Genomic DNA, 40915 nt, shown 5'->3' with positions numbered 1-40915 from the left:
GTCGTGAACATCGAGTTGACCAGCCGCTGATTGAACGGCGGCAGCGCATCGGAGAACGCAGCGTCCAAGTGCAGCGCCTGGGTATTCATCGTCAACGTCGTGAACAGCACATTGTCGGCTTCGGTGATCGTCCGGCCGGGACGGTGCAGATAGCGCACACCGGTTTCGAACTCCTCGAACCACAATCCGCGCTGCACTTGGACGCTGCGTTCTCCGATGCGCTGCCGCCGTTCAATCAGCGGCTGGTCAACTCGATGTTCACGCTGTCGACACTGGTCGGCCTATCGGTCGCACAACTGACGCAGGGGACGATTGTCGGCAACCTCGGATTCTCCGAAATCGCGTTTCCTAAACCGCTGTTCCACGGCGACACGCTATATGCCGAAACCGTGATCACCGAGAAGCGGGAATCCAAGAGCCGGCCAGGGGAGGGCATCGTGACGTTCGCGCACACCGGACGCAATCAGCACGGAGATGTCGTCGCCACCGCGACCCGCAAGACCATGGTGCGGATGCGGCCGGCCGAGGATGGCGGCTGATGGGCCTGCAGAACCCCGGGCCCGCGTGGCTGTTCTGTCCGGCGGACCGTCCGGAGCGGTTCGAAAAGGCTGCGGCCGCAGCCGATGTCGTGATCCTCGACCTCGAGGACGGGGTGGCTGCCGCCGATAGGCCGGCCGCGCGTCAAGCGCTCGTCGACGTCCCGCTCGATCCCGCGCGCACTGTGGTGCGGGTCAACCCATTCGGCACCGCCGACCAGCAACCCGACCTCGAAGCGTTGGCACGTACCCGCTACGACACCGTGATGTTGCCCAAATGCGAAGCGCCCGAACAGGTCGGCGCGTTGTCGCCGCGCGACGTCATCGTGCTGGTCGAGTCACCGCTCGGCGCGCTCAGGGTCACCGAGAACGTTCGCGTCGACAATGCTGTGGCGGTGATGTGGGGCGCCGAAGATCTGTTCGCTGTGCTCGGCGGCACCAACAACCGCTATCCGGACGGTAGCTACCGCGAAGTGGCGCGCCACGTCCGTTCGCATTCGCTGCTGGCGGCCAAGGCATACGGCCGGCTTGCGCTCGACTCGGTCTATCTCAACATCAAAGACCTCGAGGGGCTACGCGCCGAGGTCGACGACGCCGTCGCGGTTGGCTTCGACGCCAAGGTTGCTATCCATCCCAGCCAGGTCCCGGTGATCCGCGACGGCTATGCGCCCTCGGCCGACCAGGCGCAGTGGGCGCGTCGCGTCCTGGCCGCCGCCGCCGATAACCGCGGCGTGTTCGCATTCGACGGTCTCATGGTGGACGCGCCGGTCCTGCGGCGAGCGGAGCGGATCGTGAAGCTGGCGGACGACTCCGGCTCGTAGCAGTCCCGGTCACTCGGAGTCGGCTTGCAGCACCACCATCGCCCGCGCCTCGACGCGAACAGTGCCGCCAGCGGTAATCGGCTCCTGCTCTTCGCCATTCGGGGCCAAGGTGGCAGTATCGACGACCGGTATCCAGGCCTGGCCGTATTCCGGTGGCGGCAGCGTGAACTCTATCGGTTCGTGGTGCGCGTTGAAACACAGGAAAAATGAGTCATCGGTCACCCGCTGCCCACGACTGTCAAGATCGGGCAGGCCCAAGCCGTTGAGGTAGACAGCGATGGACTTACCGAACCCGGACTCCCAGTCCTCGTCGCTCATTTCCGATCCGTCAGGTTGCAGCCACGAAATGTCGGGTAGCCCTTCGGCGCCGCGACGCCGTACCGGCAACCCGTTGAAGAACCGGCGGCGGCGAAACACCGGGTGAGCGGTGCGCAGCGCGGAGACCTGACGCGTGAAGTCAACCAGCTCGGTGTCCGCCTTATCCCAATGAACCCAGGTGAGCTCATTGTCCTGGCAGAAGCCGTTGTTGTTGCCATTCTGAGTACGGCCCAGCTCGTCACCGTGGGAAATCATCGGAACGCCTTGCGACAACAGCGTTGTCGCCAGAAAGTTGCGCTGCTGACGAGCACGTAGCGCGTTGACTTCGGGATCGTCGGTGGGGCCTTCGACACCACAGTTCCAGGACTTGTTGTTGCTCTCGCCGTCGTTGTTGTCTTCTTTGTTGGCCTCGTTGTGTTTCTCGTTGTAGGAGACCAGGTCTCGAAGCGTGAAGCCGTCGTGGGCGGTGACGAAGTTAATCGAAGCCACCGGGCGCCGGGCAGTGTGTTCGTAGAGATCCGCCGAGCCAGTCAGCCGAGACGCGAATTCGTCAAGTGTCGCCGGCTCGCCCCGCCAGTAATCGCGAACGGTGTCGCGGAACTTACCGTTCCACTCGGTCCACTGCGGTGGGAAATTACCCACCTGGTAGCCGCCCGGTCCCACGTCCCACGGCTCGGCGATCAACTTGACCTGACTGACCGTCGGATCTTGTTGGACCAGTTCGAAAAACGCTGACAGTCGGTCGACGTCGTAGAACTCGCGGGCAAGTGTCGAGGCGAGGTCGAACCGGAAACCGTCGACGTGCATCTCGGTGACCCAGTACCGCAACGAGTCCATGATCAGTTGCAGTGTGTGCGGATGTCCCACGTTGAGGCTGTTGCCGGTTCCGGTGTAGTCCATGTAGTACTGCCGGTCGTCATCGACCAGCTGGTAATAGCCGGCATTGTCGATCCCGCGCATCGACAACGTCGGACCCAGATGGTTGCCCTCGGCGGTGTGGTTGTAGACGACGTCGAGTATCACCTCGATACCGGCTTCGTGCAGGGCGCGGACCATGGCCTTGAACTCTTGCACCTGACCGCCGGGGGTGGTGCTGGAGGTGTACTTGAAATCAGGTGCGAAAAACCCAATCGTGTTGTAGCCCCAGTAGTTTGACAAGCCCTTGTCCACCAGCGTCGAGTCGTTCGCAAAGTGGTGTACCGGCATCAGCTCGATAGCGGTAATCCCCAGGCTCTGCAGATGCTCGATGATCGCCGGGTGCGCGATACCGGCGTAGGTGCCGCGCATCCGCTCGGGAATGTCGGGATGCAGCTGTGTGAGGCCCTTGACGTGCGTTTCGTAGATGACTGTGTCGGCGTACTCGTGGCCCGGCGGTCGGTCGGCACCCCAGTCGAAGAACGGGTTGATCACCACGGCCTTGGGCATGTGCGGCGCGGAGTCGTCGTCGTTGCGGCTGTCGGGATCGCCGAAGTTGTAACTGAACAGCGACTGGTCCCACTCGAAGTTGCCGTCGATCGCCTTGGCGTACGGGTCGATCAGCAACTTGTTCGGATTGCATCGGTGCCCGGCGGCCGGGTCATACGGCCCGTACACCCGATAGCCGTAGTGCTGACCCGGTTCGACTTCGGGCAAAAAGCCGTGCCAGACGAACCCGTCCACTTCGAGCAACGCCACCCGGGACTCCACGCCGTCGCCGTCGAACAGGCACAGTTCCACCTTCTCGGCGACCTCGCTGAACACCGCGAAATTGGTGCCCGACCCGTCGTACGTCGCGCCCAGCGGATACGCCTTGCCGGGCCACTGCTCCCAGGCAGTAGCCGCCCCCTGCTGGCCGACTGAGTCGATAGTTTCCGCCATGGTGTCCCTCCCGGCCGTTGCAAAAGGCGTCGCGGCCACTCGGACAATATTGGCCGGGGCCTGTCGTGGTGCGCGGATTAAGCGGTTACCCGCGCCGCGCCGCCGCCAACCGTGCGGCGAACTCCGGCGACCGAATGGAGTTGGCCTGCGGGCCGAGCTCGGTGCGTTTGGCGGCCTCATGCTGCTCGTCGTCAACCGAACCCGGGCTGGCGGTGGCGCGCATCGTGGCCTTGGTCTGCAGCACGACTTCGCGCGGGGCAGATGCGGGTCCGGCGGCCAACTCCAGCGCGGCAGCCACTGGATCATCGGCAATGCTCAGCGCCAACCCATGGCGCACAGCGGATTCCGCGTCGAAACGCATTCCGAACAGCAACGCAGCGCGGGCGACCTGTGGACCGACCGCCCGTTGCAGCATCCAGGTCGCACCGCCGCCGGGGTGCAGTCCCAGCTTCTGGAAACGGGCGTCGAACACCGCGGCGGGCCCGGCGATGCGCACGTCGGCGGCCAGCGCCAGGTTCAGTCCGGCACCGACAGCCGCGCCGTTGACCGCCGCGATCGTGGGCAGCGTGCATTTGCCGACGGCCATGAACCCGTCGTAGATCTGCAACAGTCCTTCCTCGGCCGCCTCGCCCAGGGCGGTCAGGTCAGCTCCGGCGCAAAATGCCTTGCCGGCGCCGGTGACGACGACGGCGTGCACGTCCGGGTCGGCCTCGGCCCGCTCGACGGCGGTCCGGAGCTGCGCGGACATCGCGGCGGTGACGGCGTTGCGCCGGTCGGGATCGTTGACGGTAATCAGCGCGACGCGATTGTCGACGGTGTAACGCACGAGATCGGGCACAGGGCACCTCCGTGGGTTGGATCTGGGCGCCTCAAATGCCCCAGTTGTCACATCAGTGGCGGGTCGGCGCCCCCGGCAGGACTCGAACCTGCGACCACAAGATTAGAAGTCATGCGCTCTGTCCAGCTGAGCTACGGGGGCCGGAAAAGTTTTATGCCCAGGTCAGTGTATCCAACCGCCCAAAAAGCTCGGCCCGGACACGCAACGCCGCGCGAAATCCCCTGGGCGGGAACGACGATTCGCTAGTGTGTGAGCCGCGACACACGTACGCTACCGATGGCCTCAAGCAGCCGGGGCGGCGACGCGTACGGCCGATTGCGAGGAGCGGCGGTGTTATGAGCATGGCCACGACGGTGACGACTCGGTGCTCGCGGGCCGGTGCCGAAGCGCTGCGACAGGGACGGGAGCTGGCGGCCGTCCCGATCGACGCCTATCGCACCGGAGCGCTGCTGCTGCGCGGGTCCCCATCGCTGTTGGGCTGGTTCGCGGGCTGGTTGTCGGCGGAGTTCCCGCCGCACGTGGTGACCGGACACGCGCTGTCGGGGGTGACTCCACTCTCGGTGGGCCGGGTCGCGACGACGTGGGCGGCCCAGCGGGCCGACCACATCTTGGGCGCGGCGCTCGAGGAGTCTTTCGGGCCGAATTTCCGCAACTTGGTGTCCCACCCCGTCACCGACCGGCCCGAATGTGCCCGCCGTGGCGTGCTGCACGTGGCGGGGCATCGCCGCCGTTACGCGGCCAAGACATCGAATATCGCCTACGGTCCGGGAGGCCGCCACAATTTGCTGGACATCTGGCGTCATCCCGACTTGGCGGAAGGATGCCGCGCTCCGGTCCTGATCCAAGTCCCGGGTGGCGGGTGGACCATCAACGGCAAACGGGGCCAGGCCTATCCGCTGATGGGCCGGCTGGTCGAACTCGGCTGGATCTGCGTGTCGATCGATTACAGCAAGAGCCCGGGCAAGGCCTGGCCGGCCCACATCATCGACGTCAAGCGGGCGATCGCGTGGGTCCGCGACAACATCGCCGACTACGGCGGCGACCCGAACTTCATCGCGCTCACCGGTGGCTCCGCAGGCGCTCACCTGGCTTCGTTGGCGGCGCTCACCGCTAACGACGGGCGGCTGCAACCCGGGTTCGAAGACACCGACACCACGGTTCAGGCAGCCGCACCGTACTACGGCGTCTACGATTTCACCGACACCGCGAAAATGCATGAGCTGATGCTGCCGTTTTTGGAGCGCTTCGTTATGCAAAAGCGCTATGCCGCCGACCCGGGACTGTTCGAATCCGCGTCGCCGATTTCGCACGCGCACAATGGCGCTCCGCCGTTTTTCGTCTTGCACGGCGAAAACGACTCGTTGATTCCCCGGTCGCAGGCTCAGACTTTTGCGGCGGCGTTACGCGATGCGGGGGCCCGCACCGTGTGCCACGCCGAGTTACCCAACGCTCACCACGCCTTCGATACGGTGGGAACGGTCCGGTCACAGCTGGTGGCCGACGCCGTGGCCGACTTTTTCGGTGTTGTCTACGGGCGCTATCTGCGCTCCCGCAGACGTGTTTTGCGCAAACGGGTTACACCGGCGGCCCCAATCTCCCGCCGCGCGACTGGCTGAATTACCAATTCGTCCGCCCGCCAGGCTATTTCGTTTGCAATTCCGTCGGTATTCATTCCGGTGAGCCGATCCGCACATTCGGCTACCGCTGCCGCGCCAACCGGACTAGCGTTGTGTGAGCGTGTGAAACGGAGGGTGGAGTGGCAAAGCCAGGGCTGACGCGTCGAACTGGGGGTGGGCAGGGTGGCTGAGTCGGTCGACGCTGCCGGATTGCCCACCGCGCTGGGCGCGGTCGACTATCTGCTGCATCGCGGAGAAGCCAACCCACGGACCCGCTCGGGCATCATGGCGCTGGAAATCCTCGACACCACCCCGGACTGGGAGCGTTTTCGGACCCGATTCGAATATGCCTCCCGGCGCGTATTGCGGCTGCGGCAGAAAGTCGTCGTGCCGACGTTGCCGACGGCCGCACCGCGCTGGGTGGTCGATCCCGATTTCAACCTGGACTTCCATGTGCGACGGATGCGCGTCGCGGCGCCGGGAAGCCTGCGGGAAGTGGTCGACCTCGCCGAGGTGATGCTGCAGTCGCCGATGGACATCGCGCGCCCGCTGTGGACCGCGACGCTGATCGAGGGCCTGGCCGATGGACGGGCGGCCACCCTGCTGCATCTGTCGCACGCGGTCACCGACGGTGTCGGCAGCGTGGAGATGTTCGCGCACATCTACGACCTCGAGCGGGATCCGCCGGCCACGCCTGCGCCGCCGCAACCCATTCCGCAGGATCTGTCTGCCAACGACCTGATGCGCGAAGGCATCAACCAGCTGCCCGGAGCAGTGGTCGACGGCGTGCGGGGCGCGCTGTGGGGAGCGGCGTCGATGGTCGGCCGGACGGTACTGCGCCCAGCGTCGGCACTGGCCGGGGCGCTGAGCTACGCCCGCTCGGGGGTCCGGGTGATGAGCCGGGCCGCCGAACCGTCGCCGCTGCTGCGCCGGCGCAGCCTGGCCACCCGCACCGAGGCGCTCGACATCCCGCTGTCGGATCTGCACCGAGCCGCCAAGGGGGGTGGGGGCTCGATCAACGACGCCTACCTCGCCGGCCTGTGCGGGGCGCTGGGCCGCTACCACGAAGCCCTCGGCGTGCCGATCGCCACGTTACCGATGGCGGTACCGGTGAACTTGCGCGCCGAAGCTGATCCCGCCGGCGGCAACCGGTTCACCGGGGTCAACCTCGCTGCACCGGTGGGAACGGCCGATCCGGTGGCCCGGATGCGCAAGATCCGCGCGCAGATGACGCAGCGCCGCGAGGAGCCGGCCATGGACATCATCGGGTCCATCGCACCGGTGCTCAGTGTCTTGCCTTCGCCGTTGCTGGAGTCGATGACCGGCTCGGTGGTCAGCGCCGACGTGCAGGCCAGCAACCTGCCCGTCTATCCGGGTGACACCTACATCGCTGGCGCAAAAGTGCTGCGCCAGTACGGCATTGGCCCCCTGCCGGGGGTGGCGATCATGGTGGTGCTGATCTCGCGAGGCGGGATGTGCACGATCACCGCGCGTTACGACCGGGCCGCCGTCCGGCATGAGGAACTGTTCGCCCGCTGTCTGTTGGAGGGTTTCGACGAGATCCTCGCGCTGGCCGGCGAGCCTGCGCCGCACGCGGTGCCCGCCTCCTTCGCCGCCGCGTCTTCTGAATCGAGCCGATCGGCATCGGGCTCATGACCCGCGCCGGCGACGATGCAGAGCGAAGCGATGAGAAGGAGCGCGCCGAATGACCGCGGAGGACCGCTCGTCGCGAAAGACGCCCCGTGATCTTCGGCTGCCGGGATCGGTGGCCGAAATCATGGCCAGCCCGCCCGGCCCCAAGATCGGCGCGTTCTTCGACCTGGACGGAACCCTGGTCGCCGGATTCACCGGCGTGATCTTGACCCAGGAGCGTTTCCGGCGACGCGAGATGGGCGTGGGTGAGCTGATCGGCATGATCCAAGCCGGCCTGAATCACCAGCTCGGCCGCATCGAGTTCGAGGAACTCATCCTCAAGGCCTCCTCGGCGCTGCGCGGACGCCCGATGAGCGATATGGAAGAAATCGGCGAGCGGTTGTTCGCCCAGAAAATCGAGAGCCGGATCTATCCGGAGATGCGGGAATTGGTGCGCGCGCACCAAGCTCGCGGTCACACCGTGGTTCTCAGTTCATCGGCGTTGACCTTGCAGGTCGAGCCGGTGGCCCGGTTCCTCGGCATCCCCAACACGTTGACGAACAAGTTCGAGACCGACGAGAACGGGGTGCTCACCGGCAGTGTGGTGAAACCGATTTTGTGGGGGCCGGGCAAGGCCACGGCTGTGCAAGGGTTTGCCGCCGAGCACGACATCGACTTGAAAGACAGCTACTTCTACGCCGACGGCGACGAGGACGTCGCGTTGATGTATCTGGTCGGCAACCCGCGGCCGACCAATCCCGAAGGCAAGATGGCCGCTGTTGCCCGTCGGCGCGGCTGGCCGATCCTGCGGTTCACCAGCCGCGGCGGCGGTGGGATCACGGGGCCGCTGCGCGCGCTGGTCGGCATCGGCTCGATGGTCCCGGTTGCCGCCGGTGCGGTCGGGATCGGTCTGCTGACCCGCAGCCGGCGCCGCGGCGTGAACTTCTTCACCTCGACCTGGTCGCAGCTGTTGTTGGCGGCCAGCGGCGTAAACCTCAACGTTGTCGGCGGCGAGAACTTGAGTGCCCAGCGGCCTGCGGTGTTCATCTTCAATCACCGCAACCAGGCCGACCCGATCATCACCGCGGCGCTGGTGCGCGACAACTGGGTCGGTGTCGGAAAGAAGGAATTGGCCAGCGACCCGGTCATGGGCACGCTCGGCAAACTGCTGGACACGGTCTTCATCGACCGCGATGATCCCAACGCTGCGGTGGAGATGCTGCACGAGGCCGAAGAGCGCGCCAAAAGCGGGCTTTCGATCGTGATTGCGCCCGAGGGCACCCGGCTCGACACCACGACCGTGGGGCCGTTCAAAAAGGGCGCCTTCCGCATGGCGATGGCGGTAGGGATTCCCATCGTCCCGATCGTGATCCGCAACGCCGAGGTCGTCGCCGCCCGAAACTCCAGCACGATGAATCCGGGCACGGTCGATGTCGCTGTCTTCCCGCCCATTTCGGTGAGTAACTGGACGCTGGATACTTTGCCGGACCGGATCGCCGAGGTTCGCCAGCTGTATTTGGACACGCTGGCCGACTGGCCCGTCGACAAGCTCCCCGAAGCCGCGTTGTACAGCCAGATAACCAAGGCCGCGCCCCGCAAGCGTGCGACAAAGCCCCGCAAAACGCCCGCCAAGAAGGCGGCGAAAGCTGAGCCTCAACCACGCGCACCGCGGCCGAAAGGACGATCGTGACATCGGTGGCCGCCGATCCCAGCGCATTCACCACGACCGACGACACACTGGTGTTGGCGTCGGTGTCTTCACCGATCGAAGCGGATCTTGTTGAGCGCTGGCTGGATGGACAGCGCGCCCGCCACCCTGAAACCAAAATCGTGGTGCTACGGCTGCCCCCGCGCAACGCGCAGCCCGCCGACTACGCGCAGCTCGTCGAACAGCTCGAGATCGACGAGGACCGGTCGATCGTGCCGGTGCGGGTGTTCTGGATGCCGCGGGCCGACGCGTCGGCCTTGAGTCGCGTGTCGGCGCTGCTGCCGGGACGCGACCCGTATCACCCCAACGAGCGTCAGCAGCGGCAGATCGTGCGCTCGGAACCTTCACGTGCCCGCGTGGTGGCCGGCGAATCGGCGAAGGTCTCCGAGCTGCGTCAGCAGTGGCGGGACATCACCGTGGGCGAAAATCCACGGGATTTCGCGCACTTCGTCACCCGCCGCGCGCTGCTGGCGATGGAACGCGCCGAATACCGAATTCTGGGACCGCAATACAAATCTCCGAGACTGGTACGGCCGGAGATATTGGCCTCCGCGCGTTTTCGCGCCGGGCTGGAGAAGATCCCTGGGGCCACGGTCGAGAAAGCCGGCGAAATGCTGGACGAGCTCGCCACCGGGTGGAGCCGGGTGTCCGTCGATATGGTCTCCGTCCTGGGCCGGATGCTCAGCCGGGGTTTCGATCCAGAAATCGACTACGACGAGTACCAGGTAGCGGCGATGCGTACCGCGCTGGAAACCCATCCGGCGGTGCTGCTGTTCTCGCACCGCTCCTACATCGACGGTGCGGTGATGCCGGTGGCGATGCAGGAAAACCGGCTTCCCCCAGTACATGTCTTCGCCGGCATCAATCTGGCCTTCGGTGTGATGGGCCCGTTGCTGCGTCGCTCCGGCGTCATCTTCATCCGGCGCAACATCGGCAATGACCCGTTGTACAAATACGTGCTCAAAGAGTATGTCGGCTACGTCGTCGAGAAGCGATTCAACCTGAGCTGGTCGATCGAGGGCACCCGCTCGCGTACCGGCAAGATGCTGCCGCCCAAACTCGGACTGATGAGTTATGTAGCCGACGCGTATCTGGACGGCCGCAGCGACGACATTCTGCTGCAAGGGGTTTCGATCAGCTTCGACCAACTGCACGAGACCGCCGAATACGCCGCCTATGCGCGCGGTGGCGAAAAACGGCCCGAGGGTTTCAGCTGGCTGTACAACTTCATCAAAGCCCAGGGTGAACGCAACTACGGCAAAATCTATGTCCGCTTCCCCGAGGCCGTTTCGATGCGGCAGCATCTTGGGCCACCGGGCGGCCCGATAGCGCAAGACGAAGCCGCCAGACGCCTTGCCCTGCAGAAGATGTCGTTCGAAGTGGCGTGGCGGATCCTGCGGGCAACCCCGGTGAACGCCACCGGACTGGTGTCTGCGCTGCTGCTGACCACCCACGGCGTGGCGTTGACGCTCGGCCAGCTGCACCACACCCTGCAGGATTCGTTGGACTACCTCGAGCGCAAACAAACCCCGGTGTCGACCAGTGCGCTGCGGCTACGCACACCGGAGGGTGTTCGCGCGGCGGTGGACGCGCTGTCCAACGGGCATCCGGTTACCCGTGTGGACGGCGGCCGAGAACCGGTGTGGCGCATCGCGCCCGAAGACGAGCACGCCGCGGCGTTCTACCGCAACTCGGTGATCCACGCCTTCCTGGAGACCTCGATCGTCGAACTGGCGCTGGCCCATGCCGGGCACGCCGACGGCGATCGGGTGGAGGCGTTCTGGAAACAGGCCATGCGGCTGAGAGACCTGCTGAAGTTCGACTTTTACTTCGCCGATTCAGCGTCGTTCCGGGACAACATCGCCGAAGAGATGGCGTGGCATCAGGATTGGGAAGCTCACGTCGCGGCGGGTGGTGACCGGATCGACGCGATGCTCTTCGAGAAGCGGCCGCTGATGTCGGACGCCATGCTTCGGGTCTTCTTCGAGGCGTACGAAATTGTCTCCGACGTGCTGCGCGACGCCCCGGCAGATATCGGTGAGAAAGAACTGACCCAATTGGCGCTCGGTGTCGGTCGCCAATACGTCGCGCAGGGCCGAGTCAGCAGCAGCGAACCGGTGTCCACGTTGTTGTTCGCCACCGCCCGACAGGTGGTCGCCGATCAGCAGCTGTTGGAGCCGGCGGCGGACCTGGCTGAGCGGCGCAACGCGTTCCGGCGCGAGTTGCGGGCAATTTTGCACGACTTCGACCACGTGGCGCAGATCGCACGCCACCAGTTCGTCGCTCGTGAAGCCGAGGCCCGGCGGCGCGCGGCGAGCTGATTCTGGATGGCCGGACGCCTGGCGAAATTACCCGGCCACCCGCTTCTACCCTGTATCCATGACGGATGCGGCGGTTGGTGGCCGGCGACGCGCTACCGTGTGGCCGCTGCTGGTCGGCGTCGCTGCCCTGGCCGGCTGCACGGCCGCCGGTCTCGCGGCGTTGTCGCTGGCCGATGCGCTGATCGCGACCGGACTGCCTGATCCGGGCCCGGGGACCACGCTGGGGCTGCCGTTTGTCCGTGCCGCCGGGGAGATTGCCGCAGTCCTGGCGGTCGGGTCGTTTTTGTTCGCGGCATTCATGGTGCCGCCGCAGGACAGTGGCGTGCTCGACGCAGACGGCTATCGCGCGCTGCGGTTGGGCACCGTGGCGTCCGGTGGGTGGGCGGTGTGTGCGGCGCTGCTGGTCCCGCTGACCATTTCCGACGTGTCCGGTCAGCCGCTGTCCGCTCACCTCAACCCGTGGACACTCTGGTCGCTAGCGGGCCTGGTCAACACGGCGGACGCTTGGCGGTGGACCGCGGTGATCGCCGCCGCGGTGATGCTGGCCAGTCTGGCGGTGCTGCGCTGGTCATGGACGCCGCTGCTGCTGGGCGGGTCCTTGGTGACGCTGGTCCCGCTGGGCCTGACCGGACACTCCTCGGCGGGAGGGTCGCACGACCTGGCCACCAACAGCCTGCTGATTCACCTCGTCGCCGGCGGCCTGTGGGCCGGGGGCCTGTTGGTGCTGGTGGCCCATGCCATGCGCGACGGCGGGCACGCCGCTCTGGTGGCGCGGCGGTTTTCCGCCTTGGCCTTGTGGTGTTTTGCTGCAATGGCGCTCAGCGGCGTCGTCAATGCTCTCGTGCGGGTTGTTCCGTCGGATCTGATGACCACCGACTACGGGCGGCTGGTGCTCGCCAAGTTCGTCGCGCTGTGCCTGCTCGGTGTCGTCGGCTGGCGGCAGCGACGCACCGGAGTCGCTGCGCTGCAAAAAGATCCGAACGCGCGAAGCGCGCTGATCCGGCTGGCGCTGATCGAGGCCGCGGTGTTCGGCATGACCTTCGGGATCGCCGTCGGCCTGGGTCGCACACCGCCGCCACCGCCGCCAATCGTCAGACCGTCGATACCTGAGGTGGCGATCGGATACGACTTCGCCGGACCGCCCACTCCCGTACGGGTGTTGTTCGACTGGCGCTTCGACCTGATCTTCGGCACCGCGGCCATCGTGCTTGCGGCGCTGTATGTGGCCGGCGGGCGTCGGCTGCACCGCCGCGGCGACAGCTGGCCGCACGGCCGCACGCTGGCCTGGCTGCTGGGCTGCGGGTTGCTGCTGTTTGTGACGTCCTCGGGGGTGGGCCGATACATGCCGGCGATGTTCAGCATGCACATGGCAGCCCACATGCTGTTGTCGATGCTGATTCCGATTCTGCTGGCACTGGGCGCTCCGGTCAGCCTCGCCCTGCGGGCACTGCCGGCCGCGGGGCGCGGTGAGCCGCCCGGTATGCGGGAGTGGCTGTTGGCTGCGTTGCACAGCAGGTTGTCGCGGTTCCTCACCAACCCCGTTGTCGCCACCGTGTTGTTCGTTGCCGGGTTCTACGGGCTGTACTTCGGCGGCATCTTCGACGCCGCGGCCGGCAGCCATGTGGGCCACGTCTTGATGAATGTGCACTTCCTGCTCAGCGGCTACCTCTTCTATTGGGTGGTGATCGGCATCGACCCCACCCCGCGGCCGATCCCGCCGCTGGCCAAGGTGGCGGTCGTTTTTGCGTCGTTGCCGCTGCACGCTTTCTTCGGGGTGGTGTTGATGGGCACCCGCGACATTCTCGGCGAAAGCTTCTACCGTTCGCTGCAGCTGAGTTGGCACAACGATCTGCTCGGCGACCAGCGACTCGGGGGTGGAATCGCTTGGGCGGCAGGCGAAATGCCGCTGGTGATCGTGATGATCGCGTTGCTGGTGCAGTGGAGCCGCAGCGATCAGCGCACCGCCAAGCGGCTGGACCGCGCCGCCGAACGAGACGACGACGCCGAGCTGGCCGCCTACAACGCGATGCTGGCCGAACTGTCCCGCCGCGACACCTCCGGTCAGCGCTAGTCGGCTACTCCCGTAGCCCGGCCTCGACGATGGCGTGCGCCTCCTGCTCGGTTTTGACCGACGGTCCGGAGCCCGGTAGGCGCTTGCCGGCCACCTCCGGGGTAAACCACACCGCGACCACGCCAACCACACCCGCGGCCATCAGGATGTAGGCCGGCACCATCACTCTGCCGGTGCCGGATACCAGGGCCTCGGCGATCAGCGGCGTGGTACCGCCGAAAGCCGATACCGAGATGTTGAACCCGATAGCCACCGCGAAGTTACGCACATTGGTGGGGAAGAGGGCCGGCAGCGTGGACGGCGTGACACTGCTGAAGCACAGCAGCATCATCCCGATGAGCATCACCCCGACCAGCCGTTCCGCATAGCCGGTGCCGTGGCGGATCAGGAGGAATGCCGGGATCGACGCGACAATGAGTAGCCCACACCCGGTCCACAGGATCGGTTTGCGGCCGATGCGGTCGGACAGCTTGGCGACCGACACCACCGCCACCAGCATCATGGCCAGCACCACCACGATCATCAACAGGCCGGTGCTGCCGCTGATGCGCCCGACCTGCTTGAAATACGTGGGCAAATACCCGGTGAGCATGTAATTGGTGACGTTCTCCGCCAGTACCAACCCCATGACGATCAACAGCGACTTCCGATGCTGCACGACCGTCTGCTCGAATTGTTGCCAGCCCCCCTTACCGGCCTCGCTCTCGCTCTCGGTCATCTGCTCGTAGGCCGGCGACTCCTCGATGCGCAACCGCATGAACAGGGCGACGAGGGCCAACGGAACCCCCAACAGGTAGGGGATACGCCAGCCCCAACTCAGCATGTCGGCGATCGGCAGTTGCGTCTGCAAACCCGTCACCACTGCCGCGCCGACCACATACCCGCTCAGCGTGCCCAGCGGCAGGAACCCGGCCAGGGTGCCGCGGCTGCGGTCTGGCGCGTGTTCGCTCACATAGGTCATCGCGCCGACGTACTCGCCGCCGGTGGAGAACCCCTGCAGGACTCGCGTGACGATGAGCAGGACCGGCGCCCAAATGCCGATGTTCTCGTAGCCGGGAAGCAAACCGGTCACCGTGGTGCCTACTGCCATCAGCGTGACCGTCATGACCAACACCTTTTTGCGGCCAATCCGGTCACCCAACGAACCGAAGACAACCCCGCCGAACGGCCGCACGGCGAACGCGGCCGCCAGCGTGCCGAAGGTGGCGATCAGACCGACTGCGCTGGAGCTGTCGGTGGGGTAGAACACCCGCGCGATCGTGGTGGCCAAGAAGCCGTAGATGCCGAAGTCGTACCACTCCATGAAATTGCCGATCGCGGTGCCGACAATCGATCGGCGCATGGCAGCCGGATCAGAAACCCGGATCTCGTCGCGGGCCCACTTCCGCTGGTGAGTGTGTTCATCGCTGTCTCGTCGGCTTGTGGTAGCCACCGCAAGACGGTATATCACACGCCTGGCACGCCCAATTCCTCGACATTCCAGGTGAATACCGCAGCGACCAAAGCGGCGTGCACCGGCGCTGGAGGTGCCCCCTACGATGTCTGGCATGCCCAGGCTTCTAGCCGTGCCGGCCGTTGCAAGCGCCCTTGTCGCCCTTGTCGCCGGCTGCGCTCCCGCGTCCCCGCCGCCGTCGACGTCACCGTCGCCGCTGTCATCGTCGGCGTCGTCGTCTCCGTCGTCGTCATCGCCGTCGAAGCAGGCCGACGATCCGCTGCCCGACCCGGCGGCATTACTCAAGGAGTCCAGTACGACCACCAAGGACCTCAAGAGCGTGCACCTGGTGCAGTCGGTGGCCGGCAAAATTGCGGAGATGCCGGTCAAGAGGTTGGAGGGCGACCTGTCTCGGGAGCCCGCCCCCGCGGCCAAGGGCAACGCCAAGATCACGATCATGGCCGCGGAAGTCGAGATCGCATTTGTCGAATTCGACCGCCGCCTCTATGTGGCGCTGCCCGGTGAGGGCTTCAAAGATTACGGGCCGACGTCCAACGTCTACGACGTCGCCGCGATGCTGGACCCAAACACCGGGCTGGCCAACATGATGTCGGACTTCATCGATCCCAAGGCCGAAGGCCGCGAAACCGTCGGCGGCCAACAAACCATCCGGGTTTCCGGCAAGGTCACCGCCGACGCGGTGAACAAGATCGTCCCACTGGACACCACCAAGCGGATGTCGACCACGGTTTGGATTCAGGAAAGCGGAGACCACCAGCTCGTGCAGGCCATGCTGGGACCGAGCAAAGACGACTACATCGAGATGTTCTTCTCGAACTGGAACGTACCGGTCACCGTCGACAAGCCGGCGCTGGCGTGATCGCCGGCTGACGGTTTGGCAATGTCGTTGCGGCGTCGCTGCTAGCGGTGTCTCATCCCCAGACGCCACTTTCTCCACAGCCGGCGCCATGTGCGGCCCGTGATCCGGCCGGAGTGTCGCGCTGCCGGCGCTCAATGTGAGCAGCGCCGGCGGGATCACACCGAGCGACCGCCGCAATCAGGAAAGGGATGAGCAATGTTCGAAACGCCGCTGACCGTGGTCGGGAATATCGTCAATGACTTACAACGCCGCCAGGTCGGCGACCAAGAGGTGATCAAGTTCCGCGTCGCGAGCAACTCGCGCCGACGTGGTCCCGACGGCACCTGGGAGCCCGGCAATTCACTGTTCGTCACCGTCAACTGCTGGGGCCGGCTGGTCACCGGCGTGGGTGCGTCGCTGCGCAAGGGTTCGGCAGTGATCGTCGCCGGTCACGTGCACACCAGTGAATACGAGGACAAAGAGGGCATCCGCCGGTCGTCGCTGGAAATGCGGGCCACCGCCGTCGGCCCCGATCTGTCCCGGTGCATCGCGCGGGTGGAGAAGACGGTGGCCGCAGAAACCGACGCGTCATTGCAGCCCGAGGCCAATTCCGATGACGAGACCCGCGGTGCAGATGCCCAACCCGACGCGGGGATCGGGCTGCCGCTATCGGCGTAGTCGGCGTTGCTGCAGCGATTACCTAGGATGGGCCACGAGCACTCGAAGACCAGAGAGGTAACACTGCTGCATGGCTGAGTTCATCTACACGATGAAAAAGGTCCGCAAGGCGCACGGCGACAAAGTCATCCTCGACGACGTCACTCTGAGCTTTTTGCCCGGAGCCAAGATCGGCGTCGTGGGCCCCAACGGGGCGGGCAAGTCGAGCGTCTTGCGGATCATGGCCGGCCTGGACAAACCCAACAACGGGGATGCTTTCCTGGCCACCGGCGCCACCGTCGGCATCCTGCAACAGGAGCCGCCGCTGAACGAGGAGAAGACCGTTCGCGGCAACGTCGAAGAGGGGCTCGGAGAACTGAAAGTCAAGCTCGACCGGTTCAACGAGGTCGCCGAGCTGATGGCCACCGACTACACCGACGAGCTGATGGAGGAGATGGGCCGGCTGCAAGAAGAGCTCGACCACGCCGGCGCCTGGGACATCGACTCCCAGCTCGAGCAGGCCATGGACGCGCTGCGCTGCCCGCCGCCCGACGAGCCGGTCACCCACCTGTCCGGCGGTGAGCGGCGTCGGGTGGCGTTGTGCAAGCTGCTGCTGTCCAAACCCGACCTGCTGCTGCTCGACGAGCCGACCAACCACCTCGACGCCGAAAGCGTGCAGTGGCTCGAACAGCACTTGGCCAGCTACGCCGGGGCGATCTTGGCGGTCACCCACGACCGCTATTTCCTCGACAACGTCGCCGAGTGGATCCTTGAGCTCGACCGGGGCCGCGCCTACCCGTACGAGGGCAACTACTCCACCTATTTGGAGAAGAAGGCCGAGCGGCTGGCGGTGCAGGGCCGCAAGGACGCCAAGCTGCAAAAGCGCCTGCAAGACGAGCTGGCCTGGGTGCGTTCGGGCGCCAAGGCACGGCAAGCCAAGAGCAAGGCGCGGCTGCAGCGCTACGAGGAAATGGCCGCCGAGGCGGAAAAAACCCGCAAGCTCGACTTCGAGGAGATCCAGATTCCGCCCGGCCCGCGGCTGGGAAACGTGGTCGTCGAGGTCGAACACCTGGACAAGGGCTTCGAAGGCCGCCCGCTGATCAAGGATCTGTCGTTCACGCTGCCACGCAACGGCATCGTCGGTGTCATCGGACCCAACGGGGTGGGCAAGACCACGCTGTTCAAGACCATCGTCGGCCTCGAGCAACCGGACAGCGGCACCGTCAAGGTCGGCGAGACCGTCAAAATCAGCTACGTCGATCAAACCCGCGCGGGGATCGACCCCAAGAAGACCGTGTGGGAGGTCGTCTCTGATGGCCTCGACCACATCCAGGTCGGGCAAAGCGAGATCCCGTCTCGTGCCTACGTTTCGGCCTTCGGCTTCAAGGGCCCCGACCAGCAGAAGCCGGCCGGGGTGCTGTCCGGCGGCGAACGCAACCGACTCAACTTGGCGCTGACGCTCAAAGAAGGCGGCAACCTGATCCTGCTCGACGAGCCCACCAACGACCTCGACGTCGAGACGTTGAGCTCATTGGAGAACGCGTTGGAGAAATTCCCCGGCTGCGCAGTGGTGATCTCACACGACCGCTGGTTTTTGGACCGCACCTGTACGCACATCCTGGCGTGGGAGGGCGACGCCGACAACGAGGCCAAGTGGTTCTGGTTCGAAGGCAACTTCGGTGCATATGAGGAAAACAAGGTCGAACGGCTCGGCGTCGAGGCGGCACGCCCGCACAGAGTGACCCACCGAAGGCTCACTCGGGACTAATGTCGGCGGCAGCAGGCTGGTAGGCGTGCTGAGTCAGGAGCCGTCGGCATGACGATTGACCCAGGGGGGAAACCCGAACATCCGGGCCCCGGCAATCGGGGCTATCCCCACCCCGGGTCGCCGGCACGTGCGGCACCGCCGGCAAGGCAGAACTTCCATCTGCCGGCCGGCTGGACCGAATTCGGCGGAGCGGACGACGTTCCGTACTGGATTCCGAAGGCGTACACCGCTACCTACCGCGGTCCGCACGGCGACGCGCCCGACACCGACCGGCAGTTCGCCGATACCGCCGTCATCAGCCGGGCCGCTGCCGGCGCGGTGACGCCGGCGATGCTGACTGCCCATTTCCACTTGGCGCAGCACCGCCGCCCCGGCGAAACCCGGGTGGCGGTCTATCCGGCCGACGATCGCGCGGGGTTCGGCCCCGCGATGCAGGTGGTCACCGAGTACGGCGCCATGCTGATGGACTCCGTCGCGGTCCTGTTGCACCGGCTCGGGGTGGCATATGTCGGCCTCATGAACCCGGTGTTCGCGGTGCGCCGCGACGCCTCCGGTGATCTGGTGGGCGTCGCAGCGAGCACCGCCGAGGCCGCGCAGGGCGATGCCCACCAGATCAATGAGATGTGGATCCACATCCAGCTCGCGCCGTCGGCTCACCGCAAAGCCCTCGCTGAGGCTGAACGCCTGCTCCCCAACGTGATGGCCGACGTCCGCCAGGTCGCGGCCGATTCCACGGCGATGACCGCGACCCTCAACGGACTGGCCGGCAACGTCGAAACCGACCGGGACGGACGCTTTTCGGGCCCGGACCGCCGTGAGGTTGCCGCCCTGTTGCGCTGGTTGGCCGACGGACACTTCATCCTGCTGGGCTACCAACGTGGCCCGGTGCTCGACGGCCAGGTGTCGGTTGACGAATCAGCGCGACTGGGTGTGCTGCGGCTGCGCAAGGCGTCGCGGTCCCGGTTGAGCGACGACGACAAGCTGCTGGTGCTCGCCCAGGCGACCGTCCCCAGTTATGTGCGTTTCGGTGCTTACCCGTACATCGTCGTCATCCGGGAGAATGCCGGGAATCGCGTGGTCGAGCATCGCTTCGTCGGACTCTTCACCGTCGCCGCCATGAACGCCAACGTGCTGGAGATCCCGTTGATTGCCGGGCGGGTGCAGGAGGCGCTCGCGTTGTCCGAACGCGACCCCAGCCATCCGGGCCAGTTGCTGCTCGACATCATCCAGACCGTGCCGCGTTCGGAGTTGTTCGCCCTGGACGCCCAACGGCTGCTGAGCATGGCGATGGCCGTCGTCGATCTCGGGTCGCGGCGGCGGGCACTGCTGTTCCTGCGTGCCGATCGACTCGGGCAACTCGTGTCCTGTCTGGTGTATCTGCCTCGCGACCGCTACACCACCGCGGTCCGATTGGAAATGCAGGACATTTTGGTCCGCGAATTCGGTGGCAGCAGCCTCGAATACACCGCCCGAGTCAGCGAGGCGCCATGGGCGCTCGTGCATTTCGTCGTTCGGCTGCCGGAAGCATCCGCCTCATCGGACGTCGACACCTCCGAGGCCAACCGCGTACGCATCCAGCGCCTGCTGACCGAGGCCACCCGCACCTGGGGTGACCGATTGCTCGGGGCCGTGCAAAGCGGCTCCATCGCGCAGCGCGAGGCGGAGCACTACGCGGCAGCCTTCCCGGAGGCATACAAACAGGCCATCGCCCCCGCCGACGCCATCAAAGACATCGCCGTCATCGAATCGTTGAGCGACGATTCGGTCAAGCTGGTGTTCTCCGACCACGACGACGGCGACGGGATCGCGCTGCTGACATGGTATTTGGGCGGCAGGACGGCGTCCCTGAGCCGACTGCTGCCGATGCTGCAATCGATGGGCGTGGTGGTGCTCGAGGAGCGGCCGTTCACCGTCGCCCGTTCCGACGGATTGAAGGTGTGGATCTACCAATTCAAGATCTCGCCGCATCCCACCATCTCCCTGGCGTCGGAAGGCCCTGAGCGCGAAGCCGCCGCACAGCGATTCGCCGATGCGGTGACTGCGATATGGCAGGGACGCGTCGAGATCGACCGATTCAACGAGCTGGTGCTGCGCGCCGATCTGACCTGGCAGCAAGTCGTGGTGCTGCGCAGCTACGCAAAGTATCTGCGACAGGCGGGTTTTCCCTACAGCCAGCCGCATATCGAATCGGTGCTCACCGAGAACCCGCACACCGCAGGCGCGCTGGTGGCGCTCTTTGAGGCGTTGTTCGATCCGGATCCGTCCAGTTCGCCGAAGAGCCGAGATGCCCAATCGGCGGCTGCGGCTGTCACCGCGGACATTGACGCGCTGCAAAGCCTCGACACCGACCGCGTTCTCCGCGCGTTCGCCTCGCTGATTCAGGCGACGTTACGAACCAACTACTTTGTGACACGGCAAGATTCGGCTCGAAGCCGAAACGTGCTCGCGCTCAAGCTCGACGCCCAGCTGATCGACGAGCTGCCGCTGCCGCGTCCGAAGTTCGAGATCTTCGTGTACTCGCCCCGGGTGGAAGGCGTGCACCTTCGCTTCGGCTACGTGGCACGCGGCGGGCTGCGCTGGTCAGACCGTCGAGACGACTTCCGTACCGAAATCCTGGGCCTGGTCAAGGCGCAGGCAGTCAAGAACGCCGTCATCGTGCCGGTCGGCGCCAAGGGCGGCTTCGTCGTCAAACGGCCGCCGTTGCCCACCGGTGACCCCACCGCGCACCGAGACGCCAGCCGCGAGGAGGGGGTGGCCTGCTACAAACTGTTCATCTCGGGGCTGCTGGAGATCACCGACAACGTCGACCACACCACCGGTGAGGTCAGCGCCCCGCCCGAGGTGGTGCGTCGCGACGGTGACGACGCCTACCTCGTGGTGGCCGCCGACAAAGGCACCGCCGCATTCTCCGACATCGCCAACGACCTCGCCAAGTCGTATGGGTTCTGGCTGGGCGACGCATTCGCCTCCGGCGGCTCGGTCGGTTATGACCACAAGGCCATGGGCATCACCGCCCGCGGTGCCTGGGAGGCGGTCAAGCGCCACTTCCGCGAGATGGGTGTCGACACGCAACACGAAGACTTCACCGTCGTGGGGATCGGCGATATGAGTGGCGACGTGTTCGGTAACGGCATGCTGCTGTCCAAACACATCCGGTTGGTCGCCGCCTTCGACCACCGCCACATTTTCCTCGACCCCGACCCGGACGCGGCGACCTCATGGGAGGAACGCCGGCGACTGTTCGAGCAGCCCCGCTCCAGCTGGGATGACTACGACACATCGCTGATCAGCGAGGGCGGCGGCGTCCACAGCCGTGAACACAAAACCATCCCGATCAGCGAGCAGGTCCGCGCCGCGCTGGGAATCGAGGACGACGTCACCGAGATGGCGCCGCCGAGTCTGGTCCGCGCGATTCTCAAAGCACCGGTGGACCTGCTCTACAACGGCGGAATCGGCACCTACATCAAAGCCGAAACCGAGTCGGACTCCGACGTCGGCGACCGGGCCAACGATCTGGTGCGGGTCAACGCGAACCAAGTGCGCGCCAAGGTCATTGCCGAGGGCGGAAACCTCGGCGTCACCTCCCTCGGCCGGGTCGAGTTCGACCTGTGCGGCGGTCGGATCAACACCGACGCAATGGATAACTCAGCCGGTGTGGACTGCTCCGACCACGAGGTCAACATCAAGATCCTGGTCGACACGGCGGTCACTGCCGGCAAGGTCAAGCCTGAGGAACGTACCGAGCTGCTCGAGTCGATGACCGACGAAGTCGCCGAGTTGGTGCTCGCCGACAATATCGACCAGAACGACTTGATGGGCACCAGCCGGGCCAACGCCGCCAGCCTGCTGCCGGTTCATGCCGACCAGATCAGATACCTTGTGGCAGAACGCGGTTTGAACCGCGAACTCGAGGCCCTGCCGACGGAGAAGGAAATCCACCGGCGCGCCGAGGCCGGGTTGGGGCTCACCTCACCGGAACTGGCGACGCTGATGGCACATGTCAAACTCGTACTCAAAGACGAGTTGCTGGGCACCGACCTGCCGGATCAGGAAGTGTTCGCTTCACGGTTGCCGCAGTACTTTCCGTCGGTGCTGCGGGAGCGGCTGGGCGCCGAGATCCGCTCGCATCAGCTACGCCGCGAGATTGTCACCACGATGCTGATCAACGATTTGATCGACATCAGCGGCATCACCTACGCCTACCGCATCACCGAAGACGTCGGCGTGAGCCCAGTCGACGCCGTCCGCACCTATGTCGCAACCGACGCGATTTTCGGGGTGGGGGAGTTGTGGCGCCAGATCCGGACGGCCGGCTTGCCCGTCTCGCTGTCGGACCGCATGACGCTGGATACTCGCCGGCTGATCGACCGGGCCGGACGTTGGCTGCTCAACTACCGGCCCCAGCCGCTGGCAGTCGGCGCCGAGATCAACCGGTTCGCCAAGAAAGTACGCGCCTTGTCGCCGCGGATCTCGGAATGGTTGCGCGGCGACGACAAAGCGATCGTCGAGAAGGAAGCTGCCGAATTCATCTCGCAGGGCGCCTCTGACGAGCTGGCCTACCGCGTCGCCACCGGTTTGTACCGGTACAGCCTGCTCGACATCATCGACATTGCGGACATCGACGACCGGGACGCCGCGGAGGTCGCCGACACCTACTTCGCGTTGATGGACCGCCTCGGTACCGACGGGCTACTGACCGCGGTCTCTGAGCTGCCCCGCAAAGATCGCTGGCATTCGTTGGCGCGCTTAGCCATTCGTGATGACATCTATGCTTCGCTGCGGGCACTGTGTTTCGACGTCCTGGCTGTCGGCGAGCCCGACGAGAGCGCCGAAGAAAAGATCGGGGAGTGGGAACACACCAGCGCGTCGCGGGTCGAGCGGGCACGTCGTACGCTCACCGAGATCTATGAAAGCGGCGACAAGGACCTGGCTACGCTGTCGGTGGCCGCGCGTCAGATTCGGCGCATGACACGTACTAGCGGACGGGGATCATCGGGGTGACCAATGGTTTTGTCGCACCTGTGCCGGTGCGGTGGTCGGACATCGACATGTACCAGCACATCAACCACGCCACCATGGTCACCATTCTCGAAGAGGCTCGCGTGCCGTTTCTGCGCGAACCTTTCGGCGCCGACATCACCACCATCGGGCTGCTGATCGCCGACGTGCGGGTCACCTACAAAGATCAGCTGCGGCTGGCGGATTCGCCGCTTCAGGTGACCATGTGGGTGAAGCGGCTGAGAGCGGTGGATTTCACCGTCGGCTACGAGGTGCGCTCGGTCAACGCCGATCCGGCCTCCAAACCCGCGGTGGTGGCCGAAACACAGCTCGCCGCAGTCCACATCGACGAGCAGCGGCTGGTGCGGCTCACGTCGCACCATCGGGAGTATTTGCAGCGGTGGCAGCGGTAGCCGAGTGCGGACTGTGGTTGGGCCCAAAGTCCTTGGTAGCGGACGAGATACCGCTCGCGCGCCGCTGCGGACACGAAAAAGCCAGCGATACGATGAACACTCATGTTTCACCGTGGGCACGGCTTTGGCTGCTGGTGCGAGAAGCGTACGCATGCGACCTTCCGAGACAACCGCGGGTGCAGTGGTTACCCGCGTCAGAGTCATCATTCGAGGTCGAACGCAGCGCTGATTGCTTGCGATAGAGCCGCTTCCTGATGTGGCAAAAGGTAGCCGATGTGGCGGCCTATCGCGTCGGTGGGGATGGTAGTGATGTTGTCGCAGCTGACAACTGACGTCTGTTGAAGCCCATTCTCAACGCCCACGACCGCTTCGGTGGATAGGCCGCGAATGGCCCCGGTGATGGGAGCAATCGTCACACGCATGAGGTGGGGGCGGACGAGTTCGCGAGTCAAGATCACAACCGGCCGCGTCTTATCGAGATGAGCGAGATGGATGGGCCGCATCAGTCGATGTCAGTGGCCAGCTTGGCGGCAAATTGGGCGAGTGCGTCGAGGTCCCGGTCGGGTTCGGTAGCCGTGAGTATGGCGGCGTCACGAGCAGCGATCTGGCGGCGTCGCTCTCGCTCGAGGGCACGCAGCACGACCGCGGCACGGCTCGTTGCCCGCTTCTCGCTGACCTCCCGATCGAGGAACGCGACCACTTCGTCGGGTAGCCGGACGGCGATCTGTGTGCTCATACCATAATGGTACCGAAATGGGATGCGCCTACACCAGCCAGGCCGCGGCGTTCGACGGCAACTCACCGTCGGCGACGGGCGCGCTCGCGAACAGAACTTCACCCTCGGGCAGCCGTAATGGCCGCGTTCCGGCATTGAGCACGCAGACCAACTGTCCACGCGTGAACATCAACGCGTCGCGCGGCGCGGTCGGCCAGTCGATCCGGGTGCCATTGAATTCCGCTCGCAGGCTGCGTAGTTCGAGCGCGCGGCGGAAGAACGTCAGCGTCGAGCCGGTATCGGCGAGCTGCTTCTCAGCGGTCAGCGCCGCCCAATCCGGCGGAATCGGCAGCCACGTGTCCACAGTGGTCGAGAAGCCGAAAGGCGGTGTGTCGCCCTCCCACGGCATCGGCACGCGGCACCCGTCGCGCCCACGTTCGGTGTGGCCCGAGCGTTCCCACGTCGGGTCTTGCAGCACCTCGTCGGGCAACTCCACGTTCGGCAGGCCGAGCTCTTCCCCGTTGTAGATGAACACCGCGCCGGGCAGGGCGAGCATCACCATTGCCATTGCTCGGGCGCGCGCCAGCCCGACCGCGCCGCCGCCGTAGCGGGTGACTTCGCGTTCGACATCGTGGTTGGACAATGTCCACGTCGGGGTGGCGTTTTCGATCGCCGCCGCGGCCAGCGAATTCTCGATCGCGTCGCGGATGTCGGTGGCATCGAACTGCGCCTGCACCAGCCGGAAATTGAAGCCGAGATGCAATTCGTCGGGCCGCAAATACTCTGCCCAGCGGGCGTTGTCGTGTACCCACACCTCCCCGATGGTCACCGCGCCGGGATAGTCGTCGATGACGCTGCGGATGTCGCGATGAATCGCGTGCACATCAGGGTGATTGAACCGCGGATCGTCGTCCTTGTTGCGCAACATCCGGCTGCGGTCGACGGCCGCCATATCCGGCAGACCCGGCGGCTTGGCCATCCCATGAGCGACGTCGATGCGGAAGCCGTCGACACCGCGTTCCAGCCAGAACCGCAGCGTCTTCTCGAAATCGTCAAAAATCTCCGGGTTGTCCCAATTCAAGTCCGGCTGCTCGGCGTCGAACAGGTGCAGATACCACTGGCCCGGGTTGCCGTCGGGCTCGTTAACCCGGGTCCAGGCGGGACCGCCGAACACCGACTCCCAGTTGTTTGGCGGCTCCAGCCCGCCGGGACCGCGGCCGTCGCGGAAGATGTAGCGCTCACGCGCGTCGGTGCTGGGGCCGGCGGCCAGCGCGGCTTGGAACCACGGATGCGCCGAGCTGGTGTGGTTCGGCACCAGATCCATTGTGATCTTGATGTTGCGGTCGTGTGCTGCCGCGATCAGTCGCTCGAGGGCGGCCAGACCGCCGAACAACGGGTCGACGTCACGCGGGTCGGCGACGTCATAACCGTGGTCGGCCATCGGCGACACGGTGACCGGGTTGATCCAGATCGCGTCGACCCCCAACTGGGCGAGGTAATCCAGCCGGGCGGTCACCCCGTCCAAGTCGCCGACGCCGTCCCCGTCGCTGTCGGCGAACGAACGCGGATAGACCTGGTAAAAGACCGCGTCGCGCCACCACGGCGCACTGTGACGACCCATTAGAACGCGGAATTCACCAGTGAGTGCGCCGCCATCTGCAGGTAGTCCAGCAGCTCTTGGCGGTGCGCGTCGTCCAGGGTCTGCGAGTCGATCGATGCGATCGCGGTGTGCATACACCGCAACCAGGCGTCGCGTTCGATCGGCGTGATCCGGAACGGAACATGGCGCATCCGCAGCCGCGGGTGACCTCGCCGTTCCGAGTAGGTCCGCGGCCCGCCCCAGTACTGCTCGAGGAACATCCGCAACCGTTCCTCGGCCCCGGCCAAGTCATCCTCGGGATAAAGCGGGCGCAGAATTTCGTCCTCGGCGACCAGCTCGTAGAAACGCGCGACGATGGCGTGGAAGGTCTCGGCGCCGCCGACGGCGTCATAGAACGACGGTTGTTGTAGCGGTTCCATCTCCTCCATTGTGGGGCATGGCGCCGGCGGGCCACCGCCCGCCGTGGCGACAGCACCGGTTGTTCACCGGATCGACCAGCGCAGACACGCCAATTTGGCGTGCGGTCGATCGCGAATCATGGTGGACTGTTCGGCGGAGGACGTATGGCGCAGCATAAGAGACGCCGCGGCCACCGCAGTTCCGGTGTCGCGGCAGGGCTAACCGGCCCCGTACCCGGGTCATGCCTGCACAGCGTCGACAGTCCTCCGCCCACCGCGCGTGACGCGGGATCCATCTGGAATCGCCGGCGAGTGCTCCTGCTGAACTCCACCTACGAGCCGTTGACCGCGCTGCCGATGCGACGGGCGATCATCATGTTGATCTGCGGCAAGGCCGACGTGGTGCACGACGATCCGGCCGGGCCGGTGATCCACTCGGCGACCAGGTCGATCGCGGTGCCGTCGGTGATCCGGCTGCGATCCTATGTGCGGGTGCCGTACCGCGCCCGGGTCCCGATGACCCGCGCGGCGCTGATGCACCGGGACCGCTTCTGCTGCGCCTACTGCGGTTCGAAGGCCGACACCGTCGACCACGTGGTGCCCCGCAGCCGCGGCGGAGACCACTCCTGGGAGAACTGCGTGGCGTGTTGCTCGACATGCAACCACCGCAAGGGGGACCGGCTGCTGGCCGAGCTGGGCTGGTCGCTGCGGTTGGCGCCGGCATCGCCGAAGGGGCAGCATTGGCGATTGCTGTCGACGGTCAAAGAGCTCGACCCGGCGTGGGCACGGTATCTAGGTGAGGGAGCCGCCTAGCACTCAGCCGAATTGAGCGGCGATGAATCCAGCGAGCAGAACCGCGAAGCCGCCAATTTCACCGACGATGAGCAACGCCATCGAGATGTGCAGCCCCGGACCCGGGTGCTCGAACTGGTTCGTGGTGTCCTGCAGGACGCCGTGCACGATGTAGCTGAGGATGGCAGCGACAAAGAAGAAGACCAGGACCATTGCCGCGGTCAGATTGACCCAGCTGGGCCAGGCGCTGAGCTCGACAAACACGGCAGTCAACAGCGTGGCGAACGAGTAGAGCAGAGCGGCACGGTGTGCGATGTCCACATACGGGTGAGCGAGATGTTCGGGCCGGGTGGCCATCTGGCGGTACTTCCATACGCCCAAGCTCAGGGCCAGCAGGAAGATCAGACCGGCCGCCAGCAGCGTCACAACCGTGTCGGTGCCCAACACCGGGCTCATGCACTCCAAGATCATGTCTCCTTAGTCGTATGCGATGTGAGACTCCCGCCTTGCTTGGCTGCGACGTGACGCCGATACCAACGCCGCCCATGCCAGCGCTGGTAATGCCATGCGGACGCGGACAACCAGTTGCGTTGATGCAGCCAAAAGCCGGCCGGTGGTTCCAGGGTGGCCTTCTGGCGGCCGAGGGCGATTTCGCCGAGGACGACCCCTTCGCCTTCGTCGGCGCGCCGTTCGGCGACGACGGTGCCGCTTGCGGTGGCGATCAGCGTCGAGCCCTCGAAATGACCCCGGTACTGCACGGGCAGCCACGGCATCGGGCAGGTCAGCGAGCCGGCGTGGGCGGCATGGACGACCGGCGCACCCACATACTGCGAAAACGAGGCCGCCGCCCGACGGGCTGTCGCGGAGTTGTCGTTCTCGAGACGGGCGAACACCGAGCGGGGTGTCCAGGCGGGAACCGACCACCACCCCGAGCCCGTCATGACCAGATCTACCCGGCCACGTAGGCGTCGAACGGTTTGGGTGCGCATCAATTCCCAGCACACCGCCGCCCCGACCGCGTGCTCCCCGGTATTCAGGACGCCGTCGTCATCGCCGCCCACGTAGAACGCGTTCTCCCACATCGTGGGTAGGTCTTTGTTGTGCCGTCCGACGACACCGCCGGCATCAGCAAGCACGTACGCGTTACGGACGTGGCCATCGGGGTCGCGGCATAAAAACGAACCCCCGACTAGCGCCCCGTGGCGAGCGGCGAGCGTGGTCAGTAGTTCGGTGGCCGCACCGTCTGGTGGCAGCGCGGCTGCGGCAAGCGACGTGTCGAAACCGATTCCGGTGGTAAAGAATTCCGGTAGCGCGATGACGGCGGCGCCCGCTTGGCCCGCTTCGTCGGCAAGTCGTTCGCAGGCCGCCAGGTTGGCTGAGATATCGCCGAGTACCGCTTCTAACTGCAGGGCCGCTGCGAGGACCATGCCCCAGACGCTAACACAACGTCCACCATAAGACACGAGGTGTCTTATGGTGGAACGTGTAAACTCCTGCCGTGGGACGCGCGATGACGGAGGTGCGATGAGTGCTCTGCTGCGCTCAGTGCGGCTGCAGCGGGGGATGACGCTCGAGCAACTCGCCGACGCGACTGGGCTGACCAAGAGTTACCTCTCGAAGATCGAACGCCAGCGTTCGACCCCCTCGATCGCAGTGGCGTTAGAGGTGGCCCGCGCGCTTGAAGTCGATGTAGCGCAGCTGTTCTCCACGGATTCAGCGGATACGACGCTGTCGATCGACCGCGCCGAGGGCCGCTCAGTGGACCGCTATCACGCGGTGGCAGCCGGCATGCTGGGAAAAGCCATGTCTCCGTTCATTGTTCATCCCACCCGTGAATTCGGTGAGCATCCGCACCCGGTCCACGCCGGCCAAGAGTTGGTGTTTATTCATTCCGGTACCGTCGAAATGCGCTGCGGAGATCGGACAGTCACCTTGGAGGCGGGCGACTGCGCATATTTCGACTCGTCACTTCCGCACCAGCTGCGCCGGGTCGGACGCAACCGCAGCGAGGTCATCGTCGTCACGTGCACCGATCACAGTCGCAATAGGTAACGACCGAGGCCCTTTCACTGCCAAGCAGCGGTGGGATACGGTTTGCGTCGTGAGCCTGATGGAGATCCACCTGTACTTCCTCGGAATCCCGTTGTTGTTGGTGATCGTGTTAGTGGCGCTGATCTGGTCGCACAAGGGCGCCCACCCGGCGACCTACAAGTTGTCCGAGCCATGGACCCACCCGCCGATCCTGTGGGCCGCCACCGACGAGGCTGTCGGTGATGGTCACCATGGCCACGGCTCCGAATTGACCGTGGGAGGTGGCGCCAGTGGCAAGTGGTGAGATTGCGACCGTCGAACCCGCCGGGTTGCCCAATGGCTCGGTGATCACCGCCAGCGGACGGATCTCCGGGGTGACCGAGCCCGGCGATGTGTCGGTGCACTACCCGTTCCCGATCAAAGACCTCGCCACCCTCGATGACGCGCTGACCTATGGGTCGCGGGACTCCGATGCGCGGTTCGCGGTCTATATCGGCGACCTCGGCGGCGACACCGCCGCCCGGGCCCGCGAAATCCTCGCCGACGTGCCCACACCAGACAATGCGGTGCTGGTGGCCGTCTCGCCTGACCAGCGTGCGATCGAGGTGGTTTATGGCTCGCAGCTGCGGGGCCGGGGAGCCGAATCGGCTGCACCGCTGGGGGTTGCTGCGGCCGCCGCGGCATTCAAGGACGGCGATCTGCTCGACGGGCTGATCAGTGCGGTCCGGGTACTGAGTTCCGGGATTTCCCCGGCGTAGCTTCAGTCCGGCTGGAGCGGACGCGGAAGAAATTTCCGGTCTGGCCCTCGTCTGCACGCCCTTAGACTTGTGCGCAGCGTAGGTGGGTGCAATCGCTGAGACGAGGGACACGTGACCCAAGAAAATCTGTTTATCCAGACCGACGGTTTACGGGGGTTTGCGCAGACCCATGCAGACGTCGTGTCCGGCGTCTCGGGGTTGCTCGGTTCGACCGCCCAAGCGACTGGTGTTGAGCTGACGCACGGGCCGATCGCCTCAGCGGTGCATTCGGCCTTGGGCGGTGCGCTCGACGCGCGACAGGGCTCGATACACGGGGCGGTCAACGTTGGCAGGCACCTTTCCGAGTCGCTCCAGGCCGCCGCGCACGCCTACGACCAAGCCGACCAGGGTTCGGCGGCCAAGCTCGGGGCGGCCGGGGAAGCGACCGGCGGTTCGGGCGGGCCAGGGCAGGGCGCACCTGCGGGAGGCAAGGCTTCTGGAGCCGGCGCCAGCCAGATGCTCGGGCAGCTGGGTCAGATGGGAGGCCAGCTGGCTCAGGCGTTGGCAGGGTTGTTCCAGGGTGGACCCCAGGCGCTCGGGCAGTTGGCTCAACCGCTGCTGCAGGGGGTTCAGCAAGCCGTTCAGCAGGCCGGCCAACTGGCGCAGCAGCACGGTGAGCGCGCCGCAGGCGATGTCGAAATGGTGTCGGAGAACCGTGATGAAGCTGCGCCCGGCGAAGACACGCCGGCCGGCAAGGCGCCGACCGAACACGTGATGTTGGTCAGTGAAACCTCGCCGAAAACCGGTGCGACGCCGCTTTAGCGGCGTATTAGCAGGCGACTAATTGCTGCTCAAGGCTCGGCGTTCGAGACTTTAGACTTAATCGGGGTCTGAGACACGGAAAGAGATGCCTGAGTGGGAGCGCTAGACGCCTTCATGTCCATTTGGTCTAACGCGCGCGCGACGTTAGGCGATGGAACACCACAAGACGGCGCCGACTTTGATTGCAGCGCTCAATTCCGGCAGGCGCAAAGCGGCGTGAAGTCGGCGGCGCCAGGGGCACAATGGACCGGCACCGCGGCCGACGCGTACGAGGAAGCCAACAGCAGACAAGGCCGCACCTTCGGACAGATGGCGGTGTTGGACCAGCGGCTCGGCGCGGAGGTCGATCGGTCTGCTGCGATGGTGGCTGCGGGGCGCAAGAACCTCGACGGAGTCAAGCAGTGGGTCCTCGATGCGGCGGCATCGGTGCCGCCGAGCGCAGATCGTGAGCAGATGCTAATGCCGATCGCGCGCAAGGGGATTGCTGATGTCGCCGAGATCGTCAAGCAGTCCAACAGCGAACTCAATGTGATCGGCGGGCGTATTCGCACCATCGGCGACGAATACCAGGCGCTCGGCGGCAACAAGAAGCAGGGACCGGGACTCAAAGAGCCTCGTGATGAGGACCAGGACCCCGCCAATGACGATGATCTCAACACGATCACCGGTAGAGACGATGACGCACGTAAACGCGCCTCCGCCGAAGCGTTCAAACAAGTCTTTGGTCGACCACCGACCAGTGCGATCGACTGGGAAACGGCAGAAGCGCTCAATCCGAACAGCTACGATCCAAAATACAAAGGTGTCAAACCCGAAATTCGGGTTGTGAAAATTCGCCCGGTGCCAGGGCAGGGTGTCGTTCGAGCGTCGCAATACATCGAACAAAGAGATGTCATAAGTGGGCCAGGGACGCGGGATTTCGGGGACAATAGAACTGCTAATCGGAATTTCGACCCAGAAAACGCAAGGGTCACGACGTACATCGACTACGAAAACGGTATTGTCGTGATGCGCCAGAACCCATCAGTACAGTTGGACGCGTCTGGCGGCCCAGGAGAAGTAAGAGTTCGGGCGCCGGAGGGTCGCGTATGGCAGAACCCCGACGGGTCGGTCCGCATTCAATACAGTGCAGCAAACCCGTTTGCCCCAGAAATCGCGAAAAACCCAATGGGACCGGTTAATCCCGTGACGGTGAATGGTGATCTTGTGTTCACCCCGGGTGCCGACGGTCTACGCGTCGATGGTACGCGCACTGATTACCCATCACTCGAGGTCTATCAAGATTTGCCGACCGGACAATCGCATACCGTGCTCATCGACCCCGCCCGGTCGGGCCGCTCTTGGGGACCCGCAGCAAACCTTGAGTTCCACCACGAAATAGGATTTGGCGGCATGGCATTCGGACCTTTCACTGAGTGGAACACCGAGTTCGATGTACCAGGAGCAGACAAGCCTTCCACTCCATTCGGGCGCGCGACTAACCCACCATCGGTCCCGCCCTTGCCGGTGCCCCGGGGTACAACGCAAGTGTAAATAGAATATTCAGACCATAAGACGTCGAACTTCGGAGGCGCCATGCCGGTTCTTACCCGTCTGCGCGGACTAGACCCGCGTGCGTGGGCAATAGCAAGCTGGGTGACTCCACTAGTCGCTCCACTCATGGTGGGCTTGCTCATGGTGACCATCTGGCTCTTGGGCAAATGGCCGCTTTTAGACGAGCATGAATTTGCGCTGTTCGTCGCTGCGCTCTGCATCGATGTGATTGCCTTCGCCACCGTCGCAATGCTGCTGCTGACTTCGCACTCTTCTGGGGTGCGCGGTTTATCAGTCAGTATTGCGGGTACGTCCGCGATGCTACTCATCGGAGGTGCCACATTCGCGTTCGTATTGGAGGGGCGTTAAATGATGGATCGCGTCAGCCGTTTAAGCGACCACCCCGAGACACGGAGCAGTCCTGCTGGCCCGATCCGCTTCGTAGCTGTACTGCTAAACACTCTCATTATATTAGGATCGCTTAGCGCTGTTTTGCTATCCTCATTCGGAGGTGCTCAGTACCTCCTTTTCTACTTGGTGGCGGATATAATCGTCTCGCTCTTGTTTGTGGCCTATGGTGGTATTTTGCGTGAGATCGGACGAGGAATGGTGATAGCATGGCTTTCTCTGCCCATCGGGATGGTCGTGATTGCCGGCGGTTTTGCAGTAGGTCATGCAATTGTCGGTCGATGACGCAAGATCACAATTAACGTTCCGGACCCGTGTGGTCAGGAGTTCACAATCCCGCCGCGGCCCTGAGGAAAATAGATGACATCGAGTTGGTTGCGGCGACGCTGGTTGTGGGTATTGACCGCCGCGATCCTTGTGGCCAGCGGCGGCGCGGCGACCGTTTGGATTACCTACGACGGCGCGACTCCGTTGGAAAAGGACTGTGCGGCTGTCGAAGACCTTGGCCGCCAGTCGCACGAGTTGACGACGTGGATGAACACTGGCCTCGACGACGGCACGTTAGACGACCCTGGTGAGATCGTCGAGAGGGAATCGACGCTCGGTGACAAGCTGCGCGCCGCAGCGGGTTCGGTGGCGACACCGGAGATGAAGAAGCCGCTGACCACATGGGCGGACGCCATGGCGCTCAACGCGCAACTGCAACGCGAGGCCAACAAGATGTCCGCGGATACGTATCCACCCAGGGAGTGGATAGCCAACGTCCACAAATACAACACCATGACCGACGAAGCGCTCGACGCGCTTAACCAGCAATGCCCGGGGCTCAAGCAAGTGGTGCACGGCTCCTGATTCTAAAACTGCTGCCCACCCGCAAACTTCCGTCAAGGGCTTGGGGTGCGGGCCTTTAGACTTACCCAAGGACCAGTCGGGGGACAGGGGGCTTGGTGGGAGCGCTTGCCGTTTTCATGTCGACCTGGTCTGACGCCCGCTCCACGTTAGGAAGCGGTGCCCCACAAGAGGGCACAGCATTCGATCGCAGCACTCAATTACGTTGGGCGCAAAGCGGCGTGGAGTCAGCGGCGCCGACGCCGCGGTGGACCGGCACGGCGGCCGATGCGTACGCCGAAGCCAATAGCGCGCAGGGGCGCGTCCTGGGCCAACTGGCCGTACTGGATCAGCGGCTAGGTGCCGAAGTCGATCGCTCGGCTGCCGTGGTGTCTGCCGGGCGACAGACTCTGGATGGTGTCAAGCAGTGGGTGCTCGATGCGGCGGCGTCGGTGCCGAGCGGCGCAGACCATGACCGAGCGCTGATGCCCATCACCCGCAAGGGAATCCGCGACGTGGCCGAGGTGATCAGGCAGGTCGACAGCGACCTTAACCTGATTGGCGCACGTATACGCACCATCGGCCGCGAGTACCAGGCACTGGGCGCGAAGGACTCGACGACCACCGTCGACGATTCGCTGTCCAAGCCGCTGCCGCAGGATCCAAAGCAGTTTCACGACTTCTGGGTGAAGCTGAGCTCTGAACAGCAAGACCGGCTCTACTGCCGAGATCACAGCATCGGCAACCATCCCGGAATGCCGTTCGTCGACAAAGACAAATACAACCGACAGCACCTCGACGTGCTGACCACGACCACACAGGCCGACGTCAACCGGATGCAACACCGTGTCGACGAGCTGGCGCGCCAAAGGTACATGGGCGATCACAGCGGCGCTGCTATCGACGAATTCACTGTCCTGGCACCGCAACTCCTGGCGGCACGACACCGTCTCGAGGGCTACCGCGCCGTGCAAACCGCTTTGGTCTCGGACGGGCCGACACGCTACCTGGGGCTGATCGATGATCGGGGCCACGCCGCGGTCTCCATTGGCGAACCCGACAATGCCAAACGCAACGCCACCTTCGTGCCCGGCACCGGCGAAGACCTGCCCCGGCTGCAATACAGCGACGAGAGGTCGTGTGCTATGTACAACGCTGCCTTGCACGCCGACCCCAGTTTGCAGCCCGGCGATGTGGCGGTCACGACATGGATGGGTTATGACCGGCCGATGGATGTGACGCATGCAGCGTCCGCAGACCCCGCCCTTGCGGGCGCGGAAGCATTGGGCGCCTTCGAGAGTGGGATGCGAGCGTCGCATGTCGGACCGTCATCGATCGACACGGTGATCGGGCATAGCTATGGCTCGACGCTGGTGGGTGCGGCAGCCTCGGGCGGGCATCACCTCGACGCGGACAACATGATCGCGGTGGGCAGCCCCGGTGTGCTGGTCGACCGTGCCGCCGATCTCAACCTGGCTGCCGGCGCCCAGGTGTACGCCACCCGAGCAGTCAACGACATCATCGAACTAGGCCGCGCCGCCACCGAATGGACGCTGGGAGGTGACCCGACAGCGCCGCAGTTCGGTGCCACGCTGCTGGAGGCCGACCCCGGACCCGCCGGGCCCCGTGGGCTTCCCGGCGTTGCCGCCCACAGCAGTTACTGGTCTCCCGGCAAGAAGGCGTTGTACAACTTCGGTGCCGTCATCGCGAGCGTCCCACCGCCCTACCTCGGGCGGCCGTGACAGCGGCCCAACTATCCGGCCACGCGTCAACTCGCGCCGGCAGCGTCGAACGCCCGCGCCTTCAGCGCCCGCTTGATCCCGGCCTGCCCCTCTAACACAAGCCTGCGCAACGCGGGCGGCAATTCCGGGTCGGCGAGAAACTCATCGGCAGCAGCGACGCCGCCGTCACTGATGTCCCAGGACGGATATAGGCCCACCACAACGGTTTGCGCGACCTCGCTGGACCGGCGCTCCCAAACCCCGGTTATCGCCGCGAAGTAGCGCGCGGTGAACGGCTGGAGCAACTCGCCCTGTCCGGGGGAGACGAGGCCGGCGATGATCGAACGGCCGGTGATGTTGGGCAGCGTGTCGTCCTCGGTAACTTCGGTCCACGCCTGCTCTTTGACCGGCAACTGCGGTCGCGCCGCAGCGGCTTGCGCACCGTGCCGCTTGCCGGCGGCCGTGGGATCGCGCTGCACCTCGGCATCGATGACCTCCGCATCGATGGCGCCGGATCTGGCCAGTGCGGTGACCACTCGCCAGCGCAGATCAGTATCCACGGCCAGTCCCGCCAATCCCACCTCAGCAGGATCGCCGGCGAGCAACGCCGACAGCACCTCGATATGACGTTCTGACAGCACTGATGAGCACAATGCATTGACATAGGCCAGCTGATGATCCGAGCCGGCTTCGGCGTCGCGGCCCAACTCCAGTAGCCGATCGGCAAATGCGGGCCAGCCTTCTGAGCGCGCCCACGTCGGTTCGGCATACGAACCCAACGCGGTCTGCGCTTGCAGCAATAGTCGCTGTGCCACACCAACTTCGGTTTCAGCGACAACGCCACGGCAGACCAGGGCCACGAAGTCGCGGGCGCGCAGCTCGGCCTCGCGGGTCATCTCCCAGGCGGCCGACCACACCAAGGTGCGCGGCAGAGGCTCAGCGATATCGGCGAGGCGCTGCAATGCGGTGTCCAACGACGAGGGATCCAGCCGCAGCGAGCAGTAGGTCAGGTCGTCGTCGTTGACCAGAATCAACTGCCCACGTGAGATGCCGACCAACGCGGGGACGTCCGTGCTCGGTCCGTCGACGTCAAGCTCTTCGCGATGGACCCGGACCAACCGGCCCGATCCGTCGTCGTCGTAAATACCGACTGCAAGCCGATGTACCCGCGTCTCACCGGCCCCCGGCGCGGCGCCGCTTTGAGTCACGGCGAACCGGGTGAACCGCCCGTCGTCGTCGACGTCGAAATCGGCGCGCAGTGTGTTGAGCCCGGTTGTCTTGAGCCACTGTCGTCCCCAGTCGGACAAGTCGCGCCCCGACGACTTCTCCAGCGCGCCAAGTAGATCCGCAAACGTGGCGTTGTCGAACGCATGCTCGCGAAAGTAGTCGCGCAGACCGGCCAGGAAATGCTCGAGCCCGACGTAGGCCACGAGTTGTTTGAGTACAGACGCGCCCTTGGCGTAAGTGATGCCGTCGAAGTTGACCTCGACCGCGGCCAAATCGGGAATGTCGGCGGCCACCGGATGCGTCGAGGGCAGCTGATCCTGTCGGTAGGCCCACGATTTCTCGGCATTGGCGAATGTGGTCCATGCTTCGCTGAATTCGGTTGCCTCGCTTTGGCAGAGCACCGAGGCGAAGGTGGCGAACGACTCGTTGAGCCATAGGTCGTCCCACCACTGCATGGTGACCAAGTCGCCGAACCACATGTGCGCCATCTCGTGCAGCACTGTTTCGGCGCGCCGCTCATAGGAGGCGCGGGTGACTTTGCTGCGAAAGACATAGTCCTCCAAGAAGGTCACGGCGCCCGCGTTCTCCATCGCGCCGGCGTTGAACTCCGGCACGAACAACTGGTCGTACTTGCCGAATGCATATGGGGTGCCAAAGTGCTTGTGGTAGAAGCCGAATCCCTGCTTGGTCTGGGTGAAGAGCCGCTCGGCGTCCATGTATTCAGCCAGTGTCGCCCGACAGAAGATGCCCAGTGGAATCTCGCCGTGCTCGTCGACGTAGGTGTCGTCCCATCGGGCGTACGGTCCGGCGATCAGAGCCACCAGGTAAGTACTCATCCGCGGGGTGGTGACAAACGTATGCACACCGTTGTCGACGCCAACGGTGGCGCCGTTGGACACCACTTGCCAATGTGCTGGTGCGGTGACGGTGATGTCGAAGGCGGCTTTGAGGTCGGGCTGGTCGAAACAGGCGAACATCCGCTTGGCGTCTGCGGTTTCGAACTGCGAGTACAGGTACACCTCGTCATCGACCGGGTCGACAAAGCGGTGCAGACCTTCACCGGTATTGGAATACCGGCACGAGGCGTCCACCACGACGACGTTGTGCGCGGCCAGACCGTTCAGCGCGATGCCGGTCGATTCGTCATAGCCGGACACGTCGAGGTCGCGGCCGTTGAGGGTGGCGCTGTGAATCGTGTCCGCGGCGATGTCGATGACGGTGTCGGCGCCGGCCAGCGCGCCGAACTCCACAGTTGTCGTCGATCGGAAGGTGTGTTCGCCGGGCGCGCCGTTGCCGTCGGTCAGGTCCAGGCTGATTCGGTACCGGTCGACGGTGACGAGGGTTGCGCGTTCGACGGCTTGGTCGCGGGTGAGATTGGGAAGAGCCACGTGTCCCAACTTAGGCCGGTGACGATGCAGGCCGCGTAGCGGCCTGAGGAGGAGGCGGCCAATCCAACTTGGCCGGGTGGCAGCGGTTGAAAACCGTCCAGCGTGGTCGCCGCGCCGGCCATGCTGCCTATCCTTACTCGCAGCCAGTAGCCGGGAACACGCGTCGCGTTCCCTCGGTTGTGCTGGGCGGCTACCGCATCGTCAATGAGAGGATCTTCCATGCCCGAGAAGTCAGTCGCCGATTTCTGGTTCGATCCGTTGTGCCCGTGGGCATGGATCACGTCGCGCTGGATCCTGGAGGTCGAGAAGGTCCGCGACATCGAGGTCAACTTCCATGTGATGAGCCTGGCCGTGCTCAACGAGGACCGCGAGGACCTGCCCGACAACTACAAAGAGCGGATGGCAAAGGCGTTTGGGCCGGTTCGGGTGGCGATCGCCGCGGAGCAGGCCCACGGCGCCGAGGTGCTCGGGCCGCTGTACACGGCGATGGGCACCCGCATCCACAACGAGGACAACAAAGAGCTCGACGACGTCATCAAGCAGTCGCTGGCCGAGGTGGGCTTGCCGGCCGAGCTGGCCGACGCCGCGACCAGCGACGCCAACGACGAGGCGCTGCGCAAGAGCCACCACGCGGGCATGGACCCCGTCGGCGAGGACGTCGGGACCCCCACCATCCACGTCAACGGTGTGGCGTTCTTCGGTCCGGTGCTGTCGAAGATTCCGCGCGGTGAGGATGCCGGCAAGCTGTGGGACGCCTCGGTGACCTTCGCGTCTTACCCGCACTTCTGGGAACTCAAGCGAACCCGCACCGAACGACCCGAATTCGACTGACACAATGACCAGCATGCGCGTCTACCTAGGTGCCGACCATGCCGGCTACGAGCTCAAGCTGCAGATCATCGAGCATCTGAAGAAGTCCGGACACGAGCCGATCGACTGCGGCGCGTTCGGCTACGACGCCGAGGATGACTACCCGGCGTTTTGCATCGCCGCCGCGGTGCGCACGGTCGCTGACCCCGGCAGCCTGGGCATCGTGCTGGGTGGATCGGGCAACGGTGAGCAGATCGCGGCCAACAAGGTCCCCGGAGCGCGGTGTGCGCTGGCGTGGAGCGTCGAGACGGCGACGCTGGCCCGCGAACACAACAACGCCCAACTGATCGGTATCGGCGGCCGCATGCACACCGTTCCGGAGGCGCTGGCCATCGTCGACGCGTTCGTGAACACTCCGTGGTCGGAAGCCGAACGCCACCAACGCCGTATCGACATCCTCGCCGAGTACGAACGCAGCCACCAGGCGCCACCGGTCCCCGGCGCCCCCACCGGGTAAGCGCCCATGCCCGAAGGGCACACGCTGCACCGGCTGGCGCGGCTGCACCAGCGCCGGTTTGCCGGCGGCCCGGTGGCCGTCTCCAGCCCGCAGGGCCGGTTCGCCGCATCGGCCGCCGCGGTCGACGGCCGGGTGCTACGGCGCACCAGTGTGTGGGGCAAGCACCTGTTCCACCATTACGCCGAGGGTCCGACGGTGCATGTGCACCTCGGCTTGTACGGCACGTTCACCGAATGGGAGCGACCGCCCGATGCGGCGATGCCCGCGCCGGTCGGTCAGGTGCGCATGCGCATGGTCGGCGCTGAATACGGCACCGATTTGCGCGGGCCGACGGTGTGCGAACTGCTCGATGACGCACAAATCGCCGAGGTAGTGGCGCGGCTCGGGCCGGACCCGCTGCGCCGCGACGCTGACCCGACCTGGGCATGGTCGCGGATCACCAAGTCGCGCAGGCCAATCGGCGCCCTGCTGATGGACCAGACGGTTATCGCCGGTGTCGGCAACGTCTATCGCAGCGAGTTGTTATTCCGTCACGGCATCGATCCTTACCGACCCGGCCAGGTGGTCAGCGAAACCGAATTCGGCGCGGCATGGACGGATCTGGTGGCGCTGATGAAGGTGGGTTTGCGGCGCGGCAAGATCATCGTGGTGCGCCCCGAACATGACCACGGTGCACCGTCCTACGGTCCGGGAAAACCTCGCACCTACGTGTACCGCCGCGCCGGCGACCCGTGCCGGGTGTGTGCGGCGACGGTTCGCACCGCCGAGCTGGAGGGTCGCAATGTTTTCTGGTGCCCGCAATGCCAGACGTGACCATCGACACCACCAAGTTGCAAGTCATTCGCATGCGGTGTGCAATTTTGTCGTTTTTGTTGTCTACCAACGGTTCTTAGCGGGCGATGTCGTTTCGCGCACAGCCAGCCTGGGTACGGGCCAGAGATGACGAAATCTGTACGCGTCGTTGCAACGACGGCCATGCTTTCGGCGGGTTTCGGCCTGCTCGGACTGGGTGCGGCAAGTGATGCTCAAGCACAAACCACGCCGTTCCTGAATTACCCATGCAACCCGGGCGACACGTGGAATCCAGGGAACGGGCCATATTGCAACGGCCCCGGACCCGGCCCGGGCTTCGGTCCCGGCGGCGATTACGGTCCCGGCGGACCTGGGCCGGGAGGACCAGGGCCGGGTGGTCCGGGCGGCGGAGGGCGGCTTCGACACCGATCTGGTGTTGGGCCCCCGCGTCGCGGATCACGGCTGGGGCTTGGGCTACATGCTCAACCAGCGCTGCGTCAACGGACCCAATCCCCGGATCTTCGGGCATGGCGGCCTTGGCGGTTCATTCGGGTTTGTCGACCTTGAGCACCGCATCGGCTACGGCTACGTGATGAACCGGTACGACGCCACCAAGGCCAATGCCGACCCACGCAGCGTCGCGCTGTCCGACGAGATCTACGCGGCGCTGGGCATCACGAAAAACTGAGCGGCGCGGCGGCTAATGGCCGCCGCCACCCCCGCCACCGTGTCCGCCGCCACCGTCTCCCCC

General features: G+C 65.0%; 35 protein-coding genes, 1 tRNA gene and 1 pseudogene. 25 read left to right on the top strand and 12 right to left on the bottom strand.

From position 1 onward, the window contains the following. The coding region (locus tag A5707_RS21490; RefSeq protein ID WP_419866462.1) for a MaoC/PaaZ C-terminal domain-containing protein at positions 1-197 on the bottom strand (197 nt) is incomplete at its 3' end. On the opposite strand from A5707_RS21490, the pseudogene A5707_RS21485 reads away from it, so the two are divergent. Beyond that, a pseudogene (locus tag A5707_RS21485) lies at positions 186-539 on the top strand (MaoC family dehydratase); the annotation flags it as partial. The gene A5707_RS21490 and the pseudogene A5707_RS21485 sit on opposite strands and share 12 nt — an antisense overlap. After that, positions 539-1357 carry an HpcH/HpaI aldolase/citrate lyase family protein gene (locus tag A5707_RS21480; protein ID WP_065016452.1) on the top strand — a complete coding sequence of 273 codons (819 nt, stop codon included), beginning with the start codon at positions 539-541 and terminating at the stop codon, positions 1355-1357. The pseudogene A5707_RS21485 and the gene A5707_RS21480, both read left to right, overlap by 1 nt. Positions 1358-1366: 9 nt before the next feature. Here A5707_RS21480 and glgX read toward each other — a convergent pair whose 3' ends face one another. From glgX to A5707_RS21465, 3 genes are all read right to left on the bottom strand, one after another. After that, a complete protein-coding gene (gene glgX / locus A5707_RS21475; protein ID WP_065016451.1) occupies positions 1367-3532 on the bottom strand; it encodes a glycogen debranching protein GlgX in 2166 nt (721 codons plus the stop codon). 85 nt (positions 3533-3617) lie between these two features. Continuing rightward, positions 3618-4370: an enoyl-CoA hydratase gene (locus A5707_RS21470; protein WP_065016450.1), complete on the bottom strand. Its 753-nt coding sequence runs from the start codon at positions 4368-4370 to the stop codon at positions 3618-3620. Between the two features lie 67 nt (positions 4371-4437). After that, positions 4438-4511 (bottom strand) — tRNA-Arg (locus A5707_RS21465). A 194-nt stretch (positions 4512-4705) separates the two neighbouring features. Here A5707_RS21465 and A5707_RS21460 point away from each other — a divergent pair. The 5 genes from A5707_RS21460 to A5707_RS21440 all read left to right on the top strand — a co-directional run bounded on the left by A5707_RS21460 (position 4706) and on the right by A5707_RS21440 (position 13718). Further along, positions 4706-5986 (top strand): alpha/beta hydrolase, encoded by a 1281-nt coding sequence (locus A5707_RS21460; RefSeq protein WP_065016449.1) that lies wholly within the window; start codon positions 4706-4708, stop codon positions 5984-5986. Between the two features lie 183 nt (positions 5987-6169). Continuing rightward, complete coding sequence (locus A5707_RS21455; RefSeq protein WP_065016448.1) at positions 6170-7642, top strand: wax ester/triacylglycerol synthase family O-acyltransferase; 1473 nt, start codon at positions 6170-6172, stop codon at positions 7640-7642. A gap of 49 nt (positions 7643-7691) precedes the next feature. Beyond that, complete coding sequence (locus tag A5707_RS21450) at positions 7692-9308, top strand: HAD-IB family hydrolase/lysophospholipid acyltransferase family protein (RefSeq protein WP_065016447.1); 1617 nt, start codon at positions 7692-7694, stop codon at positions 9306-9308. Further along, complete coding sequence (locus tag A5707_RS21445) at positions 9305-11647, top strand: glycerol-3-phosphate 1-O-acyltransferase (RefSeq protein WP_065016446.1); 2343 nt, start codon at positions 9305-9307, stop codon at positions 11645-11647. Before A5707_RS21450 ends, A5707_RS21445 begins: the two co-directional genes overlap by 4 nt. 58 nt (positions 11648-11705) lie before the next feature. Continuing rightward, positions 11706-13718: a cytochrome c oxidase assembly protein gene (locus A5707_RS21440; protein WP_065016445.1), complete on the top strand. Its 2013-nt coding sequence runs from the start codon at positions 11706-11708 to the stop codon at positions 13716-13718. A 4-nt stretch (positions 13719-13722) separates the two neighbouring features. Here A5707_RS21440 and A5707_RS21435 read toward each other — a convergent pair whose 3' ends face one another. Then, positions 13723-15060 (bottom strand): MFS transporter, encoded by a 1338-nt coding sequence (locus A5707_RS21435; protein ID WP_065016444.1) that lies wholly within the window; start codon positions 15058-15060, stop codon positions 13723-13725. 205 nt (positions 15061-15265) lie between these two features. On the opposite strand from A5707_RS21435, the gene A5707_RS21430 reads away from it, so the two are divergent. The 5 genes from A5707_RS21430 to A5707_RS21410 all read left to right on the top strand — a co-directional run bounded on the left by A5707_RS21430 (position 15266) and on the right by A5707_RS21410 (position 23845). After that, positions 15266-16030, top strand: a complete 765-nt coding sequence (locus A5707_RS21430; RefSeq protein WP_082969612.1) for an LppX_LprAFG lipoprotein — start codon at positions 15266-15268, stop codon at positions 16028-16030. A 195-nt stretch (positions 16031-16225) separates the two neighbouring features. Beyond that, positions 16226-16687, top strand: a complete 462-nt coding sequence (gene ssb / locus A5707_RS21425; RefSeq protein ID WP_065016443.1) for a single-stranded DNA-binding protein — start codon at positions 16226-16228, stop codon at positions 16685-16687. Positions 16688-16757: 70 nt separating this feature from the next. Continuing rightward, positions 16758-18434, top strand: a complete 1677-nt coding sequence (gene ettA, locus A5707_RS21420) for an energy-dependent translational throttle protein EttA (protein ID WP_065016442.1) — start codon at positions 16758-16760, stop codon at positions 18432-18434. A 48-nt stretch (positions 18435-18482) separates the two neighbouring features. Beyond that, complete coding sequence (locus A5707_RS21415) at positions 18483-23435, top strand: NAD-glutamate dehydrogenase (protein WP_082969611.1); 4953 nt, start codon at positions 18483-18485, stop codon at positions 23433-23435. After that, a complete protein-coding gene (locus A5707_RS21410) occupies positions 23432-23845 on the top strand; it encodes an acyl-CoA thioesterase (RefSeq protein WP_065016441.1) in 414 nt (137 codons plus the stop codon). The genes A5707_RS21415 and A5707_RS21410 overlap by 4 nt, the downstream gene beginning before the upstream one ends. Positions 23846-24048: 203 nt before the next feature. Here A5707_RS21410 and A5707_RS21405 read toward each other — a convergent pair whose 3' ends face one another. Genes A5707_RS21405 through A5707_RS21390 form a run of 4 tightly spaced genes read right to left on the bottom strand, consistent with a single transcriptional unit; the run spans position 24049 to position 26579 of the window. Continuing rightward, positions 24049-24348, bottom strand: coding sequence for a type II toxin-antitoxin system PemK/MazF family toxin (locus A5707_RS21405; protein WP_065016440.1), 300 nt, complete (start codon positions 24346-24348; stop codon positions 24049-24051). Further along, positions 24348-24581: a YlcI/YnfO family protein gene (locus tag A5707_RS21400; RefSeq protein WP_065016439.1), complete on the bottom strand. Its 234-nt coding sequence runs from the start codon at positions 24579-24581 to the stop codon at positions 24348-24350. The genes A5707_RS21405 and A5707_RS21400 overlap by 1 nt, the downstream gene beginning before the upstream one ends. A gap of 28 nt (positions 24582-24609) precedes the next feature. Then, positions 24610-26181, bottom strand: coding sequence for a glycoside hydrolase family 13 protein (locus A5707_RS21395; RefSeq protein ID WP_065016438.1), 1572 nt, complete (start codon positions 26179-26181; stop codon positions 24610-24612). Further along, positions 26181-26579: a globin gene (locus A5707_RS21390; protein ID WP_065016455.1), complete on the bottom strand. Its 399-nt coding sequence runs from the start codon at positions 26577-26579 to the stop codon at positions 26181-26183. The genes A5707_RS21395 and A5707_RS21390 overlap by 1 nt, the downstream gene beginning before the upstream one ends. A gap of 144 nt (positions 26580-26723) precedes the next feature. On the opposite strand from A5707_RS21390, the gene A5707_RS21385 reads away from it, so the two are divergent. Beyond that, positions 26724-27371: an HNH endonuclease gene (locus A5707_RS21385; RefSeq protein WP_065016454.1), complete on the top strand. Its 648-nt coding sequence runs from the start codon at positions 26724-26726 to the stop codon at positions 27369-27371. A gap of 3 nt (positions 27372-27374) precedes the next feature. Here A5707_RS21385 and A5707_RS21380 read toward each other — a convergent pair whose 3' ends face one another. Both A5707_RS21380 and A5707_RS21375 read right to left on the bottom strand, forming a co-directional pair. Further along, positions 27375-27794, bottom strand: a complete 420-nt coding sequence (locus A5707_RS21380; RefSeq protein WP_197495399.1) for a hypothetical protein — start codon at positions 27792-27794, stop codon at positions 27375-27377. Between the two features lie 23 nt (positions 27795-27817). Then, positions 27818-28777 carry a carbon-nitrogen hydrolase family protein gene (locus A5707_RS21375; RefSeq protein WP_065016436.1) on the bottom strand — a complete coding sequence of 320 codons (960 nt, stop codon included), beginning with the start codon at positions 28775-28777 and terminating at the stop codon, positions 27818-27820. A 97-nt stretch (positions 28778-28874) separates the two neighbouring features. On the opposite strand from A5707_RS21375, the gene A5707_RS21370 reads away from it, so the two are divergent. From A5707_RS21370 to A5707_RS21335, 8 genes are all read left to right on the top strand, one after another. Continuing rightward, complete coding sequence (locus A5707_RS21370; RefSeq protein ID WP_065016435.1) at positions 28875-29402, top strand: helix-turn-helix domain-containing protein; 528 nt, start codon at positions 28875-28877, stop codon at positions 29400-29402. Between the two features lie 58 nt (positions 29403-29460). Next, a complete protein-coding gene (locus tag A5707_RS21365; RefSeq protein WP_065016434.1) occupies positions 29461-29685 on the top strand; it encodes a hypothetical protein in 225 nt (74 codons plus the stop codon). Beyond that, positions 29672-30139, top strand: a complete 468-nt coding sequence (locus A5707_RS21360; RefSeq protein WP_065016433.1) for a DUF5130 family protein — start codon at positions 29672-29674, stop codon at positions 30137-30139. The genes A5707_RS21365 and A5707_RS21360 overlap by 14 nt, the downstream gene beginning before the upstream one ends. Positions 30140-30250: 111 nt before the next feature. Continuing rightward, positions 30251-30940 (top strand): type VII secretion target, encoded by a 690-nt coding sequence (locus tag A5707_RS21355; protein WP_065016432.1) that lies wholly within the window; start codon positions 30251-30253, stop codon positions 30938-30940. A gap of 93 nt (positions 30941-31033) precedes the next feature. Continuing rightward, the gene (locus tag A5707_RS24235; RefSeq protein WP_197495398.1) at positions 31034-32473 is read left to right on the top strand and encodes an EspA/EspE family type VII secretion system effector; all 1440 of its coding nucleotides are present in this window, start codon (positions 31034-31036) and stop codon (positions 32471-32473) included. 141 nt (positions 32474-32614) lie between these two features. Continuing rightward, positions 32615-32842: a hypothetical protein gene (locus tag A5707_RS21345; RefSeq protein WP_156658258.1), complete on the top strand. Its 228-nt coding sequence runs from the start codon at positions 32615-32617 to the stop codon at positions 32840-32842. Between the two features lie 399 nt (positions 32843-33241). Beyond that, positions 33242-33733 (top strand): hypothetical protein, encoded by a 492-nt coding sequence (locus A5707_RS21340; RefSeq protein WP_156658256.1) that lies wholly within the window; start codon positions 33242-33244, stop codon positions 33731-33733. A gap of 116 nt (positions 33734-33849) precedes the next feature. After that, positions 33850-35451, top strand: coding sequence for an alpha/beta hydrolase (locus A5707_RS21335; protein WP_082969609.1), 1602 nt, complete (start codon positions 33850-33852; stop codon positions 35449-35451). A gap of 26 nt (positions 35452-35477) precedes the next feature. On the opposite strand, the gene pepN is transcribed toward A5707_RS21335, so the two are convergent. After that, entirely contained in the window at positions 35478-38045 is a 2568-nt protein-coding gene (gene pepN / locus A5707_RS21330; protein ID WP_065016427.1) for an aminopeptidase N, read from the bottom strand. Positions 38046-38264: 219 nt separating this feature from the next. Here pepN and A5707_RS21325 point away from each other — a divergent pair, with 219 nt between their 5' ends. From A5707_RS21325 to A5707_RS21310, 4 genes are all read left to right on the top strand, one after another. After that, complete coding sequence (locus A5707_RS21325; protein ID WP_065016426.1) at positions 38265-38876, top strand: Rv2466c family mycothiol-dependent reductase; 612 nt, start codon at positions 38265-38267, stop codon at positions 38874-38876. A 13-nt stretch (positions 38877-38889) separates the two neighbouring features. Next, a complete protein-coding gene (locus A5707_RS21320; protein ID WP_065016453.1) occupies positions 38890-39372 on the top strand; it encodes a ribose-5-phosphate isomerase in 483 nt (160 codons plus the stop codon). Between the two features lie 6 nt (positions 39373-39378). After that, positions 39379-40185: an Fpg/Nei family DNA glycosylase gene (locus tag A5707_RS21315; protein WP_065016425.1), complete on the top strand. Its 807-nt coding sequence runs from the start codon at positions 39379-39381 to the stop codon at positions 40183-40185. 238 nt (positions 40186-40423) lie between these two features. Then, positions 40424-40852 (top strand): serine hydrolase, encoded by a 429-nt coding sequence (locus A5707_RS21310; protein ID WP_331713171.1) that lies wholly within the window; start codon positions 40424-40426, stop codon positions 40850-40852. Positions 40853-40915: the final 63 nt, after the last annotated feature.

It is taken from the genome of Mycobacterium kyorinense (assembly GCF_001672775.1).
GTDB classification, from domain to species: Bacteria; Actinomycetota; Actinomycetes; order Mycobacteriales; family Mycobacteriaceae; genus Mycobacterium; species Mycobacterium kyorinense_A.
Note: the sequence above shows the minus strand (reverse complement) of the source record. Positions and strands in the feature narration are given on the sequence as shown.

Bases quoted from the DNA above. Each gene is read 5' to 3' on its own strand.
- A5707_RS21480 (WP_065016452.1), top strand. From the start codon at position 539: ATGGGCCTGCAGAACCCCGGGCCCGCGTGGCTGTTCTGTCCGGCGGAC.
- glgX (WP_065016451.1), bottom strand. From the start codon at position 3,532: ATGGCGGAAACTATCGACTCAGTCGGCCAGCAGGGGGCGGCTACTGCC.
- A5707_RS21460 (WP_065016449.1), top strand. From the start codon at position 4,706: ATGAGCATGGCCACGACGGTGACGACTCGGTGCTCGCGGGCCGGTGCC.
- A5707_RS21450 (WP_065016447.1), top strand. From the start codon at position 7,692: ATGACCGCGGAGGACCGCTCGTCGCGAAAGACGCCCCGTGATCTTCGG.
- A5707_RS21440 (WP_065016445.1), top strand. From the start codon at position 11,706: ATGACGGATGCGGCGGTTGGTGGCCGGCGACGCGCTACCGTGTGGCCG.
- A5707_RS21435 (WP_065016444.1), bottom strand. From the start codon at position 15,060: ATGCGCCGATCGATTGTCGGCACCGCGATCGGCAATTTCATGGAGTGG.
- A5707_RS21430 (WP_082969612.1), top strand. From the start codon at position 15,266: ATGCCCAGGCTTCTAGCCGTGCCGGCCGTTGCAAGCGCCCTTGTCGCC.
- ssb (WP_065016443.1), top strand. From the start codon at position 16,226: ATGTTCGAAACGCCGCTGACCGTGGTCGGGAATATCGTCAATGACTTA.
- ettA (WP_065016442.1), top strand. From the start codon at position 16,758: ATGGCTGAGTTCATCTACACGATGAAAAAGGTCCGCAAGGCGCACGGC.
- A5707_RS21415 (WP_082969611.1), top strand. From the start codon at position 18,483: ATGACGATTGACCCAGGGGGGAAACCCGAACATCCGGGCCCCGGCAAT.
- A5707_RS21405 (WP_065016440.1), bottom strand. From the start codon at position 24,348: ATGCGGCCCATCCATCTCGCTCATCTCGATAAGACGCGGCCGGTTGTG.
- A5707_RS21400 (WP_065016439.1), bottom strand. From the start codon at position 24,581: ATGAGCACACAGATCGCCGTCCGGCTACCCGACGAAGTGGTCGCGTTC.
- A5707_RS21395 (WP_065016438.1), bottom strand. From the start codon at position 26,181: ATGGGTCGTCACAGTGCGCCGTGGTGGCGCGACGCGGTCTTTTACCAG.
- A5707_RS21390 (WP_065016455.1), bottom strand. From the start codon at position 26,579: ATGGAACCGCTACAACAACCGTCGTTCTATGACGCCGTCGGCGGCGCC.
- A5707_RS21385 (WP_065016454.1), top strand. From the start codon at position 26,724: ATGGCGCAGCATAAGAGACGCCGCGGCCACCGCAGTTCCGGTGTCGCG.
- A5707_RS21375 (WP_065016436.1), bottom strand. From the start codon at position 28,777: ATGGTCCTCGCAGCGGCCCTGCAGTTAGAAGCGGTACTCGGCGATATC.
- A5707_RS21370 (WP_065016435.1), top strand. From the start codon at position 28,875: ATGAGTGCTCTGCTGCGCTCAGTGCGGCTGCAGCGGGGGATGACGCTC.
- A5707_RS21365 (WP_065016434.1), top strand. From the start codon at position 29,461: ATGGAGATCCACCTGTACTTCCTCGGAATCCCGTTGTTGTTGGTGATC.
- A5707_RS21345 (WP_156658258.1), top strand. From the start codon at position 32,615: ATGGTGACCATCTGGCTCTTGGGCAAATGGCCGCTTTTAGACGAGCAT.
- A5707_RS21340 (WP_156658256.1), top strand. From the start codon at position 33,242: ATGACATCGAGTTGGTTGCGGCGACGCTGGTTGTGGGTATTGACCGCC.
- A5707_RS21335 (WP_082969609.1), top strand. From the start codon at position 33,850: ATGTCGACCTGGTCTGACGCCCGCTCCACGTTAGGAAGCGGTGCCCCA.
- A5707_RS21325 (WP_065016426.1), top strand. From the start codon at position 38,265: ATGCCCGAGAAGTCAGTCGCCGATTTCTGGTTCGATCCGTTGTGCCCG.
- A5707_RS21320 (WP_065016453.1), top strand. From the start codon at position 38,890: ATGCGCGTCTACCTAGGTGCCGACCATGCCGGCTACGAGCTCAAGCTG.
- A5707_RS21315 (WP_065016425.1), top strand. From the start codon at position 39,379: ATGCCCGAAGGGCACACGCTGCACCGGCTGGCGCGGCTGCACCAGCGC.